General features: G+C 74.2%; 38 protein-coding genes and 1 pseudogene (1 of these 39 running past the window's edge). 19 read left to right on the top strand and 20 right to left on the bottom strand.

The annotated features are described in order from the left end of the window. The 5 genes and pseudogenes from B118_RS0117825 to B118_RS28465 all read left to right on the top strand — a co-directional run. Positions 1 to 259: pseudogene (locus tag B118_RS0117825) on the top strand (IS701 family transposase); the annotation flags it as partial. A gap of 431 nt (positions 260 to 690) precedes the next feature. Beyond that, the gene (locus B118_RS32170; protein WP_028193129.1) at positions 691 to 1002 is read left to right on the top strand and encodes a transposase; all 312 of its coding nucleotides are present in this window, start codon (positions 691 to 693) and stop codon (positions 1000 to 1002) included. Continuing rightward, the gene (locus B118_RS28460; protein WP_155256558.1) at positions 999 to 1823 is read left to right on the top strand and encodes an IS3 family transposase; all 825 of its coding nucleotides are present in this window, start codon (positions 999 to 1001) and stop codon (positions 1821 to 1823) included. Before B118_RS32170 ends, B118_RS28460 begins: the two co-directional genes overlap by 4 nt. Before the next feature lie 175 nt (positions 1824 to 1998). Further along, positions 1999 to 2988, top strand: a complete 990-nt coding sequence (gene rfbB / locus B118_RS0117840) for a dTDP-glucose 4,6-dehydratase (protein WP_028193130.1) — start codon at positions 1999 to 2001, stop codon at positions 2986 to 2988. Between the two features lie 103 nt (positions 2989 to 3091). Beyond that, a complete protein-coding gene (locus B118_RS28465) occupies positions 3092 to 4990 on the top strand; it encodes an AfsR/SARP family transcriptional regulator (RefSeq protein WP_050592818.1) in 1899 nt (632 codons plus the stop codon). A gap of 41 nt (positions 4991 to 5031) precedes the next feature. Here B118_RS28465 and B118_RS0117850 read toward each other — a convergent pair whose 3' ends face one another. The 8 genes from B118_RS0117850 to B118_RS29570 are packed head-to-tail and all read right to left on the bottom strand — an operon-like array spanning position 5032 to position 28560. Then, entirely contained in the window at positions 5032 to 5790 is a 759-nt protein-coding gene (locus B118_RS0117850; RefSeq protein ID WP_238323990.1) for a 4'-phosphopantetheinyl transferase family protein, read from the bottom strand. Further along, entirely contained in the window at positions 5783 to 6709 is a 927-nt protein-coding gene (locus B118_RS0117855) for an ornithine carbamoyltransferase (protein ID WP_028193132.1), read from the bottom strand. Before B118_RS0117855 ends, B118_RS0117850 begins: the two co-directional genes overlap by 8 nt. Next, positions 6706 to 13932: a non-ribosomal peptide synthetase gene (locus B118_RS33475; protein ID WP_028193133.1), complete on the bottom strand. Its 7227-nt coding sequence runs from the start codon at positions 13930 to 13932 to the stop codon at positions 6706 to 6708. The genes B118_RS0117855 and B118_RS33475 overlap by 4 nt, the downstream gene beginning before the upstream one ends. Then, positions 13929 to 25874: a non-ribosomal peptide synthetase gene (locus B118_RS28470; protein WP_050592819.1), complete on the bottom strand. Its 11946-nt coding sequence runs from the start codon at positions 25872 to 25874 to the stop codon at positions 13929 to 13931. Before B118_RS28470 ends, B118_RS33475 begins: the two co-directional genes overlap by 4 nt. A 27-nt stretch (positions 25875 to 25901) precedes the next feature. After that, entirely contained in the window at positions 25902 to 26120 is a 219-nt protein-coding gene (locus tag B118_RS0117880; RefSeq protein WP_028193134.1) for an MbtH family protein, read from the bottom strand. A 10-nt stretch (positions 26121 to 26130) separates the two neighbouring features. Then, positions 26131 to 27168, bottom strand: a complete 1038-nt coding sequence (sbnB, locus tag B118_RS28475; RefSeq protein WP_050592820.1) for a 2,3-diaminopropionate biosynthesis protein SbnB — start codon at positions 27166 to 27168, stop codon at positions 26131 to 26133. After that, a complete protein-coding gene (gene sbnA, locus B118_RS0117890) occupies positions 27162 to 28160 on the bottom strand; it encodes a 2,3-diaminopropionate biosynthesis protein SbnA (RefSeq protein WP_028193135.1) in 999 nt (332 codons plus the stop codon). Before sbnA ends, sbnB begins: the two co-directional genes overlap by 7 nt. 16 nt (positions 28161 to 28176) lie before the next feature. Continuing rightward, on the bottom strand, positions 28177 to 28560 hold the full coding sequence (locus tag B118_RS29570) for a hypothetical protein (RefSeq protein ID WP_050592821.1): 384 nt from the start codon (positions 28558 to 28560) through the stop codon (positions 28177 to 28179). A 463-nt stretch (positions 28561 to 29023) separates the two neighbouring features. On the opposite strand from B118_RS29570, the gene B118_RS0117900 reads away from it, so the two are divergent. From B118_RS0117900 to B118_RS0117925, 6 genes are all read left to right on the top strand, one after another. Further along, positions 29024 to 29560, top strand: a complete 537-nt coding sequence (locus B118_RS0117900) for a GNAT family protein (RefSeq protein ID WP_155256559.1) — start codon at positions 29024 to 29026, stop codon at positions 29558 to 29560. Positions 29561 to 29623: 63 nt separating this feature from the next. Continuing rightward, a complete protein-coding gene (locus tag B118_RS0117905) occupies positions 29624 to 30733 on the top strand; it encodes a DegT/DnrJ/EryC1/StrS family aminotransferase (protein ID WP_028193137.1) in 1110 nt (369 codons plus the stop codon). 34 nt (positions 30734 to 30767) lie between these two features. Continuing rightward, positions 30768 to 32198 (top strand): NDP-hexose 2,3-dehydratase family protein, encoded by a 1431-nt coding sequence (locus B118_RS28485; protein ID WP_050592822.1) that lies wholly within the window; start codon positions 30768 to 30770, stop codon positions 32196 to 32198. A gap of 26 nt (positions 32199 to 32224) precedes the next feature. Next, the gene (locus B118_RS28490) at positions 32225 to 33379 is read left to right on the top strand and encodes a nucleotide disphospho-sugar-binding domain-containing protein (protein WP_155256560.1); all 1155 of its coding nucleotides are present in this window, start codon (positions 32225 to 32227) and stop codon (positions 33377 to 33379) included. Between the two features lie 14 nt (positions 33380 to 33393). Further along, the gene (locus tag B118_RS0117920) at positions 33394 to 34008 is read left to right on the top strand and encodes a dTDP-4-dehydrorhamnose 3,5-epimerase family protein (protein WP_043541530.1); all 615 of its coding nucleotides are present in this window, start codon (positions 33394 to 33396) and stop codon (positions 34006 to 34008) included. A gap of 58 nt (positions 34009 to 34066) precedes the next feature. After that, complete coding sequence (locus B118_RS0117925; RefSeq protein WP_028193139.1) at positions 34067 to 35059, top strand: Gfo/Idh/MocA family protein; 993 nt, start codon at positions 34067 to 34069, stop codon at positions 35057 to 35059. 48 nt (positions 35060 to 35107) lie between these two features. Here B118_RS0117925 and B118_RS28495 read toward each other — a convergent pair whose 3' ends face one another. From B118_RS28495 to B118_RS0117940, 3 genes are read right to left on the bottom strand one after another with little or no spacing between them, the layout of a single operon-like run. Further along, positions 35108 to 36268 carry a cytochrome P450 gene (locus tag B118_RS28495; protein WP_050592824.1) on the bottom strand — a complete coding sequence of 387 codons (1161 nt, stop codon included), beginning with the start codon at positions 36266 to 36268 and terminating at the stop codon, positions 35108 to 35110. Beyond that, entirely contained in the window at positions 36265 to 37230 is a 966-nt protein-coding gene (locus B118_RS0117935) for a hypothetical protein (RefSeq protein ID WP_155256561.1), read from the bottom strand. The genes B118_RS28495 and B118_RS0117935 overlap by 4 nt, the downstream gene beginning before the upstream one ends. A gap of 17 nt (positions 37231 to 37247) precedes the next feature. Continuing rightward, positions 37248 to 38918 carry a carbamoyltransferase N-terminal domain-containing protein gene (locus tag B118_RS0117940; protein WP_028193141.1) on the bottom strand — a complete coding sequence of 557 codons (1671 nt, stop codon included), beginning with the start codon at positions 38916 to 38918 and terminating at the stop codon, positions 37248 to 37250. Between the two features lie 416 nt (positions 38919 to 39334). Between B118_RS0117940 and B118_RS0117945 the strand changes: the two genes are divergently transcribed. From B118_RS0117945 to B118_RS0117980, 8 genes are all read left to right on the top strand, one after another. Further along, the gene (locus tag B118_RS0117945) at positions 39335 to 40564 is read left to right on the top strand and encodes a class I SAM-dependent methyltransferase (RefSeq protein WP_028193142.1); all 1230 of its coding nucleotides are present in this window, start codon (positions 39335 to 39337) and stop codon (positions 40562 to 40564) included. Positions 40565 to 40633: 69 nt separating this feature from the next. Then, on the top strand, positions 40634 to 42172 hold the full coding sequence (locus B118_RS0117950; RefSeq protein WP_028193143.1) for a tryptophan halogenase family protein: 1539 nt from the start codon (positions 40634 to 40636) through the stop codon (positions 42170 to 42172). Positions 42173 to 42198: 26 nt separating this feature from the next. After that, the gene (locus B118_RS0117955; protein ID WP_080678073.1) at positions 42199 to 42723 is read left to right on the top strand and encodes a flavin reductase family protein; all 525 of its coding nucleotides are present in this window, start codon (positions 42199 to 42201) and stop codon (positions 42721 to 42723) included. Further along, positions 42720 to 44075 carry a cation:proton antiporter gene (locus B118_RS0117960; RefSeq protein WP_050592825.1) on the top strand — a complete coding sequence of 452 codons (1356 nt, stop codon included), beginning with the start codon at positions 42720 to 42722 and terminating at the stop codon, positions 44073 to 44075. Before B118_RS0117955 ends, B118_RS0117960 begins: the two co-directional genes overlap by 4 nt. Positions 44076 to 44099: 24 nt before the next feature. Further along, positions 44100 to 44972 carry a glucose-1-phosphate thymidylyltransferase RfbA gene (rfbA, locus tag B118_RS0117965; RefSeq protein ID WP_028193146.1) on the top strand — a complete coding sequence of 291 codons (873 nt, stop codon included), beginning with the start codon at positions 44100 to 44102 and terminating at the stop codon, positions 44970 to 44972. A gap of 58 nt (positions 44973 to 45030) precedes the next feature. Further along, a complete protein-coding gene (locus B118_RS0117970; protein WP_028193147.1) occupies positions 45031 to 46155 on the top strand; it encodes a class I adenylate-forming enzyme family protein in 1125 nt (374 codons plus the stop codon). A gap of 2 nt (positions 46156 to 46157) precedes the next feature. Next, positions 46158 to 47717 carry an aromatic amino acid ammonia-lyase gene (locus tag B118_RS0117975; RefSeq protein WP_238323999.1) on the top strand — a complete coding sequence of 520 codons (1560 nt, stop codon included), beginning with the start codon at positions 46158 to 46160 and terminating at the stop codon, positions 47715 to 47717. Then, positions 47714 to 48574: an SAM-dependent methyltransferase gene (locus B118_RS0117980; RefSeq protein ID WP_028193149.1), complete on the top strand. Its 861-nt coding sequence runs from the start codon at positions 47714 to 47716 to the stop codon at positions 48572 to 48574. The genes B118_RS0117975 and B118_RS0117980 overlap by 4 nt, the downstream gene beginning before the upstream one ends. A 4-nt stretch (positions 48575 to 48578) precedes the next feature. Here the strand turns inward: B118_RS0117980 and B118_RS0117985 are convergent, their stop codons facing one another. From B118_RS0117985 to B118_RS0118030, 9 genes are all read right to left on the bottom strand, one after another. Next, complete coding sequence (locus tag B118_RS0117985; RefSeq protein ID WP_028193150.1) at positions 48579 to 49844, bottom strand: activator-dependent family glycosyltransferase; 1266 nt, start codon at positions 49842 to 49844, stop codon at positions 48579 to 48581. An 18-nt stretch (positions 49845 to 49862) separates the two neighbouring features. Continuing rightward, positions 49863 to 51134 carry an activator-dependent family glycosyltransferase gene (locus tag B118_RS0117990; protein WP_028193151.1) on the bottom strand — a complete coding sequence of 424 codons (1272 nt, stop codon included), beginning with the start codon at positions 51132 to 51134 and terminating at the stop codon, positions 49863 to 49865. Positions 51135 to 51146: 12 nt separating this feature from the next. Then, the gene (locus B118_RS0117995) at positions 51147 to 52427 is read right to left on the bottom strand and encodes an activator-dependent family glycosyltransferase (protein ID WP_028193152.1); all 1281 of its coding nucleotides are present in this window, start codon (positions 52425 to 52427) and stop codon (positions 51147 to 51149) included. A 14-nt stretch (positions 52428 to 52441) separates the two neighbouring features. After that, positions 52442 to 53449 carry an NAD-dependent epimerase/dehydratase family protein gene (locus B118_RS0118000; RefSeq protein ID WP_028193153.1) on the bottom strand — a complete coding sequence of 336 codons (1008 nt, stop codon included), beginning with the start codon at positions 53447 to 53449 and terminating at the stop codon, positions 52442 to 52444. A 60-nt stretch (positions 53450 to 53509) separates the two neighbouring features. Further along, the gene (locus tag B118_RS0118005; protein WP_028193154.1) at positions 53510 to 54067 is read right to left on the bottom strand and encodes a GNAT family N-acetyltransferase; all 558 of its coding nucleotides are present in this window, start codon (positions 54065 to 54067) and stop codon (positions 53510 to 53512) included. Between the two features lie 30 nt (positions 54068 to 54097). After that, a complete protein-coding gene (locus tag B118_RS0118010) occupies positions 54098 to 55093 on the bottom strand; it encodes an aldo/keto reductase (RefSeq protein WP_050592826.1) in 996 nt (331 codons plus the stop codon). Continuing rightward, positions 55075 to 56796: a PH domain-containing protein gene (locus tag B118_RS28500; RefSeq protein ID WP_050592827.1), complete on the bottom strand. Its 1722-nt coding sequence runs from the start codon at positions 56794 to 56796 to the stop codon at positions 55075 to 55077. The genes B118_RS0118010 and B118_RS28500 overlap by 19 nt, the downstream gene beginning before the upstream one ends. Continuing rightward, entirely contained in the window at positions 56793 to 57341 is a 549-nt protein-coding gene (locus B118_RS0118025) for a PH domain-containing protein (RefSeq protein WP_080678074.1), read from the bottom strand. Before B118_RS0118025 ends, B118_RS28500 begins: the two co-directional genes overlap by 4 nt. A gap of 194 nt (positions 57342 to 57535) precedes the next feature. Next, positions 57536 to 57671: the final stretch of an ABC transporter permease gene (locus B118_RS0118030; protein WP_238323994.1), read on the bottom strand. Its footprint extends 2396 nt past the window's final position; the window shows 136 of its 2532 coding nt (coding positions 2397–2532); its start codon lies off the right edge, out of view — the gene reads right to left on this strand; the stop codon is at positions 57536 to 57538.

Below are 57671 nucleotides of genomic sequence, written 5' to 3' on the forward strand. Positions count from 1 at the left end.
GACGTCCTGGCACCGCTGGACCACCCTGGCGATCCTCGCCCACGCCTTCCTCGCCGCCGCGACCGCGCACCGCAGCCGTCCCGATCCGGCCGGGCTGATCGCGCTGACCGTCAACGAACTACGTCACCTGTTCAACGTCCTGATCATCGAACCCGCCCGCCGCCGCTGCGACCCACTGCTCTGGTCCGTACGCCGACGCCGTCACCAAGCACGAGCCACGACCAGCCACTACGCCCGGCAAGCCCTCACCGAGCCGTGATCACAATCCCCGGCTGGAGTACTAAACGACAGTGTCGCAAATAGCAGCGCCGACGAAACAGATGTTGACACATGCGCCGAGCGGGAGTGTACGCTCCCTCCTGTTTGGGTGACGGAGATCGGGCGCGGGCGCGGTGCGGAAAAGGCGTCCACACCCGCGCTGTGGGCGCGGTATCGGCCGCCCGGACAGGGGGGGTGTCAGTTCGGCGACGTGCGTTGTCATGCGGGGGCACGACAACGCACGACCGCCACACCCGCGGGCGGCCGGCCCTGGGTCGAGGCGCGTGGGGCGACACACTCGGCGGCCGGCTACGGCGGGCGCTGGCGGCTTGGCCTCGGTCGTGGTGCCGGCCGAGGGGAGAATGTGAGATACCCCCGCTTTCATGGAGCTTCTTAACCAGGTTTGATGGCTGTGGGGGGAGGAAGTCGTCCGTGGCAGCACCGAAGAAGTACCCCGATGAGTTACGTCAGCGCGCTGTGCGTCTGTATCGCGAGTCGGACCCGAAGCCCGTGATCCGGCGTCTGGCCGAGCAGCTTGGCGTGCATCACGAGGCGCTGCGGAACTGGATCCGGCAGGCCGAGGCAGATGCCGACGAGCGGCACGATTGGCCGACCAGCGAGATGGCCGAGGAGAACCGCCGGCTGCGTAGGGAAGTCACTGAGTTGCGGCGGGCGAATGTGATCCTGAATGCCGCGAGCGCGTATTTCGCGGCGGAGCTCGACCCGACCCGGCGACGGTCATGACGTTCATTGATGAACACCGTGACCAGTTCGCGGTCGCGCTCCTGCTACGGGTCCTGAACATCGGCGCCTCGACCTACTACGCGTGGGTTAAGCAGGCCGAGCAGCCCTGCGACCGGGACGTGGTCGACCTGGGCCTGATCTCCAACATCCACGAGATCTGGGAGGCCTCCGGGCGCACCTACGGCGCGGACAGGGTCCACCGGCAGCTACGCCGTGACGGCATCGGCGTGGGCCGCAAACGCGTCGAGCGGCTGATGGCCCGGCAGGGATGGCAGGGGGCGTTCCTGCGTCGAGGCTGGCGCGGCGGCTCCACCCGACAGGATCCCCGGCACACGCCGGCGCCGGATCTGGTCAACCGGCAGTTCACCGCCGACGGGCCGAACCGGCTCTGGGTCGCCGACGCCACCCGCATTCCGTGCGGCGAAGGCGTGTTCTGGCTCGCCGCGGTCCGGGATTTGTTCTCCCGCCGGATTGTCGACTGGAAGACCTCCGACCGCTGCGACACCGACCTGATCCTCGCCGCCCTGGAGTACGGCATCTGGTCCCGCGATGTCCGTAACGGCCAACTGATCCACCACTCGGACAGGGGATCGAACTACACGTCGTTCCGCTTCTCCGAACGCTTGCAGGACAACGGGATCCTGCCCTCGATGGGCTCCGTCGGCGACAGCTACGACATCGCGTTGATGGAGAATTTCTGGTCAACGTTGAAGATCGAACTCGTCTACCGCACCTCGTGGCGGACCTGCGACGAGGCCGAGAACGCGATCTTCGCCTATATCGACGGCTGGTACAACACCCGCCGCATCCAAAAGAGTTGAGCTACCTCAGCCCGAACGAATACGAAACCGCCTGGCACACCCGCCAGACGCAACCAGCCGAACCACCTATCGCCACCCCGGCACCAGCCGGGAGCAGGTAACCACCGCTCCATCAAAGCGGGGGGAACTCAAATGAATCCTGGAGGATGTGAAGAGGATGCTCGACACAGCGCGGATGCTGGTCACCGGAGGCGCCGGATTCATCGGTGCCAATTTCGTCCAGCACACGCTCCGCAACCATCCGACGTACGACATCACCGTGCTCGACGCACTCACCTACGCCGGCGACCGACGGGCCCTGGAGCCGGTCGCCGACCGGGTGCGGTTCGTCCAGGGCGACATCTGCGACACCGAACTGGTCGACCGGCTGGTCGCCGAGTGCGACGTGGTGGTGCACTTCGCCGCCGAGTCCCACGTCGACAACTCGCTGCACGACCCCGCCCCGTTCGTGCGGACCAACGTGACGGGCACGTTCACGCTGCTCGAGGCGGTGCGGCGGCACGACCGCCGGTTCCACCACGTCTCCACCGACGAGGTGTTCGGCGACCTCGCTCTGGACGCGGAGCAGAAGTTCACCGAGGAGACCCGCTACGACCCGTCGAGCCCCTACTCGGCCACCAAGGCGGCCTCGGACATGCTGGTCCGCGCGTGGGTCCGCTCGTACGGCGTCCGGGCCACGCTGTCGAACTGCGCCAACAACTACGGCCCCTACCAGCACGTGGAGAAGTTCATTCCGCGGCAGGTGACGAATCTCCTGGTCGGCGCCCGTCCGAAGCTCTACGGCGCCGGGCTCAACGTGCGGGAGTGGACCCACGTCGAGGACCACAACGACGCGGTGCACGCCATTCTCGAGCGCGGTCGCATCGGCGAGACCTATCTTATCGGGTCCGGCGACGAGCGCAGCAACAGGGAGATCCTCGAACTCGTCCTCGAGGTGATGGACCAGCCGCGCGACGCGTACGAACACGTCTCCGACCGGCCGGGCCACGATCTGCGGTACGCCAACGACAGCACCAAGTTGCGCACCGAGCTGGGATGGCGGCCGAGCTACGTCGAGCTGCGGGCCGGCCTGGCCGACACCGTCGACTGGTACCGGGCCAACGAGTGGTGGTGGAAGCCGCACAAGGAGCGCACCGAGGCGCGCTACCGAAGCCTGGGGCGCTGACCGCCGCCACCGCTCGCCGACACCGACAGCCACCGTTCACGAGCCTGTCTGCTTTCTGCGTGGTACGCGTCTCCCGCCGACAGAGATACGGGGTTTCGACCAAATGGGAAAGGCATTGCAGGTCAGCCTGCTCGGACCCGTCTCGGCCGTCGTCGACGGCGCCGGCTCCGATCTCGGGTCGCCGCGCCAGCGCGCGCTGTTCGCGACGCTCGCCGCCCGCCCCAACCAGCGGGTCCGACGCGACGACCTGATCGACGGGGTGTGGGGACTCGACGCGCCACTCACGGTCACCAACAGCATCTACACCTACGTCAACCGGCTGCGTCGACTCCTCGAACCGCACCGCCCGCACCGCGCGCCGTCCCAGGTGCTGCTCTCCGAGGGGTCCAGCTACGTGCTGCGCCTGGACCCGACCCAGGTCGACTCCTGCTCGTTCATCCAGCACGTCGAGCGGGCGCGGCAGCTACGCGCGGCCGGCGACACGGACCGGGCCGTCACGGAGCTGTCCCAGGGCCTGGCCCTGTGGCGCGGGGTCGCCCTCGACGGCACCCACGGCCTGTTCGTCGAGGCCGAACGCGCCCGGCTCGACGAGCTGCGGCCGGCCGTGCTCGAGGACCGGGCCGAGATGCTGCTGGAGCTGGGCCGGCAGATGGAGGCGGTCGGCGAACTGGTGCCGCTGGTCCGCCTGCACCCGCTGCGGGAGCGCCTGCGGCACCTGCTCGTGCTCAGCTACGCCCGGCTCGGCAGCCGGGCCGAGGCCCTCGCCGAGATCCGGGACCTGCGCGAGACGTTGAGCACCGAGCTGGGCCTCGACCCGCCGGCGGCGATGCGGCGTCTCCAGGAGCAGATCCTGCGCGGTGAGGTCCACGCCACCGACGCCGGTGTCTCCGGGGCGGCCTCCGACGCGGACACCGGTCGGCCCGGCCCCGTCGGGCCGGGCTCGACGGCGCCGCCCGCGCGGCCGTCGGCGGGCACCCCCGCGGCGCTGCCGATGAACCCCGCCCAACTGCCGCGCGACGTCCCGGGCTTCCTCGGCCGGCACTGCGAGATCGCCGGCCTCTACAAGTCGGTGTGCGAGGCGGAGGCGGAGGGCGCGCCACCGGTGATCCTCATCGGCGGCCCACCCGGCGTCGGCAAGTCGACCCTGGCGGTCCACTTCGCCCACCAGATCGCCGACCGGTATCCCGACGGGCAGCTCCACCTCGACCTGCGCGGCTTCGCCCGGGAGCCCGAGCCGATGTCGTCGGCGGAGGCGCTCGGTCACCTGCTGGCCGGGCTCGGCGTCGAGCCCGACCTGCCCTCGGACGTGGACCGGCGGGCCGGCCTCTACCGCAGCCTGATGGCCGGTCGGCGGATGATCCTGCTGATCGACAACGCGCGCTGGATCGAGCAGGTCCGGCCGCTGCTGCCGCCCAGCCGGTCCTGCCTGGTGCTGGTGACCAGCCGCAACCGGCTGTCCGGGCTGACCGCCCGCGACGGCGCCCGCCGGGTGAACCTCGACCCCATGTGCGACGACGACCTGGTCGGCCTCATCCGCTGCGTCATCGGCGGCGGGACGGTCGAGGACCGGTCGGTGCTGCGCACGGTGGTGGCCGCCTGCGGCCGACTGCCACTGGCGGTGCGGATCGCCGCCGAGCGGATCAGCGCGGCCCGGCTGCCGGCCGAGGCGTTCGCCGAGGCCAGCACGCCCGGCGAGCTGCTGGACGTGCTGGAGACGCCGGGCGACCCCATTCGAGCATGCGGGAGGTGCTGCACTGGTCGTACCGGGCGCTGTCCGCCGAGGCCGCCGCGATGTTCGACGCGCTGGGAGGCCACGGGGGGGTCGGCCTTCGACCTCGAGACGGCAGCCGCGCTGGCCCGCACCTCCGGCCGGCAGGCCTGGTGGGTCGTCGGCGCCCTCGTCGACAGCAACCTGGTCGAGCAGCGGGACTGGGACCGCTACGAGATCAACCCGCTGATCCACGCGTACGCGGTGGAGCGCGCCGGCGCCGACCGGGGCTGACCGGGCCCGGCGCGGTCGTCCGGAGTCGCCGGCCGGCGGCCTCACCCGTGTGGCCGCGGCGACCCGACGGCGGGGACGACGATGCCGGTCGCGAGGACGGAGTTCGTCGCCCACCACCGGCCGGCGAGCCCCACCACCGGCCGGGAACCGACCCGGGCCCCGTCGACGAGCAGCCGGGCGGTGAACCCGCCGTCGGCGCGCAGCGCCACCTCGGCCTGGGAGAAGTCGAGCCAGCGGCCGGTCAGCGGGAACCAGACCTTGTAGATCGCCTCCTTGGCGCTGAACAGCAACCGGTCCCAGTGTACGGCCGGGGTGGTGACCGGCAGCCGGCGGATCGCCGCCCGCTCCGACGGCAGCGAGATCGCCTCCAGCATGTCGTAGGGCAGGACCTGGTTCGGCTCGGCGTCGATGCCCACCGCGGTGATCTCGCTGTCCAGCGCCACCGCGCAGGCACGGTGGCCCCGGCAGTGGGTGATGCTGCCCACGACGCCCGGCGGCCACATCGGCGCGCCGTGCGGGCCCGGCAGCACCGGCACCGGGGAGATGCCGAGCCGGGCCAGGGCCCGCCGCGCGCACACCCGTACCGTGGTGAACTCCTCCCGGCGTCGCCGGACGACGTTGCGGATCACCGCCTGCTCCTGCGGGAACAGCGGGACGTCGACGATGTCCTGCGACGTCTCCTCGACCACGCAGATCCCGGCCGGCAGCAGGCTCGCGACCAGCCCCGGCCCGGCGGCGGACCGACCGGCGCCGGGAACTTCCCCGTTCGCGTGCATCCCCGGGCCGGGCCGCTCACTCACCGAGCGTCCAGTGCAGCGCCGCCATGGCGCTGTGCAGCTTGTGCCGGGCCTGCTCGAACGCCAGGCTGGCCGGACCGTCGAGGACCTCGGCGGCGACCTCCTCGCCCCGGTGCGCCGGTAGGTCGTGCAGGAACACCGCGTCGGGGAAGCGCGCCATCAGCGCCGCGTCCACGGCGAACGGCGCGAACACGCGACGCCACTGCGGGTCCGGCTTCGTGGTGCCGGTCGTCTGCCACCGGGTGGTGTAGACCACGTCGACCCCCGCCGGCAGCGCCGCCATGTCGTGCCGCTGCCGGATCCGCCCCCCGGACCGGGCGCCGAGCGCCCGCGCCTCGTTGACGAGCGCGGGCGGCAGGCCGTGCCCCGGTGGGGTACGCAGCTCCAGGTCGAGCCCGAGCCGGGGCAGGGCGAGCGCCAGCGCGGACGCCGTGTTGTTGCCCTCACCGACGTAGAGCACCCGCAGCCCGGTCAGGTCGCCGAAGCGCGCCCGCATCGTGCTGAGGTCGGCCAACGCCTGGGTGGGGTGCTCCTGCGCGCTCATCGCGTTGATCACCGTGCCGAGGTGTCGGGACAGGGTACGCAGCTCGGCCTCCGGGCCGGCGGTGCGCGCCACCACCGCGTCGAGCATCCCGCCCAGCGCCCGCGCGGTGTCGGCCATCGTCTCGCCGGTGTTGAGCTGGAGGTCGCCCGGCCCGTACGTGACCACCTGCGCGCCCAACCGCAGGGCGCCCGCCGTGAACGCCGTCCGGGTGCGGGTGGACGTCTTGGTGAACAGCACACCGATGACCCGCCCGCGCAACGCCCCGGCCGGATCCCGACCACGGGTGGCGAAGTCGACGCTGCGCCGCACCAGCTCGGCGAGCTGCTCGTCGGTCAGGTCCCGCAGCGAGATCAGGTGGCGCCCGCGCACGTCAGTCACTTCCGTCCCCCGTCGGTCGTCGTGTCCCCGGTCACGGCGGCCAGCACCGCCGCCAATGCGGCGACCCGCGGCGGTCGCAGCACCCCCAGGTGGTCGCCGGCGACCCGGTGCACCCGGACGTCCCCGGCGGCGGCCCCGCGCCACCGCCGCACGTACTCCGCCGGCCGCAGGTCCAGCGCCGACTCGTGGTCCCCGGCCGCCACCTCGTCGCTGAGCAGCACGTCGACGCTGCCGGCGTAGGTCGGGAACCGGTAGTCGAGCCGGGCCTGGAGCAGGTGCCGCCAGGCCCGCAGGCGGTGGGCCCACACGTCGCCCAGGTCGGCGTCGTCGACCCAGGCGTCGGCGTCGTCGACAAGCTCCCGGATGGTGGCTAGGAGGTCCGCCCGGCGGGCCGGGTCGGCGCCCTCGTCGGCCACGGCGGCGCAGACCCGCTCGGCGTCGCGCAGCCGGGCGAGCCGCGCGCCGACGCGTGCCCGGTGCGCCTCCCGGTCCGCCGCCGCGTCGTCGTTCACCGGATCCAGCAGGATCAGCCGGACCCGCTCGCCGTCGGCGCGCAGCCGGCGGGCCATCTCCCAGGCGATCCCGCTGGAGGCGCACCAGCCGAGCAGGTGGTACGGGCCGCTCGGACGGGCCGCCCGCAGCTCGTCGAGGTAATGCCCGGCGATGGCCGGGACGTCCGTGGCCGCCACCGTGCCGTCGTGCAGCCCGGGCCACTCGAACGCGGCGACCGGCTGCTCGGCGACCGCGGCCAGCTCCCGGTACCAGTGCGCGCTGCCACCGCCGGGGTGCAGGCAGAACAGCGGCGTCCCCGCGCCGTCGCGGCGGAGCCACAGCAGCGCCGAGGCGGGCGACCGGTCCGGGGCGCCGGCGGCGGCCGCGATGCCGCGTACGGTGCGGTGGGTCAGGAAGTCCCGGAAGCTCAGGTCGATCCCGTCGACCCGGCGCAGCCGCGCGATGACCCGCAGCATCAGCAGGGAGTGACCGCCGATGGCGAAGAAGTCGTCGTCGCGGCCGGCCCGGCCCCGGTCGAGCAGGTCGGCCCAGGTCGCGGCGATGGCCTGCTCCACCGGCCCGCGTGGCGCGCGGTAGGGGAGGGCCGGCGCGGTCTCGTCCGGCGCCGGCGCCGGCAGGGCACCCCGGTCGATCTTGCCGTTGGGAAGGCGCGGGAACGCCGGCAGCACGGTGAACGTGGCCGGCACCATGTGGTCCGGCAGCACGGCGCCCGCGCGCCGCCGCACCTCGGCGGCCGTGCCCCCGGCGTCCAGGACCAGGTACGCGGCGAGCCGCCGGTTGCCGTCGCCGCCCGCCACCGGGTGCACCACCGCGCCGCGCACCCCCGGCTGGGTCAGCAGGACGTGCTCGACCTCGCCCAGCTCGATCCGGAAGCCGCGGATCTTCACCTGGTGGTCGCGCCGGCCGAGCACCACGATCCGGCCGTCCTGGTCCCACCGGCCGATGTCGCCGGTGGCGTAGAGCCGCGCGCCGGGCGTCGCGGCGTACGGGTCGGGCAGGAACGCACCGGCGGTGGCCCGGGGCCGGCCGAGGTAGCCCTGCGCCAGCCCGTCGCCGCCGACGAAGATCTGCCCCGGCACCCCGGGCAGCACCGGCGTGAGGTCGTCGTCGAGAAGGTGGACGGTGGTGTTCGCGGCCGGCGTCCAGACCGGCGCGTCGGGGCCGGAGAGCCGGGAGCCGAAGCAGAAGACGGTCGCCTCACTCGGGCCGTAGTTGTCCCAGACCTCGGCGCCGTCGGCGGCCAGCCGGCGCACCAGCCCGGCGTCGACGGCCTCCCCGCCGGAGAGCACCCGGAACCCGGCCGGCGGGGTCCAGCCCGACTCCAGCAGCATCCGCCACGTCGTCGGGGAGGCCTGCATGACGGTGGCCCCGGTGCGGCGCAGCAGGTCGGCCAGGGACACCGGGTCGCGGGCGTCGTCCTCGCTGGCGAGCACGAGCTGACCGCCGCAGCCGAGCGTGACGGCGAGCGCGAGCTGCGCCACGTCGGTGGAGACGGGCACCACCCCGAGCACCACGTCGGTGGCGGTCAGCCGCAGGTTGCGGCGCATCGCGGCGGCCCGGTCGGCGAGCGCGCCGTGGGTCGCCACCACGCCCATCGGCCGGCCGGTGGAGCCGGAGGTGTGCACCACGTACGCCACGTCGTCTGGGTGCGGCTGCCGGAGCGGCGCGCCGTCGTCGCGGCGCGCGTCCGGGTCGGGCGTCAGGACCGGCCGCCCGCCGTGCCGGCCGACGTGCTCCGGCCCGGCGACGACCGCCCGGACATCGGCGTCGGCCAGGACGGCGGTGACCCGGGGCAGGGGATCGCGACGGTCGACCGGCACCCAGGCGGCGCCGGCCGCGGCGATGCCGGCGATCGCCGCCAGCAGCTCCGGCTCCCGGGGCAGGCAGACGCCGACCCGGTCACCGGGGCGTACCCCGGCGGCCCGCAGCCGCGCCGCCCACGTCCGGGCCCGGCTGCGCAGGTCGCGATAGGTCAGCCGGTCGTCGGCGGTGCGCACCGCGACGGTGTACGGCCGCTCGTCGGCCTGCTCGGCGACGAGCTGGTGGAGGCCGCGGACGGCAACCGGCATCGTAGGCCCGGCGCCGGCCGAGAGCAGCCGCTCCCGCGCCGCCGCCGGCAGCAGGGCCCGGGTCGCCGGGCCGTCCGGGTCGGTCGCCATGGCGGTCAGCGCCGCCCGGTACATGCCGGCCAGCAGGTCGCAGTGCCGCCTGTCGATCCGCGCGGCCTGGGCCATCATGACCAGCGCGCCGCCGAGCGTGGACACGGCGAACGGGAACTCGTTGGGGCTGACGTCGGTGCTCGCCTCGGTGTCCACCGTGACCCGGTCCAGCACGTGGAAGTCGAGGTAGTTGAACGCGACCTCGTGCAACCGGCCGCCGGCGCCGAAGAGCCGCTGCATCTCGGCGAGTGGATAGCGGCGGTGCGGCCAGAGCGCCACCTCCTCGGCGAAGACCGCCCGGACCAGGTCCCGCCAGCTGCCGGTGGCCGGCGGCGCCACCACGGGCACCGGGTTGAGGAACATCCCCCGGACCAGGTCGCCGCCCTGCGCCTCGGTGCGGCCGTTGCTCACCAACGCGCCGTGGAACGCGGTCGCGCCGGTGGCCTGCCGCCACACCGTGAGGTGCGCGGCGAGCAGCACGCTCTTGAGCGAGGCGCCGGCCCGGGTGGCCAGCTCGCGCAGGCCCTCCTCGACGTCCCGGTAGGGCACGTGCACCGCGCACGTCCCGGTCGCCGCCGGGTCGCCCCAGGCCGCCGGGATGGTGAGCCGCTCCACGCCGGCCAGCCGCCCGGCCCAGAAACCCCGGTCGGCCGGGTCGGTGACGCTGTGCCGTTCCTGGGCGACGAAGTCGGCGAACCGGACGGCGGTCGTCTCGGGCGTGGGCGGCGCATGCCCCGCCCGGTGCGCCCGGTAGCCGGCCAGCAGCTCCGAGACCAGGGAGTTGTGGCTCCACCCGTCGAGGATCGCGTGGCACTCGGTGAGCGACAGGTACCACCGCTTGTCGGTGACCCGGTGCGCGTGCACCCGGATCAGCGGCGCCCGGCCGAGGTCGAAGACCCGGACCCGTTCCCGCCGGCGGAACCGGTCCAGCTGGGCCCGCTGCTCGTCGGCCGGCATCCCGCGCAGGTCGTGGTGCGCGCACTCGGGCGTCGCGGCCCGGTGCACGAGCTGCACCGGCTCGGCGAAGCCGGCCAGGTCGAACGAGGTGCGCAGGATCTCGTGCGCGGCCACCGCGCCGTCGACGGCCGCCCGCAGCGCCGCCGGGTCGAAGTCGCCGGTGTCGCGCACCAGATAGCTGGTGACGTTCTGGTAGGGCCGGTTCTCCGGGTCGGCCAGCAACTCGTAGACCATGCCGGCCTGGGCCCGCGCCATCGGGTACGCGTCGACCACGCCCTCCGGCATCCGGGCCCGGTCGTACGGGACGAGCAGCGCGAACGGCGGGGTGCCCACCCGTTCGGCGGCGTGCTGGCCGGGACCGCCGGCGAGCAGCTCGGCGATGCTCTGGTGGCGGAACAGGTCCTGCACCGAGTAGCCGAAGCCCCGGTCCCGCAGCAGTCCGACGAGGCGTACCGCCCGGATGGAGTCGCCACCGAGGGCGAAGAAGTTGTCCCGGACCCCGACCAGGTCGACGCCCAGGACCTGGGCCCACAGCCCGGCCATCGCCATCTCCGCGGCGGTGGCCGGTGGCCGGTACTCCTGCCGCTGCTCCGGGCGGGCCTCGTCCGGCGCCGGCAGGGCCCGCCGGTCGACCTTGCCGTTGACCGTCAGCGGCAGCTCCGGCAACACCGTCAGCACCGCCGGCACCATGTAGGCGGGCAGCCGCTGGGACAGGTGGGTCCGCACCTGCGGCACGGTCACGGTGTCGGTGCGCGGCACCAGGTAGCCGACCAGCCGGTGCTCGCCCGGGCCGGTCTCCTGGACGGTGACCACCGCCGCCTTCAGGTCGGGATGCGCGCCCAGGCACGCCTCGACCTCACCCAGCTCGACCCGGAAGCCGCGGATCTTCACCTGGTCGTCGAACCGGCCCAGGAACTCCAGCTCACCGCCGGGCACCATGCGCGCCTTGTCGCCGGAGCGGTACAGGCGGGCGCCCGGCGCGCCGTACGGGTCCGGCACGTACCGCCGGGCGGTCAACGCCGGCCGGTTGAGGTAGCCGCGGGTGACCCCCGGCCCGCCGACGCAGATCTCCCCGGGCACGCCGAGCGGCACCGGCTGCAACCGGTCGTCCAGGAGGTGGACGGTCAGGTCGGTGAGGGGACGCCCGATCGGGCTGCGCCGCCGGTCGAGGTCGGCGACGGTCAGGGCGCGGTAGGTGCTGTGCACCGTGGTCTCGGTGATGCCGTACATGTTGACCAGTCGGGGCGTCTCGTCGCCGAACCGCTGCCACCAGGGGCGCAGGGACTCCACGTCGACGGCCTCGCCGGCGAGGATCACCAGACGCAGCCGGAGCCGGTCCAGGTCGCCCTCGCCCCGCTCGGCGAGCTGGACCAGGGAGCGGAACGCCGACTGGGTCTGGTTGAGCACGGTGACCCGCTCGGCGGCGAGCAGGTCGGCCAGTTCCCACGGCGACCGGGAGACCGGGTACGGCACCACCACGAGCCGGCCGCCGTAAAGCAAGGCGCCCCAGATCTCCCACACCGAGACGTCGAACGCGTACGAGTGGAACAGCGCCCACACGTCGTCCGGCCCGAACCGGTACTCCTGCTCGGTGCCGGTCAGCAGCCGCACCACGTTGCCGTGCGTGACCTGCACCCCCTTGGGCTGCCCGGTCGACCCGGAGGTGTAGATGACGTAGGCCAGGTCGTCGGGGTGGGCCGGCGCCGGCGGCGGGTCGCCCGGCAGCGCGGCGATCCGGGCCGCCTCGGCGGGGTCGTCGAGGACGATCACCTCGTCGTCCGGTTCCGTCGGCGCCCGGGTGGCCAGGGCGCGGTCGGTGACGAGGACGTGCGCGTCCGCGTCGCGCAGCAGGAAACCCAGCCGCTCCTGCGGGTGGTCCGGGTCCAGCGGCAGGTAGGCGGCGCCGGCCTTGAGCACGCCGAGCACGGCCACCACCAGGTCCAGGCCGCGGGGCAGGCAGATGCCCACCAGGTGCTCCCGCCCGACGCCGGCCCCGCGCAGCCGGTGGGCCAGCCGGTTGGCGCGCTCGTCCAGCTCGCGGTAGGTCAGCCGGTCCGCGCCCGCGATCAGCGCGACCGCGTCGCCGCGGCGGCGGGCCTGCTCGCCGAAGCGCTCGTGCAGGCACGGCCCGGCCGGCGTGGCGCCCGCCGGCGGCCGGACCACCTCGGCCAGCGCCGGGCCGTCGAGCATCGGCAGGGCGCCGACCGGGCGGCCCGGGTCGGCGACCGCCTCCTCCAGCAGCCGCCGGTAGATCCGGGTCATCCGGTGGATCGTCGGTTCGTCGAACAACGCGTGCGGGTAGGTCACCTCGCCGCCGAACGAGCCGTCCGGGCGCTCCTCGAGCGTCCAGCCCAGGTCGAACTTGGCGCGCCGTGACCGGACCGGGACCAGCTCGCCGGTGACGCCGGCGGCCTCGAACCGGGCCGGCTCGTTGTTCTGCAGCGTCAGGTTGACCCCGGTCAGCGGATGGGTGGCCAGGTCGCGGTCGACGGCGAGGGCATCGACGATCTGCTCGAACGGCACCTCCTGGTGGCTGTAGGCGTCGATCGCGGTGCTCCGGGCCCGGTCGAGCAGCTCGGCGAAGGTCGGGTCGCCGGCCAGGTCGGCGCGCAGCACGAGCATGTTGACGAAGTGACCGATCAGGTCGTGCGTCTGCCGGCGGGTGCGGCCGGCGATCGGGGTGCTCACCGCGAAGTCGGTCTGCCCGGTGCAGCGGGCCAGCAGCGTCCAGAGCACCGCCAGGTGGAGCATGAAGGGGGTGGCCCGGTGCTCGCGGGCGACGACCCCCGCCCGGCGGGCCAGGTCGGCCGGGACGTCGAAGCGCACCGTGCCGCCGGTGTCGTCCCACACCGCCGGGCGGGGACGGTCGGTGGGCAGCTCCGGCGCCGGCAGGTCGCGCAGCTGCCGGGTCCAGTAGGCGACGCCGTCCGGGTCGGCGGGGTGCGCGCGCTGCCAGGCGGCGAAGTCGGCGTACTGCAACGCGGGCGGCTGCGGGTCCGCGCCGGCGCACAGCGCGGCGAGGTCGCGGACCAGCAGGTCGCAGGACCAGCCGTCGATCGCGATGTGGTGCAGCAGGACGGCGAGCACGTGCGTGCGGGGCCCGGAGCGGATCAGCCGGGCCCGCAGGACCGGCCCGTTCGCCAGGTCGAACGGCCGCAGCGCCTCGGCCTCGAGCAACGAGTCCAGCGCGGACTCCGGCGCGCCGCCGAGGTCGACGAACTCCAGCGGCACCGGGCCGGGCGGGTCGATGCGCTGCACCGGCTCGCCGTCGGCGCCCTCGACGTAGCGGGTCCGCAGGATCTCGTGCCGGGCGACGAGGCGGCGCAGCGCGTCCCCGAGGTCGAGCCGGGACAGGTCCCCGTCCAGGCGCAGCGCGATCGGCACCACGTAGTCGACGCCGCCGGGACGGATCCGGTCGAGCACCCACAGCCGGCGCTGGGCGAAGGACAGCGGGAGCACACCGTCGCGGGGGACCGCGACCACGTCGGGCAGCCGGTCACCGTCGGGCGTCGGGTCGGACGCGCGGGCCCGCAGCCGGTCCCGCAGCAGCCGGGCGCCGGCCCCCTGCGGCGGGCGGATCGCCTCAGCACTCATGCTCCACTCACTCCCATCCCGGCGTCGGTCGACCCGGTGTCGCCGTCCAGACTCTCGGCCAGCCGTTCCAACATGGCCGCCTGCGCGCTGACCGTCGTCGCCTCGAACAGCGCCCGTAGCGGGATCTCCAGGCCGAACAGGTCCCGCAGCCGGGCCAGCAGGCGGGTGGCCAGCAGCGAGTGCCCGCCGACCGCGAAGAAGTCGTGCTCGACGCCGACCGACGGCAGCCCCAGCACCTGCGTCCACGCGCCGGCGATGGCCTGTTCGACCTCGGTGCGCGGGGCCACCTCGGCGGCGGAGTCGTCCACGTCGGCGGGCGACGGCGGCGGCAGCGCCGCCCGGTCGACCTTCTTGCTCGCGTTGAGCGGCAGCCGGTCCAGCGTCACCCAGGCGCCCGGAAGCATGTAGTCCGGCACCCGGTCGGCGAGGTGGCGGCGCAGCAGCGCCGGGCTGGGTGTGACGCCCGCGTGCGGCACCACGTAGGCGACCAGCCGCCGGTCGCCGTCGTCGCCGTGCACCGCCGCGGCGGCGGCCCGCACCTCGGGGTGGGTGGCCAGCGCCGCCTCGATCTCGCCCAGCTCGATCCGCAGGCCGCGCAGCTTGACCTGGCCGTCGACGCGGCCGACGAACTCCACCGTGCCGTCGGCGGCCTGCCGCACGTGGTCACCGGTGCGGTACAGCCGCTGCCCGGGCAGCTCACCGAAGGGGTCGGGCACGAACCGGTCGGCGGTCAGTCGCGGCCGGTCGTGGTAGCCGCGGCTGACCCGCTCGCCGCCCAGGCACAGCTCACCGACGAACCCGGTGGGCACCGGCCACAGGTCGTCGTCGAGCACGTACGCGCGGGTGCCGGGGACCGGCCGGCCGATCGGCAGCGGCGTCCGGGCCGGGCTCACCACCGCCGCCGACACCGGATGGGTGAGCGAGACGATGGTGGCCTCGGTGGGCCCGTACGCGCAGACGAACCGGCCGGGAAGCTGCGCCGCGTGCCACCGGCGGGCGTCCTCGTGGGTGACCACCTCGCCGCCGACGTGCACCAGCCGCAGCCGGCTCAACCGCGGATCCCGGTGCCGCACCCCGGCCATCACCTCGCGGTAGTAGGCCGGGGTGAGCAGGACGTGCGTGATCCCGGCGGCGGCGAACCGGTCGGGCAGCTCCGACGGCGCCCAGAACTGGGCGTCGCTGATCACCACGGTGCCGCCGACCAGCAGGATCGCCCCGAGCTGCTCCATCGCCAGGTCGAAGGTGAGCGCCGAGAGCAGGACCGCCCGGTCGGTGTCGCGAAGCTCGCTGACCTCGGCGATCATCCGGCAGTGGTGGGTGTACGAGGCGTGCGGCACCATCACCGCCTTGGGCCGGCCGGTGGAGCCCGACGTGTAGATCATGTAGGCGAGCCGGTCCGGGTCGCCGGCCGGCAGGTCGCCCGACGTGGCGTCCTCCGCCGACCCGGTCTCGCCGACGACCACCACCGGCGTGCCGTCGACGTCGATCCGGTCGGCGACCCGCTTCCCGGCCACCACGGCCGCCGGGCGCAGGTCACGCAGCAGGACGGCCAACCGCTCCGGCGGCTGACCGGTGCCCAGCGGCACGTACACCCCGCCGGCGCGCAGCACGGCGAACAGCACCACCGGCACCGCGAGCGACCGGTCGAGCAGTACGGCGACCGGTCGCTCCGGCGCCACGCCGGCGCCGCGCAGCCGGTGCGCCAGGGCGGTGGCCTGCCGGTCCAGCTCGGCGTAGGTCAACCGGCCGGCGGGGCTCTCCACGGCCACCGCGTCCGGGGTGCGCCGCACCTGCGCCGCGAACGCCTCGTGCAGGCACTCCCGGTCGACCGGCTCGGCCGGCGGGTTCCAGCGCCGGGCCAGCTCCCGCCCCTCCCGCTCGCCGAGCAACGGCAGCCGGCCGACGGGCGTCCCCGGCGCCGCCGCCGCGCCCGCCGCCAGGACACCGAACTGGGCGGCCATCCGGCGGGCGGTGTCCGCGCCGAACAGCGCGGTCGCGTACTCCAGTTCCAGGCGGTAACCGCCGTCCGGCTCCGCGGTCAGGGTCAGGGTGAGGTCGAACTTGGCGGTCCGGCGCCCGGTGTCCAGGCGGTCCGCGCGCAGGCCGGCGAGCCGGAGCCCGTCGCCCGCCGCGTCGTCGACCACCATCATCACGTCGCACAGCGGCGAGCGGGACAGGTCCCGCTGCGGCGCCAGCTCCTCCACCAGCCGGTCGAACGGCAGCTCGTCGTGGGCGAACGCGTCCCCCACGTGCCGCCGGACCCGGCCGAGGAGCGTGGTGAGGTCCGGGTCGCCGTCGAGGTCGACGCGGAGCACCACGGTGTTGACCAGCAGGCCGACCAGGTCCTCCAGCTCGGGGCGGTCACGACCGGCGACGACGGTGCCGATGGGCACGTCGACGGTCCCGGCGTGCCGGCCCAGCAGCGTGGCGAAGACGGCGAGGAAGGTCACGAACGGGGTCGCGCCGCAGCGCCGGCCCATGGCCAGCAGCGGGCGCGCCACCTCGGCGGGCAGCCGGGCGTCCACCTTGGCGCCGCGGCCGTCGCGCACCGGCGGGCGGGGCAGGTCGGTCGGCAGTGCGAGCGGGGACAGCCCGGCCAGCCGCTCGCGCCAGAACGCCACCTCGGCGCTGACCGTCTCGTCGGTCAGCCGCGCCCGCTGCCACACCGCGACGTCGGCGTAGCGCACCGCGGGCGGCGGCAGCGCCGCCGGGCGGCCGGCGAGCCGGGACCGGTACGCGGCGGACAGGTCGCGGGCCAGCACGCGGTCCGACCAGCCGTCGCCGGCGATGTGGTGCATGACGAGGACGAACACGTGGTCGTCCGGGCCGAGCCGGATCAGGTGCGGCGACACCGGTGGCGCCGACTCCAGGTCGAACGGCCGGTCGGCCAGGGCACGGACCAGCGCGGCGAGTCGGTCGTCACGCTCGACGCGGTCGGGGACCGGCGGCGCCTCGGTCACCGGCAGGCGGACCGGCCGGGCCGGCTCGACGACCTGCGCCGGCGTGCCGTCCGGGCCGGCCGGGTAGCGGGTGCGCAGCACGTCGTGGCGGGCGACGACGTCGGTGAGCGCCGCCGCCAACGCGTCCGGGTCGAGCCGGCCGGCGAGCCGCACCGCCCAGGTCACGTGGTACTGCGTGCCGTCCGGGTCCAGCCGGTGCAGGATCCACAGCCGCTGCTGGGCGTGGGACAACGGGGCCGGCCCGTCGGCCGCCGCGCCGGCGATACCACCGTCGACGACGGGCGCGGCCTGGTCGGCGTGGCGGGCCGCCACGGCCGCGACGGTGCGGTCCTCGAGCACCGAGCGCACCGAGGCGGCGGCGCCGAGGGCAGCCCGCAGCCGGCCGGCGAACCGGATCGCCAGCAGCGAATGGCCGCCCAGCTCGAAGAAGTCGTCGGTGACGCCCACCGTGTCCAGCCCGAGCACCTCGGCGAGGATCGCCGCGACCGTCCGCTCGGTGGGGGTGCGCGGCGCGACCAACTCGCCGCGCCGGTCGAAGCCGGGCTCCGGGAGCGCGGCCCGGTCCACCTTGCCGCTCGTGGTCAGCGGCATCCGGTCGACCGGCACGAACACCGACGGCACGTACGGCTCCGGCAGCCGGGCCAGCAGGAACGCGCGGATCTCGGTGTGTGCCGGCGGCGCCCCCCGCGTCACCAGGTAGGCGGCGAGTCGGGCCTGCCCGTCCGGCCCCGGCCGGGCGACCACCACCGCGGTCGACACCGCCGGGTGCCGGGCGAGCACGGTCTCCACCTCGCCCGGCTCCACCCGGACGCCACGGATCTTGACCTGCTGGTCGGTGCGCCCGAGGAACTCCAGGGCGCCGTCGGCGCGCCGCCGGGCCAGGTCCCCGGTGCGATAGGCCCGGGACCCGGGCGGCCCGTACGGGTCGGGCACGAACCGCTGCGCGGTCAGCCGGGGCCGGCCGAGGTAGCCGCGGGCCAGTCCTTCGCCGGCCACGTGCAGCTCACCGGGCACGCCGAACGGCGCGACCGACCCGTCGCCGGCGAGGACGAACGCGCGGGTGTTGTCGAGCGGCACGCCGATCGGCACCGGCCCGCCGGCCGGCCCGGTGTCGTCGTACTGCCAGGCGGTGACGTCGATCGAGGCCTCGGTCGGCCCGTACGTGTTGACCAGGGTGACCGGCAGCCGGCCGGTGAGCCGGCGGGCCAGGTCGTCGGCGAGCGGCTCCCCGGCCGAGAAGAGCAGCCGCAGGCTGACGCACCGGTCCAGGGTCGGCTCGTCGGCCAGTGGCCGCAGGAACGACGGCACCCCCTGCAACACGGTGACCCGGTGCCGCGCCACCAGGTCGACGACGGTCGCCGGGTCGCGCTCGGCGCCGGCCGGGGCCAGGACGACCGCGCCGCCACTGACCAGCGGTGCGAGGAACTCCCACACACTGGCGTCGAAGCTGACCGACGTCTTCTGCAGCATCCGGTCGTCCGGCCCGAAACCGTACCGCCGCACCGCCCAGAGCACCCGGTTGCGGATGCCGCGGTGCGGGACCGCCACGCCCTTCGGCGCGCCGGTCGAGCCGGAGGTGTAGATGACGTACGCGATCGAGTCGGGGTCGGTACGCGCCGGTGCGGTCGCCGGCCGGGCCCAGATCTGCGCGCGTTCGGCGGTCAGGTCCAGGGTGGGCACCTCGGCGCCGAGTGTCGCGGCCAGGCCGGGCGGTGACCCGTCCGCGGTGAGCAGCAGCCGGGCGCCGGCGTCGCGCAGCATCAGGGCCTGCCGCTGGGGCGGGTGCGCCGGGTCCAGCGGCAGGAACGCCGCACCGGCCCGCAGCACGCCGAGCAGCGCCACGACCAGGTCGGGCCGGCGCAGCAGGCACAGCCCGACGACGTCGTCGCGGCCGATGCCGGCCGCCCGCAGATGCCGGGCGAGCCGGTTGGCGGCGGCGTCGAGGTCGCCGTAGCGCATCCGCTCGTCGCCGTACTCGACCGCGACCGCCCCGGGCGTGCGGGCCGCCTGTTCGGCGACGAGTTCGGTCAGGCCGGCGTCGGGGCGGGGCCGGTCCGGCCCGCGACCGTGCTCGACGACGGCCCGGTGTTCGGCGGCGTCGAGCATCGGCAGCCGGCTGATCGGCAGGTCGGGCGCCTCGGCCGCGCCGGCCAAGAGGTGGCCGAAGTGCCCGGCGATCCGCTCCACCGTGCTCCGGTCGAACAGCGCGGTCGCGTACTCGATCTCACTGGTCAGGCCGCCGTCGGGCCGGCGGGTCACCTCCAGGGTGAGGTCGAACTTGGCGGTGTGGGTGGGCGTCGGCTCGACGGTGACGTCCAGGCCGGGCAGCGCGAACCGCTCGTCGCCGGCCTCCCGGTAGGCGAACAGGAGGTCGAACAGCGGGTTGCCGGATCGGTCCCGCTGCGGGGCCAGCTCCTCCACCAGCCGATCGAACGGCAGCTCCTCGTGCGCGAACGTCTCGGCGGCGACGTCCGTGACCCGGCCGAGCAGCCCGGCGAACGAGGGGTCACCGGCGAGATCGGCGCGCAGCACCACCGTGTTGACGAAGAAGCCGACGAGCTGCTCCACCTGGGCCGTGGTGCGCCCGGAGGTGGGCACGCCGACGGTCACGTCGGTCCGTCCGGTGTGGCGGGCGAGCAGGGTCAGGAAGACGGTCAGGCAGGTCATGAAGCCGGTGGCGCCGGCGCGGCGACCGACCTCGTCGAGCCGCCGGGCGACCGTCGCCGGCACGGTGAACCGCACCAGGTCGCCGTGCGCGTCGCGCTGCGCCGGCCGGGGCCGGTCGGCCGGCAGGTGTGTCGGTTCCGACCCGGCGAGCCGCTGCCGCCAGTAGTCGAGCAGCCGGTCCAGCTCGGGCCCGGTGAGCCGGTCGCGCTGCCAGACGGCGAAGTCGGCGTACTGGGCCGGCAGCGGCGCCCGCGTCACCCCCCGGCAGGCGTCCGCCAGCTCCCCGGCGATCAGCCCCATCGACAGCCCGTCGACCGCGATGTGGTGGATGACGAGCAGGAGCACGTGCTCCAGCGGAGTGACCCGCAGCAACCGCGCCCGCAGCACCGGCCCGGCGGCCAGGTCGACCGGGATCTCCACCTCGGCGCGCAGCACGGCGGCCGGGTCGGCGTCCTCGGGCGTCAGCGCGATCCGCGCCGGCGGCGGGTCCACCACCTGGGCCGGCTCGCCGTCGGGCCCGGCGACGTAGCGGGTGCGCAGCACCTCGTGCCGGGCGACGACCCGGGTCAGCGCGGCGGACAGCGCGTCGGGATCCAGATCGCCACGCAGGCGCAGCGCGGTCGGCACCAGGTAGTCGACGCCGTCGCCGACCTGGTCGAGGAACCACAGCCGCCGCTGCGCGAAGGACAGCGGCAGCGGCCCCGCCCGGTCGGCGCGGGGCAGCGCCCGGTCGACCTCGACCGGCGGCGCCTGCGGCCCGGCCGCGCCGCCGTCGTCGTCGAACATCCGCTCGACCAGGGCCCCGGCCCGCTCGGCCACGACGGTGGCGAGTGCGGCGACGGTAGGCGCGGCGAACACGTCGCGCACCGTCACCGGGGCGGGCAGGCGGTCGCGTAGCCGGGCCGCCAGCCGGGTGGCCAGCAGGGACTGCCCGCCGAGGTCGAGGAACCGGTCGTGCCGGCCCACCCGCGCGACCCCGAGCACCTCGGCCCATACCGCGGCGATCACCCGCTCGGCGGGGGAGGCCGGCGGCTCGTACCGCGTGCCGGCCACCTGCGGCGTGGCCAGGTGCGGCAGGGCCTGCCGGTCCACCTTGCCGCTACCCAGCAGCGGCAGCTCGGCCACGGTGCCCCAGAGCGTCGGCACCAGGTGGGCGGGGAGGCGGTCGGCCAGGTGGGCGCGCAGCCGCGCGGGGGTGGCCTCGTCGGTGGCGGGGACCACGTAGGCGGCGAGCCTCGGCGCGCGTGGATCCCGGTGGTCGGCCACCACGGCGGCGGCGCGGACCGCCGGGTGCGCGGCGAGGACGGCCTGGGCCTCACCCGGCTCCACCCGGTACCCGTTGATCTTCACCTGGTCGTCGCGCCGACCGACGTACTCGATCGTCCCGTCGCCGCGCCGTCGGGCCAGGTCACCGGTGCGGTAGAGCCGCGCGCCGGGTCGCGCGGCCCACGGGTCGGGCCCGAACCGGTCGGCGGTCGCCCGGGCGCGACCCAGGTAACCGCGGCCCACCCCGCAGCCGCCGATGTGGATCTCGCCTACCGCGCCGGCCGGCACCGGCCGCAGGGCCTCGTCGAGCAGGTGGACGGTGACGCCGGGCAGCGGCTCGCCGATCGGCACCGGCCCGTCGCCGACCGCGCCGGCGGTGGTGACGTGCGCCGCGCAGGCGACCGCCGTCTCGCTCGGCCCGTAGCTGTTCACGATCCGGGTCGCCGGAGCCTGCGCCGTCCAGGACGTGAGCCGGTCGCCGTGCAGTGGCTCACCGCCGATCACCAGGCAGCGGGCCCCGCCGGTCGCCCCGGGCGCCGCCGTGGCCAGCAGGTCCAGGTGGGTGGGCGTCAGCTTGACCATCGCGTACGGGGTGCCGGTGGCCGCCTCGGCCAGCGCCGGCGCGAGGGCGTCCACGCCGGGTTCCTCGGCGAGCAGGTGCACCGGCTCGCCGGCCGCTAGCACCGGGAACAGCGAGGTCACCGCCAGGTCGTACGCGATCGAGGTGTGCAGCGGCGAGCCGCCGCCGCCCGGCGGCAGCAGCGCGGCGCTCGCCCAGCGGGTGTAGGCGGTCAGGCCGCGGTGGGTGACCAGCACGCCCTTGGGCTGCCCGGTCGAGCCGGAGGTGTAGACCACGTAGGCCAGGTCGTCCGGGTCGACGGTTACCGGGACGGCGGTGTCCGGCAGGCGCCGCAGGGCCGCCCGCTCGGCCGGTGCGGTCGGGTCGAGTAGCCGGACGCCGGCGGGCAGCGGCAGTCCCTCGTCGGCGGCGCCGAGGAACACCACCGGCCGGGCGTCGGCGAGCGCGCGGGCCTGCCGCTGACCCGGGTCGCGCGGGTCCAGCGGCAGGTACGCGCCGCCGGCCTTGACGACGGCCAGCAGCGCCACCACCAGGTCCGGGGTGCGGGGCAGCCGCACCGCGACGATCCGGTCCGGCCCGACGCCCAGCCCGACCAGCCGATGCGCCAACCGGTTGGCCCGGCGGTCCACCTCGGTGAAGGTGAGGCTCGGGCCGTTGCCGGTGACCGCCACCGCGTCCGGTTCGGCGCGGCCCGTGACGAGCTGGGCCACCGTCACGGCGGTGTCGTCCGGCGCGGGCCACGGGGTGGCCGCGGGCGTCGGCTGCCCGGGCGCCAGCCGGTCGACCGGGGTGGCCGGGGCGTCGGCGACGGTCGCCAGCGCCCGGACGTACCCGGCGGCGAGGGCGGCGACGAGCTCCGGGTCGAACCGGGCCGCCGCCACGTCGACCCGGCCGGCGAGGCCGCCGTCGGGGCGCGGGGTGAGGTGCCAGCTCTGCTCCGCCTTCACCTCGCGGTGCGGCGGCGGCTCGGAACCCGCCGACAACGCCTCGTCGTGCATCGTGAACAGCACCGTGAACAGCGGGTTGCGCAGCGGGTCGACGCCGGTGGCCCGGCCCGCCACCACCTGCTCGAACGGCACATCGGCGTGCGCCCAGGCGGCGAGCGTCTCGTCGCGCACGGCCGCCACCAGGTCGGTGAAGGCCGGCGCGCGGTCCAGGTCGGCGCGGAGCACGACGGTGTTGACGAACAGCCCGAGGACGTGGTCCAGCTCGGGGCGGTCGCGGATCGAGACGGGCACGCCCACGGTCACGTCGGTACGGCCGCTGTGCCGGGCCAGGACGGCGAAGAAGCCGGCCAGTAGAACACCGAACCGGGTGGCGCGTTGCCCGGCGGCGACCTCGTCGAGGCGGGCCACCACCGGCGCCGGGACCTCGAAGCGCAAGCTGGCGCCGCTGCGGTCGGCGGGCCGGCGCCGGTCGGCGGGCAGTTCCGTCGCCCGGGCCCCGGCCAACCGCCGGCGCCAGAAGTCGAGGTGCCGCGCGGCGCGCTCGCCCCGGGCCGCGGCGTGCTCGCGGCGGGCGTGCTCGGCGTAGCGCAGCGCCGGGGCGGGCCGGCTGCGGCCCGCGCAGCCGTCGACGATCTCGTCGGCGAGCAGCCCGGCGCTCCGGTCGTCCACGGCGATGTGGTGCAGCATCACGAGCAGCGTGTGCCGGCCCGCCGGGTCGGCGAGCAGGCGCCACCGCACCGGCGCGGCGGCGGCCAGGTCGAACGGGCGGGCCGTCTCCTCGGCGAGGACGTCGACCAGGTCGGCGCGCTCGGCGCGGAGGCGCACCGGCGTCGGCGGGTCGACCACCTGGACCGGCTCGGCGTCGGCCCCGACGTAGCGGGTCCGCAGGATCTCGTGCCGCTCGACTACGGACGTGACGACGCGCTCCACCCGGTCGGTGGGCACGCCGTCGGGCAGCGGGATCGCCAGCGGCTCGTGGTAGGCGCTGCCGTCCGGGTCCCGCTGGTGCAGCAGCCACATGCCGCGCTGCGCGAACGACAGCGGCGCGGGTCCGGTCGCCGGTCCGGTCGTCGGCCCGGTCGTCGGCGCGTCGGTGGCCGGGACCGGGCCGGCCGCCGCCAGCCGGCGCGCCACCTCGGCGACCGTGCGACCGTCGAACAGCACCGCGACCGGCACGTCGGCGCCGGTCTCGGCCCGCAGCCGGCCGGCGGCCCGGGTGGCGAGCAGGGAGTGCCCGCCCAGGGCGAAGAAGTCGTCGTCCGCATCGGTGACCGGGCGGCGGAGCGTCTCGGCGAAGACCCGGGCGACAAGTCGTTCGGTGGCGTCGGCCGGGAACCGACCCTGGGTGTCGTCGGCGTGGTCGTCGTGGTCGCCCGCCTCCGGGTCCGCCGGCACGGTCAGCGCCGAGCGGTCGATCTTGCCGTTGGCGGTGGTGGGGAAGCGGTCGAGCAGCACGAACCGGGTGGGGACCAGGTAGGGCGGCAGCAGCCGGGAGCAGTGCCGGCGCAGCGCCCGCGGGCCGGGCGGGTCGGTCGGGTCGGTCGGGCGCAGCCAGGCGACCAGCCGGGGTCCGCCGGCGTCGTCGTCGACCGCGCCGACCACGGCCGCCGCCACTCCCGGCTGGTCGACCAGGACGTTCTCGACCTCGGCCGGTTCGATGCGGAACCCGCGGATCTTCAGTTGGTCGTCGGTGCGACCAAGGATCTCGACGCTCCCGTCGGCGCGTCGCCGGGCCACGTCGCCGGTGCGGTAGAGCCGGGCGCCCGGCTCGGCGGCGTACCGGTCGGGCAGGAACCGGTCGGCGGTCAGCGCGGGCCGGCCGACGTAGCCGGCGGCCACGCCCCGACCGCCGACGTACAGCTCGCCGGGCGCACCGGTGGGCACCGGCTCGAGGTCGTCGTCGAGCACGTACAGGCTGGTGTTGGCGACCGGGGCGAACTCACGCGCGGCCGGGCCGGTGAGGCGGGCCGCCGACGACCACACGGTCGTCTCGGTCGGCCCGTAGAGGTCCCACAGGTCGACCCCGGCGTCGAGCAGCCGGCGGGCCAGCTCGACGGGGAGCCGTTCGCCGCCGCAGAGCGCGGTGAAGCCGGCGGGCGGCGTCCAGCCCGCGTCCAGCAGGAGCCGCCAGGTGATCGGGGTGGCCTGCATGACGCGGGCGTCGGCGCGCGCCAGCAGCGCGGCCAGGCGCTGCGGGTCGCGGGCGTCGGCGCCGGTGGCGACCAGCACCCGGCCGCCGACGAGCAGGGGCAGGAACAGCTCCAGCACGGCGATGTCGAACGACACCGTGGTGACGGCCGGCAGGACCGCCCCGGACGGCAGCCCGGGGCGCGCACGCATGGACCACAGGAAGTTGGTCAGGCAGCGGTGGGTCACCAGCACGCCCTTGGGCCGGCCGGTCGACCCGGAGGTGTAGACGACGTAGGCCGCGTCGTCCGGCCCGGGTCCCGGGCCCGCGTCGGCGTCGCCGGCCGCCGGAAGCCGGTCCAGGCGGACCTCGACCGTTCCTGGCGCGGCGCGCACGCCGTCCGGGCCGGCGGTGACCAGGACGCCGACGCCCGCGTCGGCGAGGATGTGGGCCAGCCGTCTGGCCGGGTGCTCGGGGTCCAGGGGCACGTAGGCGGCGCCCGCCCACAACACGCCCAGCAACGCCGGGACCAGGTCCGCGTCGCGGGGCACGGCGACGCCGACCCGGTCCCCCCGGCGCACGCCGAGTCCGCGCAGGTGCGCGGCGAGCGCCCGGCTGCGGGCCACCAGCTCGCGGTACGTCAGTCGCCGGGCGCCGTCGTCGACCGCCACCGCGTCCGGCGTGTCGGCGGCCTGCCGGGCGACCAGGTCGGGCAGGGTCCGCTCCGGCACCGGCGTGCCGGACGTCGGCGCGACCAGGGCGCGTCGCTCCGCCTCGGGCAGCAGCGCGAGCCCGCCCAGCGACGCGTCGGGGCGCGCGTCGGCGTCGTGCAGCAGCGTGGACAGGCGGGCCGCGAGGCGCGCGGCGTCCTCGGCGGTGAACAACGCCCGCGGGTACGCCAGCTCGCCGGTGGGCCGGCCGTCGACGCGCCGCAGGCGCACCACGAGGTCGTACCGGTCCACCGGCGCGGCGTCGGGCTCGTCGGTCACGTCGACGAGCACCCCGACCCCGGCGGTGTCGTCGGTCGCCCGGCGCGCCGCCTCCCCGGCCCGCCGGGCGGCCTCCGCGAACGGCAGCCGGCGGGGCAGGTCGAGGGCGAGCGACAGGCGGCGGTCACCGGTACGCAGCGCGAGCGTGCCGGCCCACCGGCCGGCGTGCCGGGCGAGCAGGGTGTGCACCGCGGCGGCGGCCACCGCGCCGTTCGCGACGCGGTCCCGCCCGCCCAGCGACCCGGGCACGGCGAACGGCACGCGGCCCGCGCCCGCCGGCCGGTCGACCGGCCGGCGGCGCGTCGTCGGCGCGGGCATCGGCAGGGCGACGTCGAGCCGGTCCGGTTCGTCGGCCCGGCCCGGCCCCGACCGGGGGACCTGGGCCGATGCGGGGATTGCGCTCATCGTCACCTCGACTCGCTCGCTACCGGCTCAGCTGTCCTGTTCGGCCATCCGCCGCCGCAGGCTCAGCGGGCGCATGTCGGTCCAGATCCGTTCGACGTGGTCCAGGCACTGCTCGCGGGTGCCGGTGAAACCCTCGGCGCGCCACCCGTCGGGCACCTGCCGGTCGGCGGCCCACACCGAGTACTGCTCCTCGTGGTTCACCACCACGAGGAACGACCGGTCGGTGGTGGATTCGTGCTCTGTCATCGGTTTCCCTTCAGCGGTTGTCGGCGGCGGGGACGCGGTCGGCCGGGGCGTCGGCGGCGAAGTTCGGGACGTGCACACCGAGGCCGCGTTCGACGGCCACGTCGCGCACGTGCGCGGCGAGGGCGGCGTCGAGCGCGCCCAGGCCGAACGGGGAGAAGACGGTGAGGGCGCTCTCGTCGTAGGGCACCCGGACCCGCCCGGCGAGCAGGTCACCCAGTTCGGCGGCGATGAACCGGCGGTCACCGGCGGCCGTCTCGGCCAGCTCCAGCGAGGTCGCAGCCCGGCACACGTGGTCGGCGTCGTCGACCACGTTGCGGGCGCCCAGGACGGCCGGTGCGGTCAGGTCGCGCAGCGACAGGTGCAGCACCACCGTGCCCGGCCGGCACGCCCCGGCGTCGGTGTGCGGTCGGGCGGCGGTGGTGGCGAAGCAGACCAGCCGGTGCGCGGCGAGCGCGTCGGTCATCGACTCCGCCACCCGCACGGCGAGCCGCGGCCAGGTCGCGGTGGCGCGCTCGGCGAACCGGCGGGCCCGGCCCGGGTCGAGGTCGAACACGGTGACCGCGCCCAGCCGCGGCAGGTGCGCGTGCAGGAACCGCAGCACCTCGACGCTGATCAGCCCGGCGCCGATCAGGGCGACGCCGGCGGTGACGTCGGCGGGCGCCCCGGCGGTCAGGGCGCCGGCGGCCACGGCGGCGGAGGCGGCGGTGCGGCGCGCCGAGATGACCGAGCCCTCCAGCAGCGCCTCGGTCCGGCCGTCCGTGACCGAGCTGAGCAGGATGGCCGCCGAGGCCCGTTCCCGGCCCCGGTCGACGTTGCCCGGGAAGGAGGCGATCCACTTCAGCGAGGCCACCGGACGCGCGCCGCCGACGTAGGCGGGCAGGGCGATGACGCGGTTGCGCTCGTCGTCGGGGAAGCGCAGGAAGACCGAGTGGGGCACGGCGGTGGCGCCGTCCGCGTGGTGGACGTACGCGTCGCGGACCAGTCGGCAGACGGCCGGTTCGTCGCCGTCGAGGACCGCCAGGACGTCGGTGCGTCGCAGGATCAACACCGTGTCTTCTCCTTCCACAGGTGGCCGATCTCGCCGAACTTCGCTCGCACCCAGGCGTCGTCGTAGATCGTGTCGAGGTAGCGCTCGCCCCGGTCGGGCAGGATCAGCACGCAGGTGCTGCCGGCCGCCAACGTGCCCAGCCGCCCGGCGACGGCGCTGACGACGGCGCCCGACGAGCCGCCGCTGAGGATCGCCTCGGCGCCCACCAGCCGGCGGCATCCCACGACGCAGTCCTGGTCGGTGACCCGCACCACGGAGTCGGCGATACCGTCGTGGTAGAGGCCGGGCCGGATGGCCGCGCCGTGCCCCGGGATGAGCCGGCGGCAGGTCGAGCCGCCGAAGATCGCGCTGCCCTCGGCGTCAACCGCGGTGATCCGGGTCCGCAGGCCGTGCGCGGCCTTGTAGCGGGCGCAGCCGTGGATCGTGCCGCACGAGCCGGTGGCCACGAACAGGTGGTCCACCGGTTCGTCGAGCGCGGTCACGACCTCCCGCATGATCGCTTCCTGCGCGCGCCCGTTGAGCGGGTTCGCGTACTGGTTGGGCCAGTACGCGTCCGGTTCGCTGTCGAGCAGTTCCCGGACCCGGCGCAGGCGGGCGGCGAGGAAGTCGCCCAGATCGTTGTCCGGCTCGGTGACCCGGTCCAGCTCCGCGCCGTACGCCGACATGATCGCGCAGTTCTGCGCGGTCGTCTTCGGGTCGATCACGCAGACGAAGCGCAGGTCGAGCCAGCGGCACACCTGGGCGAGCCCGATGCCGAGGTTGCCGGAGCTGGACTCCACCACCGTCGAGCGGCCGGGGACCAGCTCACCGCTGTCGACGGCGCCGAGCACCATCGCGACGGCGGACCGGTCCTTCATGCTGCCGCCCGGGTTCAACGCCTCGAGCTTGGCGTAGAACCGGGCCGGCGAGCCGGGGAAGAGGCGGTCGAGTCGGACCAGCGGTGTGCCCCCGACGGCGGAGAGGATCCCGTCCCGGGGTGGCGTCTCGATCATCGGCGCCAGCGGTGCGTCACGCCGGGGCCGGGCCGTCGGCGGAGCCGGCCTGCGCCGCGCCGGCGTGGTCTGCGGCCTGCTCCTCGCCGGCGCCGTCCGCGGCCTGCTCCTCGCCGCGCACCCGGACGATGAACCGGGCCAGGTCCCGGAAGCTCTCGCCCTGGAACCCCTCCATCTTCTCCAGCAGCTTCATGTCCAGCCCGTTCTCCAGCTCCAGCAGCATCTGGACCATGGAGAACGAGTCCATGTCCTGCAGGCTGCCCGGCTCGGGCACGTCCGGCTGCTCGGCGCAGATCATCCGGGCGGTCCGGGTGACCACGTCGGTCAGCTCGTCGACGGCCTTCGTCAGCTCCTCGGCGGTCTCCCGATCCAGGTCCGCGGTCATTTCCACTGCCGCCATGTCTTCGCCCTTTCCATTCCTGCGGAATTGATTCGAGACGCGGCCGGAACAGTAATCGCATCGCCGTGCCGCGTGATGGGAGATGGCCGTCACCCAGGTTCTGGGTCGACCGCGGCTCACCTCGAGGCGCCGCAGATCAAGCGGGGGCGATGTTAAGCACGGCGTCGTGGGGAGGTCAATTGTGGAATGGCTCCCGCCACCGGTCGCGGCACCCGCGGGGCGCCCGGTCCGGCTGTCTCGCTGGCGGGACGGGCGGACCGCCGCGACGCCTGGCACGGCGGCGGATCCCACGTGGCGTTGCTTGACTGCGCCGGTCGCGATGTGGCTAGCTTCGCGGCACCCGGACACCTCCTCGACGGCGTTGCGAGCCGTCGCCCGACGGGAGGGGCCCAGTGGTCCGCGCCTTTGTGCGGAATGGAATCCGCGCCGGGTCGAAGTCACCGCGTGAAACGAGGACGAAACCGTGCTGTTTCCCTACACCGAATCGCGACGAATAGCGTTGCGGCCGGCCGGCGCCGCCGACGGGACCCAGGCGTACCGGGTCCTTTTCCGGGCCGGACGTGCGAACCTGCCGCTTCTCGACCAGTTCTGTGAGAGCTTCGGCCGCCGGCTCGCCGCCTGTTTCCTCATCCACCGCGTCGACGGCGACGACGCGCCGATCGGGCTGGGCACGCTGTCGGACCTCAGCCCGGCGGGCCACCTGCGCGCCGAAGTGGTGCTGACCCCGGGTCAGCCGGAGGAGCTGCTCGGCGAGGCGAGCGCATTGATCGTCAACTTCGCCTTCGCGATGTGGCGTACCCGCAAGGTCTACCTGCACGCGAACGACGCCGACCCGGCGAGCGTCGGCTTCGGCGGGGAGCACGCCGCGTTGGCCCGGGCCGAGGCGGTGCTGGAGAAGCACACGTTCGGCCAGGGCCGGCTGTGGGACGTCCACGTGTTCGCGGTCCACCGCGAGCAGTGGGACACCACCGGCGTGGACCTGCTCAAGCAGCTCGTCTGATCCGTTCAATCCGCCCATCGGAGTGCCGACGCGGGACTCCCGGCCTGGAGGTGAAGCGCCGAGATGACCCTTAATGTGTGGGGTTACTTGTCGGAGTACGAGAAGGAGCGCGACGACATCCTGAACGCCGTCGACACGGTGTTCAGCTCCGGCACGCTTGTGCTCGGGCCGAGCGTCGCCGCCTTCGAGCAGGAGTTCGCCGCCTACCACGGGGTGCCGCACTGCGTGGGTGTGGACAACGGCACCAACGCGATCGTCCTGGGCCTGCGGGCCCTGGGCGTCGGGCCCGGCGACGAGGTGGTGACGGTGTCGAACACCGCGGCGCCGACCGTGGTGGCGATCGACGCGGTCGGGGCCACCCCGGTCTTCGTCGACGTGGACCCGGACACCTACCTGATGGACGTGGCGCAGGTCGACGCCGCGTTGACCGCACGGACCCGCTGCCTGCTGCCGGTGCACCTCTACGGCCAGTGCGTCGACCTGGCCCCGCTGGAGGCCGTCGCGGCGCGCCACGGCCTGCCGATCCTGGAGGACTGCGCGCAGGCGCACGGCGCCCGCCAGCACGGCCGGATCGCCGGCTCGACGGGTCTGGCCGCCGCGTTCTCCTTCTATCCCACCAAGGTCCTCGGCGCCTACGGTGATGGCGGCGCGGTCCTCACCACCGACGCGGAGACCGACGCCGCGCTGCGGCGGCTGCGGTACTACGGGATGGAGCGCCAGTACCACGTCACCTCCACGCCCGGCTACAACAGCCGGCTGGACGCGGTGCAGGCGGAGATCCTGCGCCGCAAGCTGACCCGGCTCGACGACTACGTCGCCGGCCGGCGGGCGATCGCCGATCGGTACGCCGAGGCCCTCGCCGACACCGACGTCGTGGTGCCGGTGACCGCGCCGGGGAACGAGCACGTGTACTACGTCTACGTCGTCCGGCACCCCCGGCGCGACAAGATCATCGAGGCGATGCAGGCCCACGACGTCGCGTTGAACGTCAGCTACCGCTGGCCGGTGCACACCCAGACCGGCTTCGCCCACCTCGGGGTGCGCCCCGGGGCGCTGCCGGTGACCGAGGCGCTCGCCGACGAGATCTTCTCGCTGCCCATGTTCCCGTCGCTCGCCGTCGACGAGCAGGAACGGTTCATCGACACGTTCAAGACGGTGCTGGCGCGGATTTGAGCCGGCCCGGCCGACGAGGACAGGAGGAGCGGAGATGACGCGGCTCGCGGTTGCGGGTGACCGTACCGCCGGCGCCGGCCGGACCTGGCCGGACGCGGGCGCCGCCGACGACGGGGCGCTGGTGTCCCTGCGGCAGTTCGCCGCCTGGTGGGACGAGCGCCACCGCGCCGGGCGGTTCCGGGTCGACCGGATCCCGTTCGACGCGCTCGACTCCTGGTCGTTCGAGCCCCGCACCGGCAACCTCGGGCACGCCAGCGGCCGGTTCTTCACCATCGAGGGCCTGCGGGTCCGCGACAGCGGCGTCGACGGCTGGTCCCAACCGGTCATCAACCAGCCGGAGATCGGCATCCTGGGCATCGTCGTCAAGGAGTTCAACGGCGTCCTGCACTGCCTCATGCAGGCGAAGATGGAGCCCGGGAACGTCAACACCCTGCAGCTGTCGCCGACGGTGCAGGCCACCCGGAGCAACTACACCCAGGTGCACCACGGCACCGGCACCCGCTACCTGGAGCACTTCGTCGGGGCGCAGCGCGGCCAGGTCCTCGTCGACGTGCTGCAGTCCGAGCAGGGGGCCTGGTTCTGGCGCAAGCGCAACCGCAACATGGTGGTGCTGGTGACCGGCGACGTGCCGGTGCACGAGGACTACTGCTGGTTGACGCCGGCTCAGATACGCGAGCTGATGGGCGTCGACAACCTGGTCAACATGGACGCCCGCACGGTGCTGTCGTGCATGCCGTTCGCGCAGCCCCGGGAGGACGAGGCGGTCACCGGCGACGAGTTCCGCGACGCGCTGGTCCGCTCCTACCAGTACCAACCGCAGGCCGCGCCGGTCGGGCCGCTGCACAACCCCGGCGCGATCCTCAGCTGGTTCACCGAGGCGAAGACCCGGTGCGACTGGACGGCCCGGCTGGTGCCGCTGGGCGAGGTGGCGCGGTGGTCCCGCACCGCCGACGAGATCCGGCACGACGAGGGCCGGCACTTCGGCATCATCGCGGTGCGGGTGGAGGCCGGCACCCGCGAGGTGCGCCAGTGGACCCAGCCGCTGCTGAGCCCGCGGGGCCAGGGCCGCGCGGTGTTCCTGGTCCGCCCGATCCAGGGGGTGCTGCACCTGCTGGTGCAGGCCCGACCCGAGTACGGGCTGATGGACATGGTGGAGATGGCCCCGACGGTGCAGCTGCTGTCGGACTCCCCGGTGGGGGAGATCGCCGACCCGTTCCCGCGGGACCTGATGGCCGCCGGGACGGCCCGGGTGCGCTATGACAACCTCCTGTCGGAGGAGGGTGGGCGGTTCCACCACGCCCTGACCCGCTACCAGATCATCGAGGTGAGCGAGGACGTGCCGCTCGACGTGCCGCCGCAGTACTGCTGGATGACCGTCCGTCAGCTCACCGACCTGCTCCGGCATGGCCACTACCTCAACATCGAAGCGCGTAGCCTGCTGGCCTGCCTGCCCAGCATGTGCTGAGCGCCGGCCGGGACGAAGGAGCGACTGTGCGCCTGCTTTTCACCACCGCGCCCCTGCATGGGCACTTCTATCCGCTGGCGCAGGTGGCCTGGGCGGCCCGGGCCGGCGGGCACGAGGTGCTCGTGGCCGTGCCGGACGACTTCGTCGCGACGGTGCTCGCGGCCGGGTTGCCGGTGGCGTCCTGCGGCCCGGCGGTGGACCTGGCCGGTCGGCTCGCGGCGCCCGACGCGCCGCCGCACGGCAGCGCCGAACGGCGGTACGCCACCGGTCGGGCGTTGGGCCGGGTGGCGGCGTCGTCGCTGCCCGGCATGACGGCCGTGGTGACGCACTGGGCGCCGGACCTGGTGGTCAGCGAGCGGACCGAGTTCGCCGGACCGCTTGCCGCGGCGGCTGCCGGCGTCGCGCACGTGGAGTACCGGTGGGGCGTCGCGCCGCTTGTGGAGTACCGGGCCGGGGCGGTGGCCGAGCTGGCCCACGCCGGCGCCGGCGAGCCGCCGGACCCGGTTGAGGTGTTCAGCCCGTGGCCGGCGACGCTGCGGCCGGCTCACCCGGCGGCACGCAGCATCCGCGACGTGGCGTACAACGGCGCGGCGTTCCTGCCGGGGTGGTTGCTGCGGCCGCGCACCCGGCCGCGGATCTGCGTGACCCTGGGCACCCTGGTGCCCCGGCTGGGCGGCGCGACCGGCCCGGACGTGGCGGGGTGGGTGCGTGGGCTGGCCGGGCTCGACGTCGAGGTGCTGGTCGCGGCCGACGAGGGGACGGCCCCGGCGTGGGGGCCGCTGCCCGACGGCGTTCGCGTCGGCCGGTTGCCGCTGGGGCAGGTGCTGCCGGCGTGCGACGTGCTGGTGAACCACGGCGGCCAGGGCACGGTGCTGGCCGCGCTCGGCGCCGGCTGCCCCCAGTTGTGCCTGCCGCAGTTCGACGATCAGTTCGACAACGCCCGGGCCGTGACCCGGGCGGGCGCCGGGCTGACGCTGCAAACGGGGGAGGCGACGCCGGAGGCGGTCACCGAGCTCGGCCGTCGGCTCCTGCACGACTCCCGTCACGTCCGCGACGCGCGGCGGATCGCCGCGGAGATCGCGACGCATCCGTCACCGGTCGAGGTCTCCGACGAGCTGGTGAAGTTGGCGGCGCCCGGCGTGGGCGCCATGAGGTCCGGTCCGTTGCCGAAGCGAGGTTGATGACTGTGTCGAAGATGACGATCACCGAGATGGAGATCCCGAACGCCTACCGGATCCAGCCGGAGCGGCACCTCGACCGGCGCGGCTACTTCTTCGAGGCGTTGCGGGAGGAGCAGTTGTCCGCCACGATCGGCTACCCGTTCCGGCTGGGGCAGGTCAACTACTCGTCGAGTCGCCGCAACACGGTGCGGGGCATCCACGGCACGTCGCTGCCGCCAGGGCAGGCCAAGCTGGTCACCTGTGTGCGCGGCGCGGTGCTCGACGTGGTGGTGGACCTGCGGATCGGGTCGCCGACATACGGCCGGTTCGAGGTCACCCACCAGGAGGCGGACTCCGGCACGGCGGTGTACCTGGCCGACGGGCTGGGCCACGCGTTCCTGGCGCTGACCGACGACGCGATCATGAGCTACCTGTGCTCCGAGGAGTTCGTGCCCGGCACGATGATCGAGATCAACCCGTTGGATCCGGAGATCGGCATCACCTGGTCGGTGACCAAGGAGCCGATCATGTCCGACAAGGACGCCGCCGCGCCGTCGTTGGCCGAGGCGGCGGCGGCCGGCAGGCTGCCGAGCTACGACGAGTGCCTCACGCACTACGCGGCGCTGAAGGCGAGCCCGGCGCCGCGCTGACCGCCCGACGTCACCGTCCCCCCGTCCAGCCCACTGCCGAGCGGAGTCCTTGCCGATGATGAGCCGCAGCACGACCGACCGGGTCCGCATGGGGGTGATGGGCTGCGCGGACATCGCCTGGCGCAAGACCCTGCCGGCGATGGTGGCGGAGCCCGCGATCCAGGTCACCGCGATCGCCAGCCGGGACCGGGGCAAGGCCGAGGTCTTCGCCGACCGGTTCTCTGGCGCGGCGGTGGAGGGTTACCAGGCCCTGCTCGACCGGGACGACGTGGACGCCGTCTACCTGCCGTTGCCGGCGCGGCTGCACGCCGAGTGGATCGAGCGCGCGCTCGCCGCCGGCAAGCACGTCCTGGTCGAGAAACCGATGACGGACAGCCGCCCGGCCACCGAGCGACTCGTCGAGATGGCCCGCGCCCGGCAACTGGTGCTGCTGGAGAACTTCATGTTCCTCTACCACTCGCAGCACTCGGCGGTGCGCAAGCTCGTCGCCGACGGCGCCATCGGCGAGTTGCGCGCCTTCAGCAGCGCCTTCACCATCCCGCCCAAGCCGGTCGGTGACATCCGCTACCAGCAGAAGGTCGGCGGCGGGGCGTTCCTCGACTTCGGCGGTTACCCGATCCGGGCGGCGTTGCAGTTCCTCGGCGGCGACCTGCGGATCGTCGGCGCGATGTTTCGCCGCGACCCGCGACACGACGTGGTGATGTCCGGCCACGTGCTGCTCTGCACCTCCGACGGCATCGCCGCGCAGTTGAGCTTCGGCATGGAGCACTCGTACCGCAACAGCTACAGCCTCGCCGGCAGCACCGGCCGGATCATGCTGGACCGGGTGTTCACGCCGCCCGAGACCTACCAGCCGGTGCTGCGGATCGAGCGCCAGGACCATCGCGAGGAGTTCGTCCTGCCGGTGGACCACCAGTTCGCCAACGTGGTGCGCGAGTTCGCCCGGGCGGTGCTCGACGGCGACGACCTGCGCGCGCAGCAGGAGTGGACGCTGCAGCAGGCCGACCTGATGGACCGGGTGCGCGAGGCCGCCCTCGTCGTCGACATCTAGGGCCTGTTACGCAGGGGCGGTCGAGCCGCCGGCCGGACGCCCGGCGGCTCAGACCCGCCAGGCCACCGGCAGCCGTTCGAAGCCGTTGAGCAACTCGGCGCGGACCCGGTCGGGTACGCCGTCCGGGCGCAGTCCGGGCAGGCGGTCGAGGACCGCGCGCACCGCGGTGGTGGCCTCCAGGCGGGCCAGCGACGCGCCCAGGCAGTAGTGGACGCCGTGGCCGAAGGCGAGGTGCCGGCGCAGTTGCGCGGGCGGGCGGGTCACGTCGAACCGGTCCGGGTCGGGCCAGTGCTCCGGGTCGCGGTTGGCCGCGGCGAGCAGCGGCAGCACCTTGGCCCGCTCGGGGATGGCGACGCCGGCCAGTTCGGTGGCGCGGCCGGCGGTGCGGAACAGGCCGCGCAGCGGCGCGTCGACCCGCAGGCTCTCCTCGACGGCGGCGGCCACCAGGCCCGGGTCGCGGCGTACCAGGTCGAGCTGGTCGGGGTCGGTGAGCAGCCGGTGCACCACGTTGCCGATGAGCAGCGCCGTGGTGGAGCTGCCGGCGACCAGCAGGAACTGGCAGAAGCCGAGCAGTTCGGCGTGGCTGAGCGGACGGCCGTCGGGCTCTGCGGTCATCAGGGTGGTCAGCAGGTCCGGCGGGGGCGTGCCGCCGGCGTCCAGGTGCGCGCGGCGCCGCCGCAGGTGCGCGTCGAAGTGCAGGTGGAACGACCGGTAGGCGGGCGCGACCCGGTGGTCGAGCGACCCGCGCGGGCGGCTCAGCCCCTCGGCCAGCGCCAGCACCCACGACCAGTAGCGCGGGGCGTGCTCGACCTCGGCGCCGAGCATCCGGCAGGTCACCGTCATCGACAGCGGCACCGCCAGGTCGGCCATCAGGTCGGCGTGGCCGCGCGGGGCGAGGCCGTCCACCAGGGAGTCGACCAGTTCCTGGACGGAGCCGCCGAGGCCGGCGACGGCGGCCGGCCGGAACGCCGGGGCGAGCAGCGCCCGCTGGCGGGTGTGCAGCGGCGGGTCGCTGGCGACCAGGACGCCGCCGGGCTGGGCGTGGACCAGGCCGGGGCCGAGGCGCGACGGCCAGGTCGTGTCGTCGGTGAGCACCGCCCGCACGTCGCGTTCGCGGCTGATCCGGTAGTGGGGGGCGGGGTGGGCCACCGGGCAGACCGCCGGCGTCCGGCGGTCGTCGGCGGTGGGCGGCCCGGGTTCGGCGTTCACTCGTAGCCGTACTGCTGGAGGATGTCGCCGAACTGTTCGGTGAACCGGGCCAGGTTCCGGGCGGTGAACCGGTCCCGCCAGCCGCCACTGCGGCCCTGGTGGAAGCTCCACGCGTCGGGGTTGTAGACCCGATCGGCGATCGCCTCGGCGTCGCTGTCGGACCCGATGTGCCGCAGGACGTCGTTGACCGCCGCGACCTGCCGCTCCCGGGTGCCGCCGCCGCGGGGGCCGATCAGGTCCTCGTAGCGGACCTTGCACACGCCGGGGTGGTGGAGCATCCAGAGCGCCTTCTCGAACTGGTCGCGGGCCAGGAAGGACGGGTCCCGCAACGCGTAGTCGATCTTCTCTTCCCAGGTGTTCTTGCTGGCCAGGATCCGGCTGAAGATGTCGGCCTCGTAGAAGTTGCCATACCCCTCGCGGGTGCGCCCCTCCAGGAAATTGATCATGGAGACGACCGTGTCGCGCGGATCCCGGTAGTTGAGGATCAGCGGCGGCGAGGCGGTCTCCACCCACTCGCTGAGGAAGCTGCCGTCCACCCGGTGGATGTCGAGCTCGTGCAGGATCCAGCACAGACCGTCGGGGGTGTCGGCGAACCGGGTGTACGGCAGGTAGGGGTTGGTGACGAAGTCCGCGGCCACGTCGAGGCGGGTCTGGCCGTACCGGTTGACCAGCTGCTGCCCGAGTCGCTGCTGCCAGTGCCACGTCAGCGCCGACCACGCCTGGTCGGTGACGTCGGCGAACCGGGCGGTGCCGCGCAGCGCCAGCAGGTCGTCGTGGTCGCCCTTCGCCAGCACCAGGGCGGCGATCGCGGCGCGCTGCTCGTCGTCGAACTCCGGCACCGTACGCGGCCCGGGACGGGGCACGCCGACGATGCGGTAACCCATCTCCAGCATCAGTTCCTGCATCAGGTGGGTGCCTGACTTCTGGAACGAGATGACCATGGTGCGCGGTGCGTGGCTCATCGATCCGGCTCCTGTCGTCACTTCGTGCTCCGCCGCTGTCCGCCGGGGTGGACCCGACGGTGCAGCACGCCGTCGGCCCAGACCAGTTCGACCCCGCCCCACCGCAGCGCGGCCTCCACCGTGTCCAGCACGCCGAGCGCGACGTCGACCTCGCCGAGGACGGCCAGGACCGGCACGTCGCTCCACGTGCGGTACTCGCGCAGGATCGTCCGCAGGACGGCGTCGTCGTCGGCCGCGCTCACCCGGGCCGTGCCGTCGGCGCGGGTGACGACCGGCAGCCGGGAGCGCCAGGCGGGCATGAGCTGCCTGTCGTACCCGGCGTGCGGGTCGGCGGCGTCGGGCCGGAACACGGCCGCGGCCCGGTCCCGCAGGCACAACGCGGCGGCGCGCCGGTACGCCGGGCGGTCGGCGAGCCGGTTGAGCAGATCGCGCGTGGCCGGCGCGGTGGCGGGCGCGAGGATCGCCCGGGAGCCGACCGGGCCGGGACCGGCGTAGAGCCGGCCGCGCAGCACCACCGCGGGCAGGCCGGTGCGGTGGATCAGCCGGGCCAGCTCCTCCGGGCGGCACGGCGCGGTCGACCAACCCGGCGGCACGTGCGGCGTGCGCCCGGGCAGGGGCCCGAGCCGCAGGTCCCACGGCAGCCAGCGCAGGCCGTCACCGAGGCCCAGCGCGGCCGCGCCGACCGCGCCGGCGGCCCCGTCCGGGTACGGCGGCACCCACATCCGCCGGACCAGCGGGTGCTCCCGCAGGGCGGCGGTAAGCGCCGGCGAGCCGGCGGCGCTGCCGGTGAAGCAGAGGTCGACCGGGCCGTCGCCGGCCAGCAGGTCGGCCAGTCGCTCGGCGAGCAGGCCGCCGAGGAAGCGCTGGAGGCCGGCGGCCAGGTCGGCCGCGTCGACGCCGTGGGCGTCGGCGGCCCGGCGCAGGTCGGTCAGGAACGCGGTGGTGTGCCACACCGACGGCTCGACGGACCGCCCGCGGCCGAGAACGCTCGCGCGGTACTCCTTGGCCGCCGCGGTGTCCGCCTCGAAGTGCTCGTCCACGAGCCTGCCGACGAGCGTGGTCACCTCGGTGCGTACCGTCCCCGACCCGGCCAGGTCGGCCAGCGCCGCGCCGGGTGCCGGCTCGCGGCCCTGACCGGCCGGTCCGAGCACCCGCGCGGCCAGGTCCAGGACCATGCCGGTGATCGGGAACAGCTCACCCCGCGACTCGCTGCGCCCTCGCCCGTCGACCCGGGCGAGGCACGGGAAGCTGTCCGCGTCCCAAACCAGCACCGTCGCGCCGGCGCCGTCGCGGGCGAACGGGCTGGTGCAGTACGTGGCGGCGACGTGCCCGGCGAGGTGGGCGTAGCTGACGTACGGGACGGCCGTGCCGCCCACCGTCAGCGTGCCCTCGGCCACCACCGGCGGATGGGTGTCCAGGTGCCCGGCGGCGGCCAGCTCCACCGGCGCGTCCGGCGGCCCCAGCCGCAGCCGGCCGTCGGTGGTGCCGGGCCCGCCGTCGACCACCCAGGCGTCGACGGCGTCGACCGTGCGCCGGATTGCGCCGAGTGTTTCCGCGACCCGGTCGACGGCGGCCTTGGTGGACCCTTCTACATCGACATCCAACAATGTTGATGCGAGTTCGATCCGGCCGTTGCGAATCAGCGCGAGACCACCTCTGCCGGTCAACTTGAGCCCTGCGACGATCACGACTGTTCCTCCCGTCGGCGTTCGGCCGAGACGTGTCCTCCAGTTGGCGAGCCGACGGGGCGAGACGTCGACGCCGACGTCGCGTGGGCGTCCGGCGAGCGGCCCGAGGAGGTGCCCGAAGCTAACGAGCGGGCCGTACGCCGGTCAACGACGGTCGGGCGGGAAGGGCCGCCCGGCGGGCGAACGTCTCGCTGGCGGGACATCCCCGGTGGCCGTCCCGACGCGGCCCGAGCAGCGACGCGCGTCGGCCCGCTCTTCTGCCGGGCGCCGATGTCGGGGCACACTCCCATTCGTGCGATAGCGTCGCGCCGGATCGCTTCCAGGTGTCGTGATGTGCCGGCACGTATCTGGTTCTCTCATCACGCTGCGGCCTCTCGCGCCGCATTCGACGTCGATCGGTCTAGTCAGGAGTTGTCATGTCGAGCACGTCCCAATGCCGCGTGTGCGGCGGCACGGTCAACGAGTTCTTCGACTTCGGGCGCCAGCCGCTGTCGGATGCCTTCCTGGAGCCCGACGCCGACCTCGACGGCGAGTTCTTCTTCCGGCTCGCCACCGGGCTCTGCGCGGACTGCACGATGGTGCAGCTGATGGAGGAGGTGCCCCGCGACCGGATGTTCCACGAGGCGTACCCGTACCACTCGTCCGGATCCGCCTACATGCGGTCGCATTTCGAGGGCCTGGCCAAGCGGCTGCTCACCACGGAGTTGACCGGCGACGACCCGTTCGTCGTGGAGGCCGGCTGCAACGACGGGGTGATGCTGCGGACGCTCGCCGAGTCCGGCGTCCGCCACCTCGGCGTGGAGCCCTCCGGCGGCGTGGCCGACGTGGCCGCGGCGAAGGGGATCCGGGTCCGCAAGTCGTTCTTCGAGGAGTCGACGGCGCGTGAGATCCGGGCCGCCGACGGGCCGGCCGACGTCATCTACGCCGCCAACACGCTGTGCCACATCCCGTACATCGGGTCGATCCTGACCGGGGTGCGGGCGCTGCTCGCCCCCACCGGCGTGTTCGTGTTCGAGGACCCCTACTTGGGCGACATCGTCGAGCGGGCCTCGTTCGACCAGATCTACGACGAGCACTTCTTCTTCTTCACCGCCCGCTCGGTGCAGGAGATGGCGCAGCGGCACGACCTGGAGCTGGTCGACGTGGAGCGGCTGCCGGTGCACGGCGGCGAGGTGCGCTACACGCTCGCGATCGCCGGCGCCCGTACGCCCACGCCGGCCGTCGCCGACCTGCTCGCCGAGGAGCGGGCCCGCGGGCTCGCCGACCGGGCCACCCTGGACGGCTTCGGCGAGCGGGTGCTGCGCATCCGGGACGACCTGACCGCGTTGCTGCGCCGGCTGCGGGCCGAGGGCAAGCGGGTCGTCGGCTACGGCGCCACCGCCAAGAGCGCGACCGTGACCAACTTCTGCGGCATCGGCCCGGACCTGGTGTCGACGGTCGTCGACACCACCCGGGCGAAGCAGAACCGGCTCACCCCCGGGGCGCACATCCCGGTGGTCGACGCGGCGGCCTTCGCCGATCCGTACCCGGACTACGCGCTGCTGTTCGCGTGGAACCACGCCGACGAGATCCAGGCCAAGGAGCAGGGGTTCCGGGCGGCCGGCGGCCGGTGGATCCGGTACGTCCCCGAGGTGCGGATCGACTGACCGGCCCCGACACACCACCCCACGGGCACGGCTGGGCCGTCCCGACCAGACGTCAGGGAGACAGAGCACATGATCCGAAACGTGGTCATCGTCGGCGGCGGGACGGCCGGATGGATGACGGCCAGCTACCTCAAGGCGGCGTTCGCCGACCGCGTCGACGTGACTCTCATCGAGTCCGCCCAGGTCTCGCGCATCGGCGTGGGCGAGGCGACCTTCAGCACCCTGCGGCACTTCTTCGACTACCTGGGCCTGGACGAGGCGGACTGGCTGCCCCGCTGCGCCGGCGGCTACAAGCTGGGCATCCGGTTCGAGAACTGGAACCGCCCGGGCGAGCACTTCTACCACCCGTTCGAGCGCCTGCGGATGGTCGACGGGTTCTCGCTCGCCGACTGGTGGCTCGCCCTGGGCGACCGCAGCCGGCCCTTCGACGAGGCGTGTTTCCTCACCCGGGCCCTCTGCGAGGCGAAACGCTCCCCGCGAATGCGTGACGGCTCGCTGTTCACGACGGGCCTGGACGGCCGACTCGGCCGGTCCACCCTGGACGAGCAGCGCGCCCAGTTCCCGTACGCTTACCACTTCGACGCCGACGAGGTGGCCCGCTACCTCGCCGGGTACGCCAAGGCGCGCGGGGTGCGGCACGTGGTCGACAACGTGGCGCACGTGGCCCGCGACGAGCGCGGCTGGATCGGCCACGTGGTCACCGACGAGCACGGGACGGTCGCCGGCGACCTCTTCGTCGACTGCACCGGATTCCGCGGCCTGCTGATCAACCAGACGCTCGGCACCCCGTTCGAGTCGTTCCAGGACGTGCTGCCCAACAACCGCGCGGTCGCGGTGCGGGTGCCCCGCGAGGACGCGACCGAGATGAGCCCCTACACCACGGCGACCGCGATGAGCGCCGGCTGGATGTGGACCATCCCGCTGTTCCGGCGCAACGGCAACGGCTACGTCTACTCCGACGAGTTCATCAGCCCGGAGGAGGCGGAGAAGGAGCTGCGCGCCGCCGTCGCCCCCGGCCGCGACGACGTGCCGGCCAACCACATCCGGATGCGGATCGGCCGCAACCGGGAGTCCTGGGTGCACAACTGCGTCGCCATCGGCCTGTCCAGCGCGTTCGTGGAACCGCTGGAGTCCACCGGGATCTTCTTCATCCAGCACGGCATCGAGCAGCTGGTGCGCTACTTCCCGGACGAGCGCTGGGACCCGGTGCAGATCGCCGCCTACAACGACCGGGTCGGGCGGGCCGTCGACGGGGTCAAGGAGTTCCTGGTCCTGCACTACCGGGCCGCGCAGCGCGAGGACACGCCGTACTGGAAGGAGGCCAAGCGACGCCGGCTGACCGACGGCCTGGCGGAGCGGTTGGAGCTCGCCGGCTCGCGTCTGCTCGACGAGGAGACGATCTACCCGTACTACCACGGGTTCGAGAGCTACTCCTGGAACGCGATGAACCTCGGGCTGGGGCACGTGCCGACGTCGCCGGCGCCGGCCCTGCGGCACCTCGACCCGGCCCGCGCCCACGCCGAGTTCGCGCGGCTCCGAGCCGAGGGCGAGGCGCTCGTGGCCGCGCTGCCCAGCTGTTACGAGTACCTCGCCGGGCTCAACGACTGATCTCCGATCGCAGCGGAGGGCCACCGATGACCACCCTTTCGTCCGACGACGTGTCGGCGGCGCAGCCCGGCCACCCGGGCCCGCCGCACGGGTTCCGCACCTTCATGCGCGGCTACGTCACCGGCGTCGCGGTCGTCACCTCGACCGGCGCCGACGACCAGCCGCACGGGCTGACCTGCAACTCGTTGGCCAGCGTGACGATGGACCCGCCCACGCTGCTGGTCTGCCTCGACACGTGCAGCGGCACCCTGGCGGCCATCCGTGAGCGCGACAGCTTCATGGTCAACCTGCTGCACGCCGCGGCCCGGCAGACGGCGGAGATGTTCGCCGCGCCGCGGCCGGACCGCTTCGGCGCGGTGGCGTGGCGGTTGTCGCCGCGGCGCGCGCTGCCCTGGCTGGCCGAGGACGCGTTCGCCGCCGCCGAGTGCGACGTGGTCGACCTGCGGACCGTCGGCGACCACGTCGTCGTCTTCGGTCGGGTGGTCAAGGCCGCCGGCGGCGAGGGCCGCCCGCTGCTCTACGGCCGCCGCTCCTATCTGGAGGCCCGGTGAGCGACGGCGCGCAGACCGTCGGAGTCGGCCGGCGGGGCCGGCTGGTCGTCGCCGCCGGGGCCGCGGTGCTCGCCGGCATCGTGGCGCTGTGGGGCACCGACCTGGTCGACGTCGGGCCGGTCGACCCGCTCACCGGGTTCCTGCTCGCCGTCGCCGTGATCCTCGCCGGTAGCCACCTGGTGGGCGAGCTGATGCGCCGGCTGGGGCAGCCCGCGGTGCTCGGCGAGATCCTCGGCGGCCTGCTGCTCGGCCCGTCGGCGCTGGGCCTGCTCAGCCCCGGCCTGCACCGGTGGCTCTTCCCGCCGGACGTGCTTGTCAACCTGGACCGGATGGCCCAACTCGGTCTGGTCGTGTTCATGTTCCTGCTCGGCTGCGAGCTGCGCACCGGCGGGGCGCAGCGACCACGCGCCGTCGGCCTGGTGGTGCTCGGTGGCATGGGCCTGCCGGTCGTCGCGGGCTTCGGCCTGGCCCTCGCGGCCGAGCCGGTGCTGCGCGGGGCCGGCGCGCCGGTGCCGGCGTACGCGCTCTTCCTCGGCCTCGCGCTCGCCATCACCGCGCTGCCCGTGCTGGCCCGCATCCTGGTCGACCTGCGACTGGACCGCAGCCGCACCGGGGCGCTGGCCCTGTCGTCGGCGGCGGCCGGCGACGGCGTCGCCTGGCTGGCGCTGACGGTGATCCTCGCGGCGGCGACCTCCGGGGCCGACGTGCGGTCGGTGACCGGGGCGGCGGTCCACCTCGCCCTGGTGCTCGTGCTCTTCCTTTGCCTGCGGCCGGTGCTGGCGGCGATCGTGCGGCGCTCCGGCTCCGAGCGGGCGCTCGTCGTCGTCCTGGTCGTCGGCGCCATCGCGTTCGCGGCGTTGACCCAGCTGGTCGGCCTGCACCCGCTGATCGGCGCCTTCCTCTTCGGCGTCGCGCTGCCGCGCCGGTCGCCGGTGGTGGAGCGGATCAACCACCAACTCCAGGGCTTCACCCTGACGATCCTGCTGCCGCTGTTCTTCGCCGGGGTCGGCCTGGCCGCCTCGGTGGGCCTGCTCGGCGGCGACCCCGGCCACTGGCTGCTCTTCCTCGGCGTGCTCGCGGTCGCGGCGGTGACGAAGGTGGCCGGCGCCGGCGGCGGCGCCCGGCTCGCCGGCCTGCCGGCACGCGACGCGGTACGGGTCGGCGTGCTGATGAACTGCCGGGGCGTCACCGAGCTGGTCATCGCCAGCATCGGCCTGCGGTCCGGCCTGGTCAACGAGCTCGGCTTCACCATCCTGGTGCTCACCGCCGTGGTGACCACCGCGATGACGGCGCCGCTGGCCCGCGCGCTGGCCCGCGACGACGCCGCGTCGGCCGATCCGGCCGGCCCCTGACCGACTCCACGAACGGACAAGTCGATGAATGGAATAGTGCTCGCCGGCGGGAGCGGAACCCGGCTCTACCCGCTCACCCTGGCGACGTCCAAGCAACTGCTCGCGGTCTACGACAAGCCGATGGTCTACTACCCGATGTCGGTGCTGATGCTGGCCGGCATCCGCGACATCCTGATCATCTCCAACCCGCCCAGCATCCCGGCGCTGCGGGCGTTGTTCGGCGACGGCTCGCATCTGGGCCTGCACATCACCTACGCCGAGCAGCAGGAGCCGCGGGGCATCGCCGAGGCGTTCCTGATCGGCGCCGACCACATCGTCGGCGAGCCGTGCGCGCTCGTCCTCGGCGACAACATCTTCCACGGCGCGGGGTTCCCGCAGCTGCTGCGCTCCTCGCGGGAGGAACTGGACGGCTGCATGCTGTTCGGCTACCCGGTGTCCGACCCCTACCGCTACGGCATCGGCGAGGTCGACGCGTCCGGCGCGCTGGTCTCGATCGAGGAGAAGCCGGCCCACCCGCGGTCGGACAACGCGATCACCGGGCTGTACTTCTACGACTCCGACGTCGTCGAGATCGCCCGCGAGCTGGTGCCCTCGCCCCGGGGCGAACTGGAGATCACCGACGTCAACCTGGCCTACCTCAAGCAGGGCCGGGCCCGGCTGCAACGCCTCGGGCGCGGTTTCACCTGGCTGGACGCCGGCACGCACGACTCGATGCTCGCCGCCACCCAGTACGTGCAGGTGATCGAGAAGCGCCAGGGCGTGCGGGTGGCGTGCCTGGAGGAGATCGCCCTGCGGATGGGCTACATCGACGCGGAGGCGTGCCACCGGCTCGGATTGGAGGCCCGCAACTCCGACTACGGGCGTTACCTGCTGGAGCTCGCGGAGACGGTCGGATGAGCGGGGTGCGACGCGCGGCGGCGTTCCCGCACGTCCCCGGCCGGACGCGGGCCGGCCGATGAGCTACGTCGACGTCGCGCCGGCGAGCCTGCTGGCCCGGGGCCCGGCGGACCGCGAGGTGACCGAGGGGGCCTGGCGGGTCCGGTGGGACCGCGTGGCCGGCGACCCGGCGGAGTTGGTGCGCGGTCACATGGCGCCGGCCCTCGACTTCCACACCTCCGGCAGCACCGGGGAGAGCCTCTGCTGGCGGCGTGGCCGCGAGGCGGCCTGGCGGGAGGCGGGCCTGCTCGCCGACCTGGTCGCCGAGGACCGGCCCGGCGCGGTGGTGTCGTTCGTGCCCCCGGTGCACATCTACGGCGCGCTGGCCACGCTGTTGCTGCCGGCCCGCCTCGGCGCGCCGGTCTGGTACCGCAAGTCGTTCTTCGGGCCGATGCCCGAGGTGGAGTCGTCGCGGGTGCTCGTGGTCGCCACGCCGTGGATCTTCACCCTGCTGTTGCAGCACCTCGACTGGGTGCGCCGCTTCGAACGGGTGACCGTGCTGCACAGCAGCGCCATGCTGCCGGACACCGCGGGTCAACTGCGGGCCGAGGTGGGCGGGGACCGGTTGGGCGTGGTGGAGATTCTCGGCTCGACCGAGACCGGGGGGATCGCCACCCGCCGGTGGGCCACCGGCGCGCCCGGCCCGTGGACGCTCTTCCCGGACGTCACGTTCGCGGACCGGCCCGAGGACGCCGGGGCGGGGGAGGACAGCCCGCTTGTCGTACGCAGCCCCCGCCTGGCGTACCGGCCGGGTGCGACGCCGCCCCGGCAGGCGAGCACCGGCGACCTGGTCCGGCGCCGCGACGACCGGACGTTCGACCTGGTCGGCCGCAGCAGCCGGCTGGTGAAGGTGAACGGCCGCCGGGTCAACCTCGACGACCGGGAACGGGTGCTGCGCGCCGCGATCGACTGCGCCGACCTGGCGCTCGTGCCGGTGGCCGACCCGGTGATCGGCGAGCACGTCGACCTGCTGGTCGTCGCGCCCGGGCGGACGCTCGCCGACCTCGACCTCGCCGCCGGGTTCTCCGCCATGGGGATGCGTCCCCGCAAGGTTCATCTGGTGCCCGGGATCGACCGGTCCGAGACCGGCAAGCTGCGGTACCGCCAGCCGACAATCACCGCCGACGCGGAGGTAGCGACGTGACCATGATCGCCCACAGTTCGACAAGCGCCGCCATGGACGGCGACCACGGCGCGCCGATGCCCGCCGGGGACGGCACGGCGTACCTGGCGGCGATCACCGGCGCCGCCGACTGGGACGCCACCCTGCCGCCGTGCGACGACGCCGACGTGGCCCGGATGGAGTCCAGCGCCGCCACGATCGACAAGCACCTGGCCGCCGGGGAGCCGATCTACGGACTCACCCAGGGGTTCGGCCCGCTCGTGCTCTACGCGGCGGAGTCCGAGATGGAGCAGGGCACCTCGCTGATCTCGCACCTGGGCACCGGGCAGGGCCAGCCGCTGGCCCCGGAGGTGAGCCGGCTGGTGCTGTGGCTGCGGCTGGCCAGCATGCGCAAGGGATTCTCGGCGGTGTCGCCGGAGTTCTGGCAGCGCATCGCCGACCTGTGGAACGCCGGCTTCACGCCGTGCATCCCGCGCGACGGCACGGTGAGCGCGAGCGGCGACCTCCAGCCGCTGGCCCACGCGGCGCTTGCCTGCACCGGGTACGGCGAGGCGTGGGTGCGGGAGCACGGCGACTGGGTGGTCCGGCCGGCCGGCGAGGCGCTGGCCGCGATCGGCGCCGAGCCGGTGCGGTGGCCGGTGCGCGAGGCGCTCGCGTTCGTCAACGGCACCGGCGTCGGCCTGGCCCTGTCCATCCTCAACCACCGCTCGGGGCTGCAACTGGTGCGGGCCGTGGCGGCGCTGTCGGCCCGGCTCGCGACCCTGCTGGGCGCGAATCCGGAGCACTACGACGACGGGGTGGGGTTCGCCCGCGGGCAGGCCGGGCAGATCACCGTGGCCCGGTGGATCACCGGGGCGATGCCGGCGGACGCCCGCCGCGACCCGAGCCGGCCACTTCAGGAGCCGTACAGCCTGCGCTGCGCGCCGCAGGTGCTCGGCGCGGTCCTGGACCAGGTGTCCGGCGCCGCGGACCTGCTCGCCCGGGAGGCGCGTGGCTGCACCGACAACCCGATCACCGTTTCGGGCCGGGTGCTGCACGCGGGCAACTTCCACGCGATGCCGGTGGGCTTCGCCTCCGACCAGCTCGGGCTCGCCGTGCACATGGCGGCGTACCTGGCGGAGCGGCAACTCGGGCTGATCGTCAACCCGGTCACCAACGGCGACCTGCCGCCGATGCTCACCCCCCGGGCCGGCCGTGGCTGCGGCCTGGCCGGCGTGCAGATCAGCGCCACCTCGTTCATCTCCCGGATCCGGCAACTGGTCTATCCGGCGTCGCTGACCACGCTGCCCACCAACGGGTGGAACCAGGACCACGTGCCGATGGCGCTCAACGGTGCGAACGGCGTGTCCGAGGCGCTCGACCTGGCCTGGCTGACGGTCGGCTCGCTGGCCCTGGGCGTGGCCCAGCTGACCGCGATGACGCAGCCGGGCCCCGATGTCGACGGCGTCTGGGCGGAGCTGGCCCGCGTGTCGCCGCCGCTGGCGGAGGACCGGCCGATGGGCCCGGAGGTGCGCGCGGCCCGCGACCTGATGCGGCGGTACGCGGCGCAACTGCTCGTCGACCGGTCGGAAGAAGCGCGATGAGCACCGACTTCGTGCTGCCGACGCCGGAGGAGGTCGGCGCGTTCTACGACCGGGCCAACCTGCTCATCACCCGGTTCCAGGGCGGCAACATGCACTACGGCTACTGGACCGGGCCGGACGACGACAGCAGCTTCGAGGTGGCCGGCCAGCGCCTGACCGACCTGCTCATCGACAAGCTGGCGCCGGGCGCCGGCGACCGGGTGCTCGACGTCGGCTGCGGCCCGGGCAAGCCCGGGGTGCACCTGGTCCGCCGCACCGGCGCCGACCTGGTCGGCATCTCGGTCAGCACCCGCGACGTCGAGCTGGCGAACGAGCGTGCCCACGCCGAGGGGGTAGCCGACCGCGCCGTGTTCCAGGTGGCGGACGCCACCGCGCTGCCGTTTCCGCCGGACTCCTTCGACGCGGTGCTGATGCTGGAGTCGATCGTGCACATCCCGGACCGGACGCGGGCGTTGACGCAGGCGGCCCGGGTGCTGCGCCCGGGCGGCCGGTTGGCGCTCACCGACTTCGTCCTGCGCGGGGAGATCATCGAGCAGGACGAGGAGACCCGCCAGGCGGTGGCGGAGGCGCTCGCCGCGTGGCGGGCCGCGCCCCTGGTGCGGGTCGAGGACTATCCGCGCTTCGTCGCGGAGGCCGGTCTGGTGCTCGACGAGATCGTCGACATCACCGCGCAGACCATGCGCACCTACCAGCAGACGCACATGGCCATGCACGAGTACGCCAAGACCCACGACGACCTGCCCGAGGACCTGGCCCGTCTGGTGGCCGACCCGGTCGACGACGGCTGGGACGTCGAGCCCGACCACGTCAGCGAGGGTGTGGTCGTGGTGGTGGCGCACCGGCCGGACGCTCCCTGACCGGTCAGTCGGCCCGGTACTTGGCGGTCAGCTCGACCAACTGCCCGGCGACCTCGTTGGGCGTGGGCAACGCCTCGATCTCCGCCCGCAGGGCCTCGGCCCGCTCCCGGAAGACCGGCTCGTCCAGCAGGCGCCCGAGCTGCTCCCGGACGGTCGCGCCGGTGGCGGCGCCGGAGTGGACCACCAGGCCGGCGCCCTGCGCGGCCAGCTTGCCGGCCAGCAGCGGACCCTCGAAGTGGAACGGCAGGACCAGCTGCGGTACGCCGTAGCGCGCGACCGTGCTCAACGTCCCGAACCCGCCGTGGTTGACGACCGCGGCGCAGGTCGGCGCCAGCGCGTGCAGCGGCACGTAGTCGACCACCCGGACGTTGTCCGGCACCCCGGGCAGCTTCGGCTGCTCGGCCGTCGCGATGGTGGCGACCACCTCGACGTCCAGGTCGGCGAGGGAGTCGAGCACGTCGGCGACGTTGAGCGTGTAGCCGTCGAAGTGGTCGGTGGCGCTCAGGCCCAGGGTCAGCGCCACCCGCGGCCGTGACCGCGGCGCCCACACCCACGGCGGTACGACGGCGCGACCGCCGTAGGGGATGTGGCGCATCGGCACGTAGTGCAGCGGCGCCCCGATCCGCAGCGACGGGCTCAACTGGTCGACGGTGAACTGGCCGGACACTAGGTCCTCGGTGAACGCGAAGCCGTACCGCCGGGCGTAGGACTCGAGCCACTCGGCGAGCGCGTCGTCCCGCTCCGGCGGGACGAGCCGGCTGTTGACCTGGCGGATGTGGGCGTGCGTCACGCCGTACACGTCCATGGTGAACAGCAGGCGGCCGTGCGCCGCGCCGCACGCCTTCGCGGCGATCGCGCCGGCGAACGTGTTCGGCTCCCACAGGACCAGGTCGGGGCGCCACTGCTGCGCGAGGCGCACCAGGTCGGCCACCATCGGCTGGTTGTGCAGGCGGTGGCCCCACTGGGTGAAGGCCCGGTGCGACTCGGTCAGCTCGGCCCAGTCGACGTTCTCCGCGCCGACCTCGGCGAGGTCGTACGGCTTGGGTAGCCCGCGCCGCCACTGTGCCCGGTCCTCCGGGCGGTCCATCCGCTCGACGTCGACGTCCCGCCCGACCGGCACCGCGGTCAGGCCGGCGTCGGTGATCAGGTCGGTGAGCCGGGGCAGGCTGGCCACCCGGACCTCGTGGCCGGCGGTCCGCAACGCCCACGCCAGCGGCACCATCTTCAGGAAGTGCGTGCGTTGCGGGAGCGTGCACAGCAGGACGCGCATGGGTGTTCTCCTGGTGGGTCAGGGGGTGTGGTGGTGGGCGGTGAGGGTTTCGAGGTGGGGGACGATCTGGTTGGGGGAGGGGAGGGTGGTGATTTCGTGGGCGAGGTCGGTGGCGCGTTTGTGGAAGTGGGGTTCGGTGAGGAGGCGGTGGACGGCGTCGCGGACGGTGGGTCCGGTGGCGTTGCTGGTGTGGATTTGTAGGCCGGCGCCGTGGGTGGCGAGTTTGTGGGCGAGTTGGGGTTGGTCGAAGTGGTAGTGCAGGGCGAGTTGGGGGACGGGGTGGCGGCTGGTGGTGGCGAGGGTGGCGGCGCCGGCGTGGTGGATGACGGCGGCGCAGGTGGGGGCGAGGGCGTGCCAGGGGACGTAGGGGACGACGCGGACGTTGGGGGGCAGGGTGCCGAGGGCGGGTTGTTCGTGTTCGGCGATGGTGGCGACGAGTTCGATGTCGAGTTCGGCGAGGGTGTGGATGAGGTCGCCGATGTCGAGGGTGTAGCCGTCGTAGATTTCGGTGGCGCTGAGGCCCATGGTGAGTGCGACGCGGGGTCGGGTGGGTGGTTTGGTGAGCCATTCGGGGATGGTGGCGGGGCCGCCGTAGGGGATGTATTGCATGCGGAGGTAGTGCAGGCCGGGTGCTTCGGTCTGGAGGGTGGCGGGGAACTGGTCGATGGTGAAGTGGCCGGTGGCGAGGTCTTCGGTGAGGTCGAAGCCGTAGCGGCGGGCGTAGCCGTCGAACCAGGTCATGAGGGGGTCGGTGGCCTGGTCGGGGGGTTGTTGGCGGTGTAGGTCGAGGAAGGTTTGGCGGACGCCGCCGAAGACGTCGAGGCCGAACAGGAGGCGGGCGTGGGCGGCGCCGCAGGCTTTGGCGGCGATGGATCCGGCGAAGGTCATGGGTTCCCAGATGACCAGGTCGGGTTTCCAGTAGCGGGCGTACTCCACCAACGCCGCGATCATCGGGAAGTTCTGCGGCTTGTGCCAGATCCGGATCGCCTCGGCGTACCCGCTCGACAGGTGCTCCCAGGTCGCCTTGGCCGGGTCGTCGAACGCGTCATAGGGGACCATGAAGCCCTCGCGCATCGCCTCCCGCGTGTGCCGGCGGTGGGTGGTCACCCGCCACGGATTGCGGTCGCTGCCCATCGGCACGGCGGTCAGCCCGGCCTGGGTGATGACCTGCGCGAAAGCCGGCTGGCTGGCGACGCGCACCTCGTGGCCGGCGGTCCGCAGCGCCCACGCCATCGGCACCAGGTACTGGAAGATGGTCTTCTCCGGGTTGACCGCGAACAGCACGCGCACGTCGGTCTCCTCTCAGCCGGTGGTGATCGGTCGGCGGTCGGCGACCATCGCCGCCAGCCGGCGGGCCATCTCGTTGGGGGTGGGCAGCGCCCGCATCTGCTCGCGCATCCGGTGCGCGCCGTCGGCGAAGGCGGGCTCGCCCAGCAGATGCAGCAGGGCCTCCTGGACCGCCGGTCCGGTGGCCCGCTCGGCCGGCAGGTGGATGGCGCAGCCCTGCCGGGCCAGCCCCTCGGCCAGGGCCGGCTCGTCGAAGTGCAGCGGGAGGACCAGCTGCGGCACCGCGTGCAACGCGGTGGTGGAGAGCGTGCCGAACCCGCCGTGGTGGATCACCGCGGCGCAGGTGGGAACGAGCGCGTGCAGCGGCACGAACGGCACCAGCCGGGCGTTGTCCGGGATCCGGGCCAGCCGCCGCTGCTCCGCCTCGGCGACGGTCGCGACGACCTCGATCTCCAGGTCGGCCAGCGAGTCGAGGATGTCCTGGAGGTTCACCGCGTAGCCGTCGAAGCGTTCGGTGGCGACCAGACCCATGGTGATCGCCACCCGGGGTCGCCAGGGCGCGGCCCGGAGCCACTGCGGCACGACGGCCGGCCCGCCGTAGGGCACGTAGCGCATCGGCAGGTAGGTCAGGTCCGCCTCCATCCGCAGCGAGCGCGGGAACTGGTCGATGGTGAACTCGCCGGTGATCATGTCCTCGGTGAACTCCCCGCCGTGGTGGCGGGCGTAGGCGTCCAGCCACTCGGCCAGCGCGTCGCCCCGGTCGTGCGGTGGCTGTTGGGCCCGCAGACGGCGGTAGTGGTCGCGGGTGACGCCGTAGATGTCGAGGCTGAACATGACCCGGCCGTGCCGGGCGCCGCACGCCTTCGCCGCGATCGGCCCGGCGTAGGTGGTGGGCTCCCAGATCACCAGGTCCGGCCGCCAGGCCTGGGCGAACGCCACCAGGTCCGGGATCATCGGCACGTTCTCGTACTTGTGCCAGTCCTTCACCTGGCGGGCGAACTCGTCGCGCAGGTACGGCCAGCTGATGTCGTCCGGGTGCCGCTGCGCCACGTCGTACGGGCGGGGCAGTCCCGCCCGCCCGGCGGTCTGCCACCCGGGGGTGAGTTCGAGCGCCCGCCCGGGATCGCGGTAGCGGCCCACCGGCACGGCGGTCAGCCCGGCCTGGGTGATCTGGTCGACGAACGCGGGCTGGCTGGCGAACCGCACCTCGTGGCCGGCGGTGCGCAGCGCCCAGGCGAGCGGCGCCATCGCCAGGAAGTGCGTCCGTTCGGCGTAGGTGACGAAGAGGACGCGCATCGCGGACGCCCCCGTCACGCCGCGTCGGCGGCGGCGAGTTCCCGCCCGACGGCGGCGGCCATGCCGCGCAGCCCGTCGGGCAACGCGACGGCCGGTCGCCAGCCGGTGGCGCGCTGGAAGGCGGACGGGTCGAGTACGAAGTCGAGCAGGTCGGTGGGCATGGAGTGCTCGGCCGGCGGCACCGACACCACCGGCACCTGGTCCCGGCCGCTCTGCCGGGCCACCGCCGCGGCGATCGCCCGGAACAGCTCGGCGACGCTCGTGGCCTCGCCGGTGCCGACGAGCCAGTGCCGCCCGACGACCGGCTCCGGGCGGTCCATCGCGGCGAGGAACGCGGCGGCGGCGTCGTCGACGCAGAGCAGGTCGCGCGTCACGCTGCCGTCGTGCCACATGGTCAACGGTTGGCCGGCGAACGCGCGGCGGGTCATCGAGGCCACCACGCCCCGGTCGAGGGCGCTTGCGTCGCTGCCCTGGCTGTAGAGCGTGGCCAGGCGCAGGGTCGCGCCGCGCAGCAGCCCCTCCCGGTGGGCTTCCTCGATCGCCTGCTCCGCGGCCAGCTTGTGCCGGTCGTAGGCGGTCAGCGGGCGGTCCGGCTCGGTGCCGTCGAGCCGACCGGCGCTCTGACCGGCCTGCGACATCGACCCGGCGAACAGCACCACCGGCGGGGTGTGGGGCCGTTGCGCCCGGACCGCGCCGATCAGGTCGTGCACCAGGCCCAGGTTGACCCGTTCGGCGGTCGGGTCGGTGGCGGCCACCCGCCAGGTGCCGGCGCCGCCCATGTGGGCGACCAGATGGACGACCACGTCCGCGCCGGCCACCGCGTCCGCGACGGCGCCCGGTTCGGTCAGGTCAACCGCCCGCGTCTCGACCTCGCCCCGGTGCCCGGGCGGCGCCACCGGGCAGCGCCGGCCGACGAGCCGCAGCCGGACCGGACGCCGGGCCAGCTGCCGGGTGATGGCCGTGCCGAGCAGGCCGGAGGCGCCGAGCACGGTGACCAACTGTTTCGATGCCTCACCTGACACGGCAAGCTCCTTCGGGTCGCGTGGTGGTGCGAACGATCGGGCGGTGCGGGCCGGCGGCGGTCACCGCGGGGCGGTACGCCAGTCGAGCGGGGCCGGCAGGATGCCGTCGAGCCGGAGATCGACGTGCTCTTCCCACTCGTCGCGCCGGATCTGGAACGTGTGCAGATCCCACAGCTGGCCGCGGAACCACAGGTGTTCGGCCAGCACCTGCCGCTCGCGCCCGTCGCCGTGGCCGAGGCCGAACGCGTCGAAGCTGGCCTCGGTGGTCTGTGCGACGACCCGGTCGATGTTGAAGCAGGCGAACGCGTAGTTGAGCAGCAGGTTGGTGGCCTCGGCGCCGATGCCGAAGCGGGTCTTCGGCGGGTCCAGGTAGATGCCGCACCGCAGGTGCCCGGCCGGGTCCAGGCCGTGCAGGGTGGCGAAGCCGAGCACGTCGTCGCTGCTGCGGTTGAGCACCAGGAACGCGGCGTTGAGGATCTTGAACATGCCGACCGTCGACGCGGCCGGCCGGAAGCTCTCCAACCCGGTACGCAGCAGGGTCTGCATGAACAGCGACGAGTCGCCGGTGCTTGCCGGCTGGAGCGCGATCCGGCGGGACTCGGTGTGCGGGAAGATCACGGATTCGATCCCTCTCTGTTCGTCGGCGGGTCAGCCGGTGGTGACCACCGGCCGGGCCCGGTCGGCGTACCTGTCGTCGTCCCAGCGCATGCGGCCGGTGGCGGCCGGCAACGCGGCGATGTCCCGCAGGTCGTCGCCGGTCAGGCGCAGATGCGCGGCGGCGATGTTGTCCTCCAGCCAACGGCGGTGGCGGGTGCCCGGGATCGGCACGATGCCCTCGCCCAACGCCAGCGTCCAGGCGATCGCCACCTGGGCCGCGGTGACGCCGTGGCGGGCGCCGACGGCCGTCAGCCCGTCGACGATGGCCTGGTTCGCCCGCATCGCGGTGGGTTGGAAACGCGGGTCGCGGACCCGGGAGTCACCGTCGCTGAGCGAGCTGGGCCGCACCGTCCCCGACAGGTAGCCGCGGCCGAGCGGCGCGAAGGCGAGGAAGCCCACCCCGTTGCGCCGGCACCACGGGATCACGTCCTGCAACGACTGGGCGCACCAGACGGACAGCTCGTACTGCACCACGCTCAGCGGGCACACGGCGTGCACCAGGTCCAGCTCCTCCACGGTGGCGTGGGAGATGCCCAGGTGGTGTACCTTGCCCTCGGCGACGAGCGCGCCCAGCGCGCCCCACGTCTCGGCCAGCGGCACGGCCGGGTCGACCCGGTGCAGCTGGTAGACGTCGATCGCCTCGACCTGCAGGCGGCGCAGCGACCCCTCGCACGCCGAGCGCAGGTAGTCGGGTCGGCCGTTGCGCCGGAACCGCCCGTCCGGCCCGGCGGTCAGGCCGCACTTGGTGGTGATGCGGACCCGGTCCCGGTACGGCCGCAGGGTCGCGCCGAGCAGTTCCTCGTTGCGGAACGGGCCGTAGACGTCGGCGGTGTCGAACAACGTGACGCCCAGGTCGACGGCGCGCGCGATGACCCGCGCGGACTCCCGGTCGTCCCGCTCGCCCGGGCTGTAACCGTGCGACATGGAGCTGCACCCCAGGCCGATGGCGCTGGACGTGAGCCCCGGCGCTAGCTCGGTCTGTCGCATTCCTGCTTCCACCCTTCACTGCCCGGCGCGGCGGCCGGGGGTTGCGGGTCCTCGGCTGCCGCGACGGGCGTCGGCTCGGTCCGGACCACGAAGGCGGCCAGCAGGTCCGGAGTGGTCTCGTGGGCGAACGCGACCGCCTGGGCCGCGCCGAGGTCCGGCACCTCGTAGTGACGGGCGCCGGCGGCCGTGGCGATGCCCAGGGTGTTCAGGCCGAAAATCCGCTGCAGCAGCGACTGCCGGAACTTCCACCCGATGACGGCGCGCCGCTGCAACGCGGTGGTGTAGCGCCGGGCCAGCCCGTAGCGGGTGACCACGTACGGCTCGACGAGCGTGTGGCCCAGCGACCGGTAGGCGATCACCGCCAGCACGAGGGTGACCGGCGTCGCCGCCAGGGCGTACAGCCAGAGCCGGTCGGGCACCGTGCTGGTCGGGGCGAGCCAGGCCAGCGCGGCGGCGAGGCCGCCCGGGAGCCCGACGGCCCAGAGCAGCCGCCGGTACAGCGCCGCCCGCGCGTGCGCCCGGGTGGGCGCCTCCAGCGGGCGGACCCCGTCGGCGAGGACGTCGGCGGCCACCCGCCGGGCGTACCCGATCCGGGTACGCGGCAGGATGACGCTCGCCGACTCCTGCCCGGCGGTCCAACCGGCCAGCCCGGTGGAGACCACCTCGGTCTCGGCGAGGCCGAGCCACCGCCAGAACAGCGGCTCGCTCGTGTGCACGCCGCGCAGTCGCCGGTCGTCGCGGTAGATCTCCCGGGTCTGGGTCAACCCGCGCCGGGTCAGCAGCGCGGTGCCGTTCTCGGTGGTGGCCCGCACCAGCCGGAAGTTCCAGTTCTCGGTGACGAAGCCGATACCGAGTCCGATGACGCCCAGCAGGAACGACCCGGCCGTGATGATCACTGCGGACCAGCCGTTGCCCAGTTCCCGCCAGTCGACGAGCCCGCCGACGACGTCGCGCAGGTCGACGTTGACCAGTTGCAGCAGCCAGAACAGCGACCAGAGCAGGAAACCCGCGGCCAGGAAGGCCCAGATGTTGACCAGGTTGTAGAGCAGCCACGACCAGCGCAGTTCGGCGATCGGTGTCTCCGGGGTGGCAGCGCCCGGCGCGTCGGTGTCGTCCGCGGTGTCGGCGGTGTCGGCCGCGGTGGGGCGGGTGCCGGTAGCCACCAGCAGCTCCCGGCGGAAACCGGCCACGGCCGCCACCGACACGGCGTTGAGCCGCAGTGCCGGCTGGGCCTCGCCGGCGCCGATGTGTACGATGCGCAGCCCGGCGAGGCGGTGCCGGAGCCGGGCGGTGGCGTCGACGCTGCGGACCCGGTCGCGGGGCACGTAGCGGTATCTGCGGTGCAGCCAGCCGACCCGCAGCTCCACCCGCTCGTCGGTGATCCGGTAGCGGGTCTTCATCCACCGCAGCAGGTCGCGGACGGCGCCGGTCACGCCGAGGAAGGTCGCCACCGCCAGCGGCCAGATGCCGAACGCGCCGTCGGAGAAGTCCACGTCCAGCACGACGAGCGCCACGAACGACGGGGTGAGCGAGAGCAGGAACATGACCAGGTCCAGCCAGATCACCCGCCGGTCGAGCCGGCGCCACGGCGCCTCGGCGGGCGACTCCGCCGCCGCCGTCTCGACCCCCGTGCCCGCCGGATCCGTCGTGCCCGCCGTCCCGGCCGGCTCCGGCGCGGTCACCGCGGTCGGCGAACCGCTCATGTCGCGTCCCCGGGCGTCAACTCGGTGATCTCGGTGAGCCGGTGCGCGGCGGTCTCGGCGACCTCGGCGTCCAGGCCCCGGATGGAGATGCTGCCCTCGCGCGACGCCGTGGTGACCCGGATGGTGGCCACGCGGAGCAGTTGCTGCAGCGGCCCCTTGACGGTGTTGATGCTCTGGATCCGCGAGATCGGGATGATGCGCCACTCGCGCTCGAACCAGCCGCTGAGGGCGTACACGGCCTCGTCGGTGACCTCCCACCGGTGCACCAGATATCGCCAGGTCGGCATGAGCGGGATGTAGACGACGTAGAAGGCGGCGAGCACCGCGATGACCGGACCCAGATAGGGCCGCGATGATTCCGCCGTCGCATAGGCGATGCCGCATCCACCGAGCACCACAATGGCGGTGAGCGCGGCGTGCAGCATCCAGAGAGCGATTGCTCTCTTCTCGATGCGATTACGGGGCGGGCGGAGTTTCAGCCGCGCCGGGCGGGACGTCGTTTCGGTCGGCGGACGCAATGTCTCGGTATTCGGGTAAGGCTGCATCACTGATCTCCGGTGCGCCACGATGGCCTCGGTGAATCAACGGTGAAAAAGAAAGCCGGCACCGACGCGAAATGGCGCGGCCAAGCTCGGTGCAGATTTACGCATACGGCGCGGGCCGTCAAGTGTGGCCGGCCGTCGCGGCCGGCGCCGTTGTCTCGCTGGCGGGACGACGGCGCCGGCCGCAGCCGGGTCGATCAGCGCTGGGAGATGGCCTCCAGCACGTTCATCCGCGCCGCCCGCCAGGCCGGCCAGAGCGCGGCCAGCACACCGATGCCGATCGCGGCGAGCAGGTAGAGCGCCAACCGGCCGACGGAGAGGTCGAGCACCTCG

Source organism: Salinispora pacifica CNR114, from assembly GCF_000514775.1.
In the GTDB taxonomy this organism is placed as follows: Bacteria; Actinomycetota; Actinomycetes; order Mycobacteriales; family Micromonosporaceae; genus Micromonospora; species Micromonospora pacifica.

Excerpts from the sequence above, each read along its gene's own strand:
- B118_RS28460 (WP_155256558.1), top strand. The coding sequence starts at position 999 with ATGACGTTCATTGATGAACACCGTGACCAGTTCGCGGTCGCGCTCCTG.
- rfbB (WP_028193130.1), top strand. The coding sequence starts at position 1,999 with ATGCTGGTCACCGGAGGCGCCGGATTCATCGGTGCCAATTTCGTCCAG.
- B118_RS28465 (WP_050592818.1), top strand. The coding sequence starts at position 3,092 with ATGGGAAAGGCATTGCAGGTCAGCCTGCTCGGACCCGTCTCGGCCGTC.
- B118_RS33475 (WP_028193133.1), bottom strand. The coding sequence starts at position 13,932 with ATGAGTGCTGAGGCGATCCGCCCGCCGCAGGGGGCCGGCGCCCGGCTG.
- B118_RS28470 (WP_050592819.1), bottom strand. The coding sequence starts at position 25,874 with ATGAGCGCAATCCCCGCATCGGCCCAGGTCCCCCGGTCGGGGCCGGGC.
- B118_RS0117880 (WP_028193134.1), bottom strand. The coding sequence starts at position 26,120 with ATGACAGAGCACGAATCCACCACCGACCGGTCGTTCCTCGTGGTGGTG.
- sbnA (WP_028193135.1), bottom strand. The coding sequence starts at position 28,160 with ATGATCGAGACGCCACCCCGGGACGGGATCCTCTCCGCCGTCGGGGGC.
- B118_RS29570 (WP_050592821.1), bottom strand. The coding sequence starts at position 28,560 with ATGGCGGCAGTGGAAATGACCGCGGACCTGGATCGGGAGACCGCCGAG.
- B118_RS0117905 (WP_028193137.1), top strand. The coding sequence starts at position 29,624 with ATGACCCTTAATGTGTGGGGTTACTTGTCGGAGTACGAGAAGGAGCGC.
- B118_RS28485 (WP_050592822.1), top strand. The coding sequence starts at position 30,768 with ATGACGCGGCTCGCGGTTGCGGGTGACCGTACCGCCGGCGCCGGCCGG.
- B118_RS0117920 (WP_043541530.1), top strand. The coding sequence starts at position 33,394 with ATGACGATCACCGAGATGGAGATCCCGAACGCCTACCGGATCCAGCCG.
- B118_RS0117925 (WP_028193139.1), top strand. The coding sequence starts at position 34,067 with ATGAGCCGCAGCACGACCGACCGGGTCCGCATGGGGGTGATGGGCTGC.
- B118_RS0117935 (WP_155256561.1), bottom strand. The coding sequence starts at position 37,230 with ATGAGCCACGCACCGCGCACCATGGTCATCTCGTTCCAGAAGTCAGGC.
- B118_RS0117945 (WP_028193142.1), top strand. The coding sequence starts at position 39,335 with ATGTCGAGCACGTCCCAATGCCGCGTGTGCGGCGGCACGGTCAACGAG.
- B118_RS0117950 (WP_028193143.1), top strand. The coding sequence starts at position 40,634 with ATGATCCGAAACGTGGTCATCGTCGGCGGCGGGACGGCCGGATGGATG.
- B118_RS0117955 (WP_080678073.1), top strand. The coding sequence starts at position 42,199 with ATGACCACCCTTTCGTCCGACGACGTGTCGGCGGCGCAGCCCGGCCAC.
- rfbA (WP_028193146.1), top strand. The coding sequence starts at position 44,100 with ATGAATGGAATAGTGCTCGCCGGCGGGAGCGGAACCCGGCTCTACCCG.
- B118_RS0117970 (WP_028193147.1), top strand. The coding sequence starts at position 45,031 with ATGAGCTACGTCGACGTCGCGCCGGCGAGCCTGCTGGCCCGGGGCCCG.
- B118_RS0117975 (WP_238323999.1), top strand. The coding sequence starts at position 46,158 with ATGATCGCCCACAGTTCGACAAGCGCCGCCATGGACGGCGACCACGGC.
- B118_RS0117980 (WP_028193149.1), top strand. The coding sequence starts at position 47,714 with ATGAGCACCGACTTCGTGCTGCCGACGCCGGAGGAGGTCGGCGCGTTC.
- B118_RS0117985 (WP_028193150.1), bottom strand. The coding sequence starts at position 49,844 with ATGCGCGTCCTGCTGTGCACGCTCCCGCAACGCACGCACTTCCTGAAG.
- B118_RS0117995 (WP_028193152.1), bottom strand. The coding sequence starts at position 52,427 with ATGCGCGTCCTCTTCGTCACCTACGCCGAACGGACGCACTTCCTGGCG.
- B118_RS0118010 (WP_050592826.1), bottom strand. The coding sequence starts at position 55,093 with ATGCGACAGACCGAGCTAGCGCCGGGGCTCACGTCCAGCGCCATCGGC.
- B118_RS28500 (WP_050592827.1), bottom strand. The coding sequence starts at position 56,796 with ATGAGCGGTTCGCCGACCGCGGTGACCGCGCCGGAGCCGGCCGGGACG.
- B118_RS0118025 (WP_080678074.1), bottom strand. The coding sequence starts at position 57,341 with ATGCAGCCTTACCCGAATACCGAGACATTGCGTCCGCCGACCGAAACG.